Here is a 47,074-nt window from a genome sequence, read left to right on the forward strand (position 1 = left end):
TGGCGCTCGGCGAGCCGGAGGCGGTGGCGGCGCTTCTGGCCGAGGCCTGAGCGCGCGCCTCCGTGGCTCAGCTCAGGAAGTCGTCGACCTTCCGAGCGCCGCCGCTCCCGTTCGCGTGATCCCGCTCCCGCTCGGAGAGATAGTCTTCCGTCGTGCGGACGCGCGGCCGTTCGCCGAAGGCCATCGGGGCCGGGCCCGCGACGGAGTACTGTGCCTCGACCCGGCAGTTGTCGCACATGCGGATGAGGTCGAGCTGCCCCTCGGAGCGGAACATCGAGTGGCCGGCGAGGCGCTCGACCACCCGCTCGATAGACTTCTTCGTGCCGAACGGCTTGCCGCAGGAGATGCACTCGAAGGGCTCCTCCTCGTAGAGCACGATCTGCTCCTGCGCCTGCGGCGTGAAGTCGAAGCGGGGCTGAAGCGAGATGACGCTCTCCGGGCACGTTTCCTTGCACAGGCCGCACTGGACGCAGGCCGCCTCCTGGAAGCGGAGCTGCGGCCGGTCCGGATTGTCGAGAATCGCGCCGGTCGGGCAGGCGCCGACGCAGGAGAGGCAGAGCGTGCAGCCTTCGGTGTCGACGAGGATGCGGCCATAGGGAGCGCCGGCCGGCAGCTCGATCCGCTCGGGCGCGTCCGTCACCGCGTCGTGCAGGGCGGAGAGCGCGCTGCGCGCGATCTCGCGCTTCGTGCCGACGGCGGCGAAGCTGCGGAAGGCGGGCTGCGGTGCCGGCGAAAGGGCGAAGAGTGCCTCCTCGACGGCGAAGGGATCCGCCTCGACGAGGAGCGAGATGCGCGGGGTCTCCGCCTCTAGCCCCAAGGCCGAGAGGAAGCTCGCGGCGAGGCCCGCCTGGGCCTCGAGCGGCGGCATCTCCTCGACCCGCTCGGGCCCCGCGAGGACGACGATGCGCTCGGCGCCCGCCGCGAGCGTCGCGGCCAGGATGTCGTGGCCGAGCTCGGTGACGGCGAAGAGCGGCACGGGCAGGACATTCGCGGGAAGGCCGCGCCCGAAACGGGCCATCGCCGAGATCAGCTCACCGCCGCGCCCGTCCTCGTGGAAGAGCACGACCGGGTGCAGTCCGCCGGCGCGGGCATAGGTGCCGAGGAGGATCTGGAGCTTCGCGACGAGGTCGTGCCGCCGGGGATAGCGGTAGCTGATCGCGCCCGTCGGACAGACGGCGCTGCACGAGCCGCAGCCGGCGCAGGTGCCGTGGTCGAGCAGGATGCGATCGCCATCGGACTGGAGCGCGCCGGCCGGGCAGACGTCGAGGCAGTTGCGGCAGCCGATCTTGCGGCTGCGCGAATGGGCGCAGATCTCCTCGGAATAGGCGACGTATTGCGGCTTCTCGAACGTGCCGACGTAGTCGGAGATCTCGAACATCGCCCGCGCGACCGCCGCGGGGTGGTCGGGATCGGCGCGGAAATACCCGTCGCGCTTGTCTGGCGCCGGGACGAGCGGCGTGCCGCCCGAGAGGTCGAGCACGAGGTCGCAGGGCGCCTTGGCGCCGTCGCGCGGCATGGCGAAGAGCGGCTCGGCGCGCGAGGAGGGGACGAGCGGCGCGTAGCCGTCGACCGTCACCTCGAACCTGCCGAGCGAGCCGGTGAGGCGCGAGATGCGGCCCTTGTGGATCGGCACGTCGGCGACGGAGGGCGGGATGAAGTCCTCGTCCGTCACGAGCAGGTTGACCGAGAGCCGTCCCGAGAGCGACTTGGCGACCTCGAGCGCCTGCTGGCCGGGGCCGTAGACGAGGCAGACGCCTTCGGACCGGGCCGTGTGGATCGGCGCCGGCTCGCTCGCATAGGCCGCCGCCGCCAGAAGCGCCGCGATCTTCGGCTGCGCCGCAGGGCCCTGTTCTCCCCAGCCTGCGTTCTCGCGAATGTTGGTGAAGTCGACGCGCTCGCCGTGGCCCGCTTCCTCTGCGAGCTCGCCGAAGAGCGGCGCTTCCTGCGTGCAGGCGACGAGAACGGAGCCTTCGCCGGCGAGCGCCTGCTCGAAGGCGGCCGTCTCGCGGCGGCAGAGATTGGTGTGAATTCGCGGCGTGCCGTCCGCGCCCAGAGCCTCGGCCAAGGCTTCGCCGTCGAGCGACATCGTGCGCTCGCAGTCGCACAGGAGGATCCTGCGCCCGTTCAGCTTCATATCGGTGATCTGCTTCCCTGTCCGGCGCGTTCGTCAGAACACGCCAGCCTCTCTCCTTCGCGGCATTCTAGGGATATGGAGCCGCGGCCGCAAACTTCCTATGTTGCGGCAAGATGTTTCGGCCGAGGAGGGCCGCGCAGGTTGAGCAAGGCAGAGCACATCCCCGTCACCGTCCTGGTCGAGCGCCGGGCGGCGCTGAGCCGCTGGGCGGACGAGATATTCAAGCCGGTGGCGGTCGTGCCGGGCAGGGAGGATGGGCCCGACTGGCAGGAGGTGCCGGGACGCGACGGTGTCACCACCTTCCGGGCAGGCAGTTTCGGCATCGAGCTGCACCCGACCGAGGCCGAGGCCTACAAGTACAATCTCACGATGCGGAACCCTTCCGTTCTCGTGGTCCTCGTGCCGGCCGCCGGCGCCATCCCGTGGCGGCTCCATCTCGTGACGCTGTCTCCCTACGAGGCGGAGGCCTATCTCGTGGCGGGCGACGCGATCGTCGAGCCGGTGCCGATCCCCGAGCACGTCGCGATGATCGTCTCCGACTTCGCGGACCGGCACTACAAGCCCGAGCCCTTCAAGAAGCGCAAACGCGACAAGGCACCGGGCGAGGAGGCTCAGCTCTTCGGCAAGGAGCCGATCTTCGACCGGACCGGGGGACGCGGAGGCGCCAATGGCTGAGGATCGGAACTTCCTGTCGCGCTGGTCCGAGCGCAAGCTGCAGAGGAAGCGCGAGGAGGAACAGGCGGCCGAAGCGGAGCCGCGGCACGCCGAGGAGCTTCCCGCGGAGGAGGCGCCCGCCGGCGAGGTCACGGAGCCCCCTGAAGGGGACAGCCCGCCGGAGCGCCACCCGGCCGAGGACATCGACATCGAGAGCCTGACGAAGGAGTCCGACTTCACGATCTTCATGCAGGCCGGCGTGCCGAAGGAGGTGAAGCGGCGGGCGTTGCGCAAGCTGTGGACGAGCGACCCCGTGCTCGCCAATCTCGACGGGCTCAACGACTACGAGGACATGACGCGCGTCTACGGGATCGGCCCGATCGGGAAGACCGCCTGGAAGATCGGCCGCGGCTTCCTGACGGACGAGGAGATCGGCCTCAACGCCCGCGAGAAGGACGAGGCGCCGGAGGTGGCCGAGCAGGAAGAGACCGTGCAGGCGGTGGACGAGGACGGGCTCGACCGGCACGAGGTGGCCGCCGCCGATTCTCCCGCTGCCGACGTGACGGAGGAGCAGGAGGAGACCGGCGAAGAGCCGGGAGACGGATCGGACGAGGCCGGGAGCGGCGGGCGAGCCTGATTCGTGGCGAACCCTTCCGGCGCTCCCGGTCTCACGATCGGTTCGCCGGGGTGCTGAGCCCGTCGTCCGCCAGGTGCTGGCGCAGCATCTCGGTGTACTGCTTGACCATGTGCTGGACGAAGTCCTCGTGGTTGTCGACCTCGAGGATCGCCTTCGCGACGTAAGCGCTGTAGCGCGTCGAGGCGTAGACGAACGCCATGTGCAGGTCGGTCGCGTTGACGGCCTGGTTCTGCCTGTTGGCGAGGTCGATGAACTTGTTGGCGACATCGAGGAACGCCTTGGTGTCGAGCTCCCCTTCCTTGCGCGCGGCGCGGCGTTCGGTGCGGTTCATGTCGGTCACTCCTGGTTGCGGAACGAGGGGACGAGGGCGCCGTTGCCCTCGCAACTCAAATGGTCTCCTGCAACATCGTCCGGAGGAAGCCCGATGCAAGAGCGAGACGGGATTTCGAACGGGGCGTACCCGCGCCCGACGGCAGGATCGATCGCCGAGACGGTGAGCGGCCTGTCCGACGAAGCGCGCTCCCTGCCGCGCGGGGCCGCCGGTGGCAAGGGGGCGGTCGAGAGGCGGAGGCAGGAGACGCCTTCGCATCGCCTGCAGGACGAGCCCGCCGAAGGGTCTCGCGAGACGGTCGAGAATGAGCTCGAGCGCCGCTCCGGTGATACCGACGACGGTTGAAATCCATCCCCGGCTTGAGCGGAGTGCCTCCCCGCCCTTATGTGAGGGGGAGGATTCCTCGAGCTGGAGAAGAGAATGGCCGATGCCCGCCCCTGGCCGACCGAGTTGCGCGTGTCGAAGGACAAGCGTCTCCTGACGGTGACCTTCGAGGATGGCGCCCGGTACGAGCTGTCGGCCGAGTATCTTCGGGTCATGAGCCCGAGCGCGGAGGTCCAGGGTCACTCACCGGACCAGAGGAAGACCGTGCCGGGCAAGAAGGACGTCGGCATCATGTCCGTGGAGGTTGTCGGCAACTATGCGGTCCGAATCAATTTCGACGACATGCACACGACGGGCATCTATTCCTGGGACTATCTCCGCGACATCGGCGCCGACCACGATCGCCTGTGGGGCCGGTATCTGGAGGAGCTGAAGGAGAAGGGGATGAGCCGCGAGCGCGCGTGACGCGCCGCCCGCACGTCCTGCCCGAATTGTGGGAAGGCCGGGGCCGCTCCCGCCACCCCGGCCTTCCGCCCCCAAGACGCCCCCAGGGCGTGAACCCGAAACGGTTATCTCTGGACGACGACCCGGGCGCCGACCGGCACGCGGTCGTAGAGGTCGATGACGTCCTCGTTCGTCATGCGGATGCAGCCGGACGACATCTCGCGGCCGACGCTCCACGAGACGTTCGTGCCGTGGATCCGGTAAAGCGTGGAGCCGATATAGAGCGCGCGGGCGCCCAGTGGGTTCATCGGCCCGCCTTCCATGTGGTTGGGCAGCGTGGGCAGCGCCGCGCGCATTTCCGCCGTCGGCGTCCAGCCCGGCCACTCGGCCTTGCGCGTGATGTTGAACGTCCCGGAGAACTGCTTGCCCTCGCGGCCGACGCCGATCGAGTAGCGCCGCGCCTTGCCGCCTCCGAGAACCAGGAAGAGCTCCTTGGCCGTGGTGTCGACGACAATCGTGCCGGGGCCGTGGTCTCCGGCGAAGGCGACGGTCCGCGGCGCCTGGTGACGCGAGCTGTACACGCCCACGTCCTCCAGGGGCCGGCCGGTCGTGGGGTCGAGCTGAATCGCGTCCGCCGGCTGCGACACCGTGACGAAACCCGCAAACAGGCAAAGCAATAGGCGGAAGCCGAGCTTCATAACCCCGAATCCTTCAGGTCGATCCATCGCCACATGCGCGCGACCGGTCCCAAAGCGGACCGATGCGCAACGCCTCTTTGTCCGCGAGAGGCAGTAAATAATCAAGCAACGGCCCCGGCTGGCGGCGTTGCAACGAGAGGCCGTAGCCATATGTTGCACGCCTGTAACAGTGTTGTTGCACTCCGGCGGGAGGCGCGACAGCGGGACGATCGAGCTCGTGGAGACCTGACGCATGAATGACCACCTGCCCCCGCCGGCGCCCGACTGGGCGCTCTTTCTCGACTTCGACGGCACGCTGGTGGAAATCGCCGAGACGCCCGACGCGGTGCGCGTGTCGCCGGACCTCCTGCCCGTCCTGCGCGATCTCTTCGACCTCCTCGGAGGGGCACTCGCCGTCGTCTCGGGTCGCGCCATCGCCGACATAGACGCGCGCCTCGGCGCGGAGGGCTTCCCCGCTGCCGGCCTGCACGGCCTCGAGTTGCGCACGAGGGGGGGCGGGCCGGTCGAGACGGCGGTGGAGCCCGAGATGCTCGACCATTTCCGCGAGGTCTTCGGCGCCTTCGAGCGGGAGAACCCGGGGATCCTGATGGAGGACAAGGGCGCCGCAGTCACGCTGCACTACCGGAGGCGGCCCGAGCTCGCAGAGGCGACCGCCCGGGTGGTGGAGGACGCGCTCAGAGGGCAGGAGGGCTTCCACGCGCTCAACGGCAAGATGGTGATCGAGGTGAAGCCCGACGGCGCCGACAAGGGTGGGGCGGTGCGCGGCTTCATGGCCGGTCCGCCCTTTCTCGGCCGCACGCCCGTCTATCTCGGTGACGACGTGACGGACGAGCACGCCATGCTCGCCGCCGCGGAGCTCGGGGGCTTCGGCGTCAAGGTCGGGGAGGGAGAAACGGTCGCCCGCTACCGCCTCGACAGCGTGCCCGCGGTTCACGGCTGGTTGATCGCAGCCGCCGATTCGCTGCGCGAGAGTCTACGATCAGATTAACATCTTATTTTGCCGGTGGGGGTAAACCTAGCGACCGTCGAAGTTCGCAAGGTCTCGCTCCAAATGCGCATAAGCTCCTTGACGAGGCGCTTCGGTGAGGACCGCAGCGGCAACATCATAGTGGTCTTCGCGCTGGCACTGATCCCGATATTCGGCCTCGTCGGCGCAGCCATAGACTATGCTCGAGCGACATCCGAGCAGGAAAAGATCCAGCGGGCACTGGATACCGCCGTGCTTGCCGTCAACCGTCAGATCGGCCAGATGGACGAGGCGGAGCTGAAGGAGTATGCGCAGTCCATCGTCGACGCGAACCTTCAGGGCCTGTCGGCGAACATCGACGAAGTCTCGGTCGACGAGGAATTGAGGCAGGTGGATATCGTCGCGTCCTCGAGTGTCGAGACGGCGCTCCTGAAGCTTCTGAAGATCAACGAGATCGGGATCTCCGCCCGCGCCCAGTCCAAGACCGGCTCCGCCAGCTTCGAGATCGCCCTCGTCCTCGACAACTCGGGGTCGATGGCGGGCGACCGGATCCTGACCTTGCGAAAGGCCTCCGAGGATCTCGTGAACACGCTGTTCGGCAACGACCCTGTCAGCGACGAGGTCAACATCTCCGTCGTCCCGTTCTCCGGCTCGGTGAATGTCGGGCCGCAGAACGCCAACGCGACGTGGATGGACCGCAACGCCATCTCGCCCGTGCATCAGGGCATCTTCTCCGGAAAGGTCAACCGGTTCGACCTCTACAAGAAGTTCACGAACATCACCTGGGCTGGATGCGTGGAGGTGCGGCCCGCGCCGCACAACGTGACCGACAGCCTCCCGAGCGCCTCGGATCCCGCGACCCTCTTCGTGCCGACCTTCGCGCCGGACGAGCCCGACTACCGTAAGGTCTGGATCTTCAATACAGACGACTACACGAACAACTACATGACGGACAAAAGCGGCTCGTGCACGAAGGACACATCGCAGTTCCAGGGCTCCGGCGACGACGTGAAGAACACGGCGCAGGTCTGCAAGTACACGAGCAGCGTCACGTCGAAAACGGGGAACAGCGGCGCGAGCATCAGAGGTCCGAACTACATCTGCGACTCCGAACCGATCACGCCGCTGACGAATGTGAGGTCGGATCTCCTCTCGGCGATCGGCAAGATGCAGGCGAAGGGCTACACGAACATCCTCGAGGGCGTGACGTGGGGGTGGCGCACTCTGTCGCCGGGGCTGCCGTTCACCGAGGGCGTGCCTTACGACACGCCGAACAACGCGAAGTTCATGATCGTGATGACGGACGGCGCGAACACCGTTCCGACGAACAACAACCAGGGGCTGAAGTCGGCCTACACGGCCTTCGGCTACGCGAACGAGAACCGCATGGGCACGAACCACAACAACGGTGCCACGGTCCAGAAGATGAACGAGTACACGCTTCAGGCCTGCAACAACGTGAAGGCGGCCGGGATCAAGGTCTTCACGATCGCCTTCGCCATCGACGACGCGACGACCGTGAACATGCTGCGGGGCTGCGCCTCGGCCACGGACGCTGCCTTCACCGCGCAGACGACGAGCGAGCTCTCCGACACGTTCGCGAAGATCGCGGGCACGCTGGGCGAGCTGCGCATCTCGCAGTGAGCGCGAGGGTTGCGGAACCAGGCCGCGCTGGATGAAGAAGTTGAAATCCGGAGAGCAGCTTCGCGAAAGGCGGGGCGAGCCAGGATGGAGTCGGGGCGTCAAGGCCCCCAAAGCGTAGACGGCCTGGAAGCCGTCCGCCGACGGTCCCGCCCGTGCCCGCCGCCCCGGCGGGACCGTTGCCTCACGCCGTCACGCGAACACGACGCAGATGACGGCGACGATCGGGTGGGCCACGGGGGAGATGGTGGGCGGTACTGGACTCGAACCAGTGACCCCAGCGATGTGAACACTGTGCTCTACCAACTGAGCTAACCGCCCACGGGATCGCGCGGATTTAAGGGGCGGCCGGGGGGCAAGTCAAGCCGCAGGTCGCGCCGCTCACGCCTTTTCTTCCTCAAGCCTCAGATAAGGCGCCACCGCGTCCCACAGCTCGTCGTAGTGCGAGATCACCCTGTCGGGATCGAACGCCTCGACCGGTGTCTCGGTGTAGCCGAAGTCGAACGCGACGACCGGCACGCCCGCGTTCTGGGCGCCCAGGATGTCGTAGCGGCTGTCGCCGACCATGACCGCGCGGGCGGGATCGCCGCCGGCGCGGGCGATCGTGCCGAGCACGTGGCCGGCGTCGGGCTTCCTGACGCCCAGCGTGTCGGCGCCGACGATCGCGGCGAAGCGATCGGCGAGGCCCAACGCGTCGAGGAGCCGCCGCGACAGGCCCTCGAGCTTGTTCGTGCATACCGCGAGGGTCACGCCGGCGGACGCGAGCCTGTCGAGAGCCTCCAGGCAGCCCGGATACGGCGCGGAGCCCACGGCGATGTTCCGCTCGTAATGCTGGAGGAACCTCAGATGCATCGGCTCGATGCGGGGGTCTTCGGGCGACACTCCGTGCGGCTCGAGCGCCTGCGCGATCATCGCCTTCGAGCCGCGGCCGATGATCCCGATGTCGTGGGGGCGGTGCGGCCGGCCGAAGCCCGCTTCCTCCAGCACGACATCGAGCGTGGCGAGGAGGTCGGGCGCGGTGTCGACGAGCGTGCCGTCGAGATCGAAGACGACGGTGGCAGCCGGCATGGCACACTCACTTTCCGAGTACTTGGCTTCTGGCATCGCGCGACCGCTTACCACAGAGCCTTTGCGCGGGGGAGCGTCCATGTCGGGCGGCGCGTGGCGGCGTCCTTCTTCCGGACGAGATTGCGGTGCACAGGCCTTGCATATGGAGCAGGCGGCGGGAGCCGTGCTAGGGCGTGAGACCGGACGACAGGGAAGAAGCGACGAAGCATGCGTGGAAGTGTCCTGGGCTATGATGCCGGAGCCGGGGTCAGCGTCGTGCGGGGCGAGGACGGCAGGCGGTATGCGTTCGCGCCCACCGCCTGGCGGGAGCAGCGTCCGCCGCGCAAGGGCGACCTCGTCGACTTCGAGCCGGCCGGCGCCCGCGCCGAGATGGTGTTCCTGCTCACTCCGCCGAAAGACAAGGAGAGGGCGGGGCCGGACCAGGGCTCGCTCCTTGCGCGGGCGAGCCGCCAGCCGACGGTGCGGGCGTTGCTCGATCGGCCGGTGATCCTCGCGGCGCTGCTCGTCCTGCTGGCCGGGCTGGCGGGCGTCTACCGCATGGGCGACGAGAGCGTGTCGCTCTACCAGGTGCCGGACGTGATCGCCGGCTTCGCCAGGGCCTTCGACGCGCTGGGGGCGGATGCGGGGAGAGGCGCGGACGGCACGGTGCTCGCGTTGCGGGCCCTGGCGGTCGTGCTGCTTGCTCTCTACGCGGTGCCGCTGGCGGCGGCCGGGGCGCTGTGGCGCGAGCTGTCCGGCCGACCCTCGGGCGCCTGGGGACGCTATGGCGGACTGGCCGCCATGGTGCTTCCGTTCCTGCTCCCGCTCATCGTCATCGTGGCGACGCGGCTGACGCTGCCGGAGGTCGACCGGACCGGCCTCAGGCTCGGCGGCGGCGGCATCGCGGTGCCGCCCGAGGCCTTCGACGTGCTCCAGTTCTACGGGATGGGCACCTTCCTGCTGCTCTTCGCCGGGCTCGGCCTCTGGGCGAGCGCGACGGGCCGCTTCAATCCCCTGGCGGAGCCCCGGCCGGCCGCCGCTGCCGGCGGAGCGCCGGTGCTGCGGGATGGGCCGGCGAGTTTCGGGCCACCCTCGGTGCGCAAGCAGAGCGAGACCGAGGAGGCCTCCGAGATGGTGCTGCCCTCGGCATTGCAGCGGCGGCAGCAATCCGCCCGGATGGTGCGCGATGAGGCGGAGCCGGAGGAGGCTCCCGTCGCGCCGGCGGCCACGCCTGCCAGACCGGAGGCACGGGCGCGGCACGAGCCCGCTCCGGCGCCGCCGCACGAGCCTGCCCCGGCGCCGGAGCGTGCCTCCGGTCGAGACGCCCTGCCTTCGGCGGAGGAGGCATACAGCTTCGACGAGCAGCCGAAGACGGCGGCGCCGGTGGAGCCGGAAGATGCGCGCAGCTTCGCCGAGGAGATGGAGGACCCCACCCTGCGCCGCTACGTGCCGAGCCAGTCCTACGGCAGCCAGGAGGCGGAAGAGCCCTCGCGGCGCGCGCCGGTGCAGGACCGCCGCCGCGGCCAGAGCGACGATCTGGACGAGCTGGCGCTGCTCGCGGACGACCTGCGCAGCGCGCTGGAGGAGGAGATGGGGCGCGGCGGCTTCGGCGCGGGGAGCAGGCCCGTGCCGCCGGCCCGCGAGGGGGAGCGCCGCCCGCGCCCGAACCCACCACAGCGTCCCGGGCGCCGGCAGGGCGAGCCGGGAGCGGACGGGGAAGGCGGCTAGGCCGCGAGCCGATCTCGGCCCGGCATCCGGCGCGTGCCGGATCGATGTTCCGGCGATCGGCTGGCGCGAGACCGGTGGCGGCGTTAGATCACTGCGGTAAGGCTTCGGCCCACGACTTGATGCGAGGAGACGATCGATGGACGCTTGGAGCAGCATCTCGAGACTGAAGGACGCGAGCCTTCTCAAGAGCCAGTGCTACGTGAACGGCCGATGGGTGGGCGAGGGCGAGATCGCCGTCACGAACCCGGCGACCGGCGAGACGCTGGCGAGCGTGCCGCGTTTCGGGGGCGCCGAGGCGCGCGAGGCCATCGAAGCGGCCGAGAAGGCCTTCAAACCGTGGGCGAAGAAGACCGCCAAGGAGCGCTCGAAGATCCTGCGCCGGTGGTACGAGCTCATGATGGAGAACAAGGAGGACCTCGCCTTCATCATGACGTCGGAGCAGGGCAAGCCCCTGACCGAATCGCGCGGCGAGATCGACTATGCCGCGAACTTCGTCGAGTTCTTCGCCGAGGAGGCCAAGCGCATCTACGGCGACACGATCCCGAGCCACAAGGCGGATGCCCGGATCGTCGTCGGCAAGCAGCCGATCGGCGTGACCTGCGCCATCACGCCCTGGAACTTCCCGGCCGCGATGATCACCCGGAAGGCCGGGCCGGCGCTGGCGGCGGGCTGCACCATGGTGGTGAAGCCGGCGACTGAGACGCCGCTGACGGCGCTCGCGCTGGCGGAGCTCGCCCATCGGGCCGGGATCCCCGAGGGCGTGTTCAGCGTCATCACCGGCAAGTCGAGCGAGATCGGCGCCGAGATGACCTCGAACCCGATCGTCAAGCTCATCACCTTCACGGGCTCGACGGAGGTCGGCAAGAAGCTGATGGAGCAGTCGGCCTCCACCGTGAAAAAGGTCGCGCTCGAGCTCGGCGGCAACGCCCCCTTCCTCGTCTTCGACGACGCCGACCTGGACGCGGCCGTGCAGGGGGCGATCGCGTCCAAGTTCCGCAACATGGGCCAGACTTGCGTCTGTGCGAACCGCATCTACGTGCAGTCGGGCGTCTACGAGGCCTTCGCGGGCAAGCTCGCCGAGGCGGTGAAGAAGCTGAAGGTCGGCGACGGCGCGCAGGAGGACGTCCAGCAGGGCCCGCTGATCAACGAGGACGCGGTGAAGAAGGTCGAGGAGCACATCTCCGATGCGACGTCGAAGGGCGCGAAGGTCGTGCTCGGCGGCAAGCGCAGCGATCTCGGGCACAGCTTCTTCCAGCCGACCGTTCTGACGGACGTGACGCCGGAGATGGTGGTGACGCGGGAGGAGACCTTCGGGCCGGTCGCGCCGCTCTTCCGCTTCGAGACCGAGGAGGAGGCGATCGAGCTCGCGAATGCGACGCAGTTCGGGCTCGCATCGTATTTCTATTCGCGCGACATCGGCCGCTGCTGGCGCGTCGCCGAGGCGCTCGAATACGGCATCGTCGGCATCAACGAGGGGCTCATCTCCACCGAGGTCGCCCCGTTCGGCGGCGTGAAGGAGAGCGGCATCGGCCGCGAGGGATCCCATTACGGCATGGATGAGTTCGTCGAGGTGAAGTACATGCTCATGGGCGGCCTCGACCGCTGAACAAGGAAAACCTCTTGTCGGATGAATTGAAGCGGAGGGCGGCGAAGCGCGCCCTCCAGGCCGTGCGGCCCGGCATGAAGCTCGGCCTCGGCACCGGATCGACCGCCGAGCACTTCGTGCGCCTGCTCGGAGAGCGGATCGCGGCGGAAAGCCTCGAAGTGGTCTGCGTTCCGACCTCGGAGGCGACCCGCAACCTCGCCCAGGAGGTGGGGGTGCCGATCACCACGCTCGAACACGAGCCGGCGCTCGACCTCACGGTCGACGGCGCGGACGAGATCGACAGCCAGCTCCGCCTGATCAAGGGCGGCGGCGGGGCGCTGCTGCGCGAGAAGATCGTCGCCTCGGCCTCGACCCGGATGATCGTGATCGCCGACGAGAGCAAGCATGTCGGGACGCTCGGCAGGTTCCCCCTGCCGGTCGAGGTCGTGCCGTTCGGCCTCGCGGCCACCCGCCGCGCAATCGTGTCGCTCCTCGGGGCCCGGGGCTTGAGCACGTCGCTCGAACTCAGGCAGAAGGGCAACGATCCCTTCGTGACGGACAATGGCAACTACATCTTCGACCTGAAGCTCGGGGCCATCGACGAGCCGGAACGGCTCGCGGCGGACCTGTCGAAGATTCCGGGCGTCGTCGAGCACGGCCTGTTCATCGGCCTCTGCTCCGGAGCCGTCATCGCGGCTCCAGACGGCGAAGAGATCCTCGGTCAGCTCTGACCGGGCGTTCTGCAGGCAAGATTTGGGGGGCAGAGGCCATGAGTGGCCACGACTACGATCTCTTCGTCATCGGGGGAGGCTCCGGCGGCGTGCGGGCGGCGCGGGTCGCCGCGCAGACCGGGGCGAAGGTCGCCATCGCCGAGCGCTACCGGTTCGGCGGCACCTGCGTCATCCGCGGCTGCGTGCCGAAGAAGCTCCTCGTGCTGGCGAGCCGGTTTCCCGATCACTTTGACGACTCCGCGTCCTATGGCTGGACCCTCGGCGAGCGCTCGTTCGACTGGAACACGCTGATCGCCAACAAGGACAAGGAGATCGCCCGGCTCGAGGGGCTCTACAAGGGCAATCTCGAGAAGGCGGGGGTGGAGACCTTCAACACGCGGGCGGAGCTGACGGGGCCGAACGCGGTGAGGCTTCCAGACCTCGACCGCGAGATCACGGCGGGGCACATCCTGATCGCCACGGGCGGCCGGCCCTATCTCGATCGCACGATCCCCGGCATCGAGCACGCCATCACCTCCGACGACGCATTCCATCTCGAACGGTTTCCTAAGCGGATCGTGATCGTCGGCGGCGGCTATATCGGCGTGGAGTTCGCCTCGATCTTCAACGGGCTCGGCGCCGAGGTCACGCTCGTGCACCGGGGCGACCTCATACTCAGAGGGTTCGACCACGACCTGAGGAAGGGGGTGCAGGACGCGATGCGCGAGCGCGGCGTGGACGTGCGCTGCGGCGAGAACGTGGTGGCGGTCGAGAAGCTTCGGGACGGGCTCCGCGCCACGCTGAAGGGTGGGGAACGCGTCTCGGCCGACCAGGTCATGTTCGCGATCGGGCGCGTGCCGAACATCGAGGGGCTGCACGTGGAGGAGCGCGGGATCGCCTGCGGCCCGCGCGGCCAGATCATGGTCGACAACTACAGCCAGACCTCGATCCCTTCGATCTACGCGATCGGCGACGTGACCGACCGGCTGGCGCTGACCCCGGTTGCGATCCGCGAGGGCATGGCCTTCGTCGAGACGGTGTTCAGGAACAACCCGACGGACGCTCGACACGAGCTCGTGCCGACGGCGGTGTTCACGACGCCCGAGATGGCGTCGGTCGGCCTGACGGAGGAGGACGCGCGCAAGCGCTGCTCGCGCCTCGACATCTACAAGGCGAGCTTCCGGCCGCTGCCGCAGACGCTGACGCCGCGGACGGAACGCATGACGATGAAGATCCTCGTCGACGGGACGAACGACCAGCTCGTCGGCATCCACATTCTCGGGCCGGAGGCGGCCGAGATGATCCAGATTCTCGGCGTGCTCGTCCGCATGGGCGCGACGAAGGCGGACCTCGACCGGACGGTCGCCGTTCACCCCACGGCCGCCGAGGAGCTCGTGACGATGCGCGAGCCGGTGGAGCGGGTGGGGGCAGGCTGAGGGAGCCCGCCCCGGCCCACGCGCGGCCGCCGCCTGACAGCGAAAGGGCGTTAGCGAGATGCTGAACGAGGCGCTGCATTGGATCACAATGCTGATCGAGATCGCCGGCGTCGCCGTGATCGTGACCGGCACCGCCGCGGCGACCGCCCGATATGTGAGGGACTGGCTCGGCGGGGACGGCGACGAGGCCTACCGCGCCTTCCGGTCCGGGCTCGGGCGGGCGATCCTGCTCGGGCTCGAGTTTCTCGTGGCCGCTGACATCATCAACACCGTCGCGATCGAGCCCTCGCTCGACAGCGTGCTCGTACTCGGCGGGATCGTTCTCATCAGAACGTTCCTTAGCTTCTCGCTGGAAGTGGAGATCGACGGGCGGTGGCCCTGGCAGGCCAAGGCCCGGGAGGAAGCGAAGACGAGCGGAGCGCCGGGATGATCCCCTGGATTCACCACGAGACGACGCAGGTGCCGGGAGGCGACGAGCTGAAGCTCATGCAGCGCGGCTCGGAGTTCTCGATCAGGCTTGGCCGCACGGAGCTCATGAACAGCCGGCTGAGCGGCTCCGAGGAGGCCCTGGCCACGAGGGCGTGGGAGAAGATCTCCGATTGCCGGAACCCGGCAGTGCTGATCGGCGGGCTCGGCATGGGCTTCACGCTGAAGGCGGCGCTCGACGTGCTCCCGGACGACGCGCGGGTCGTCGTGGCCGAGCTCGTGCCGGCGGTCGTGCGCTGGGCGAAGGGGCCGATGGCCGAGATCTTCGGCGGCAGCCTCGAGGACCCACGGGTGGAGATCCGGGTCGACGATGTCGGCGAGATCATGCGGCGCGACCGCAAGACCTACGACGCGATCCTGCTCGACGTCGACAACGGCCCCGAAGGACTGACGCGGGAGGCGAATGACGGGCTTTACGGGATGGCCGGGCTCGGCATCGCGAAGGCGGCGCTGAAGCCCGGCGGCGTGCTCGCGATCTGGTCGTGCTTCCCAGACGACCGCTTCGCAGGCCGCCTCGCCAAGACGGGCTTCGAGATCGAGGAGATCCGGGTCCGCGCACATCGCGGCAAGAAGGGCGCGCGCCACGTCATCTGGCTCGCGACCGCCTGAAGGTCCTGACCTTCGCGCGCCATCCTGAGAAGATGGCGGGCCATGCCGGCCGATTCGTCTGGGAGATCCGGGCCTGGAAACGTCTCTTTATCATCCCGTCAAAGCCTACCTCGAGGAGCTCGGCTTCGCCGTGAAGGGCGAGATCGGCGGCTGCGACCTGCTCGCCGTGAGGGAGGGAGAGGCGCCGCTCGTGGTCATCTGCGAGCTGAAGATGAGCTTCAACCTCGAACTCGTGCTCCAGGCGGTCGACCGAGCCGCGGCCAGCGACGAGGTCTGGCTTGCTGCGCGCCTGTCGAAGAGGGGGAAGGGCCGCGAGGGCGACGCACGATTCCGCAATCTCTGCCGCCGTCTGGGCTTCGGCATGCTCGGCGTCTCCGAAGGGGGCCAGGTGGAGGTTATCGTCAGTCCCGCCGCACCCATGCCACCGCGCAACCGCAGGCGGCGGTCGCGGCTCGTGGAGGAGCACCGCAGGCGGCAGGGCGACCCGGCGGTGGGGGGCGGCTCGCGGCGACCCGTGATGACGGCCTACCGGCAGCAGGCGCTGGTCTGCGCGGCGCGTCTGGCGGACGGGCCGAAGCGCCCGCGCGACCTGAAGGCCGAGGCGCCGGACGCCGCGAAGATCCTCGCGCGCAACGTCTATGGCTGGTTCGAACGGACCGAGCGCGGCGTCTATGCGATCACGCCGGAGGGCCACCGGGCGCTTGCGCGCTGGCCGCAGCCGGTGCCCGCTCGCGAGCCCCGCGACGTCGTCGATCCGGATCCCGACGAGGCCCCGGAGGAGGCTGCCCGCGACGCCTTCCCCCGGTGAAGAGCTCTTTAGTCCGGCATCTTCTCGTCTATGCGCTTCTGGAAGGAGGCGCCGGTGACGACGACGCGCTCGTGGCGGCCCTCGCCGATGATCTCCATGGCGTCGCGCGCCGTGACCTCGAAGACGAGCTTGCGACCGTCGACCTCGACGAGCTCGGCGACCGCCTCGACCTTCATCCCGACGGGGGTCGCGGCGATGTGGGAGGCGTCCATGCGCGTGCCGAGCGACTGCTTGCCCTCGGGCAGGAGATGCTCGACGGCCGCGAGGGCGGCTTCCTCCATCAGGCCGATCATCACGGGGGTGGCGAGCACGTGGACGTGGCCGGAGCCGACACGCGGCGCCGTGTCGTTCGTGCCGACCACCATCTTCGCGCGGCCGGTGAGGCCTGGCTTCAACTGGTCCATTCGCTCTCGCTTCGTCTTTAGGATACGGCGTGGGATATCGGGCAGGCGGATTCTACTAGCACTTCCCGCGCGGATTCGCAGGGGCGCCGACGGCGGGCCGCCTCAGAGGTCCTGCTCCGGCCAGACGCGCAGGACCGTCGGCTCGCTGAGCGCGTCCCGCCCGGCCCGCAGGACGATTTCGATGTCGACCGGCTCGGGCCCCCGCGAGAACAGGTCGAACTGCAGGCGCCATCCGTCGTCCCTGTTCTCTATGCGGGTGAGGCTCGGTTGGAAGGCGAAGCCGCGGGAGATCTGAAGCCGCGCGCTGGCCCATCGCGGATCGCGGCCGGCGAGCGAACCGCCGACGAAGTCGGCGATCACCTTGTGCTCGAGCCGCGGCGGGGTCGCGCCGTCGTTGCGGCGGGGCGGGCCGAGGCGGAAATCGCGCAGGCGTGCATCGCGCGTCTCCGGCTCCTCGCCGCTCCAGTGGAGGCGGTAGCGGAAGTGGAAGTCGCTGCCAGCCGTCGCGGGCGCGGACGGCACGAAGAAGGCGACGATGTTGTCGCCGTATTCCACGCGCGTCGGCAACTCGACGAGCTGCACCTCGCCCGCCTCGAAGCCGCTGACCGGCTCGACCCACAGGTTCGGCCTGCGCTCGAAGGCTTCCCGGTCCTGGTAGTGATCGTAGTTGCGGTCGCGCTGCATCAGGCCGAAGCCCGAGTTCCGCGGCAGCGGGAACGAGACGACGGAGACCTCCGGCGGGTTCGTGAGCGGCCGCCAGAGATGGGCGCCCTGGCCGGTGCGCACGAGGAGCCCGTCGGAATCGTGGACCTCCGGCCGCCAGTCGCCCGGCGCCCAGCGCTTCTCCTGCGAGTACCAGTACATGCTCGTGAGCGGCGCGACGCCGAAGCGGCGGACGTCCTCACGCAGGAAGACGCGCGCCGTGACGTCCATGACGACGTTCGGGAAGTGGCGCACCTCGAAGCGGAACGCGCCGGTCACGCTCGGGCCGTCGAGCAGCGCGTAGATCGTCATCAGGCCGCCGGACATCTCGGAGATCCAGAACTCCGTGAAGTCCGGGAACTCCTCGTCGCCGTCCGCACCGATCGCCGTGTCGACCGCGATGCCGCGCGCCGAGATGCCGTACTGCTTGAGGTCGCCCGAGGAGCGGAAATAGGAGGCGCCGAGAAAGACGAGCCAGTCGCCGGCCTGGCCGCCGCCGATCCACGGCTCGTGCACCCGGAAACCCGCGAAGCCGGCGCCCGGCGGCATGTCGTCGGCCGGGTGCCCCTCGGGGTAGGAGAAATACTCGTGGCGGTAGAGGAGCTCGTGCGCCATGCCGTCTTCGAGGCGATTGAGCCGCACCGGCTTGCGGAAAAGCTCGCCGAGATGGAAGGCCGTGACGATCCCGTCGCGGTCGGGCGCGACGAACATGCCGCCTCCGACCGGCTGGTAGATCGCGTGGTGCTGTTCGTAGCCGATGCGGGCGAGTATCTCCGGCGCCGGATCGACGGCCGGCGCATAGGGCTCCTCCCGCATGCGGCGGGCCCGGGCGAGGAGGTCGGACCAGCTGAAGGGAACGGGATCGGCGAAGACGAGCGGAGCAGCCCCCGGGGTGCGCTGCGGCGCTGCCGCCCGCGCCGGGCGGACGAGGGCGGCGGCCGCCATCAGGCCCATCAGGTGTCGTCTCGTGAGCAAGGCAGATCCCCATGAAAGCGTGCGAAACCCGGCGCGAGAAGACTCCGTGGCCGCGGCACGGGACCGGGAAAGACGGCATCCCGCGGGATCTGCAACGCGGACGAAGAAGGCCCGTTCCCGCCGTCGAGGCGGCCCGGGCGCGAGACGATCAGGCAGGGCTGCGGGCGCGGGAGGAGCAGGAGGCCACCGTCTCCTGGACGAGATGGTCGACCACGGCCCTCAGCGCCTCGTGCTGGTCGGCGCCGTCGGCGCGCGCCGCGTGGAAGATCCTGATCTGCCGGTCGGCGGAGCTGCCGTCGGCGGGGATGCGGCGCGCATGCTCGACCTCGCCGAGGCAGCCGAAATGCTCCGCATCCTCGCGGACGAGGTCGATGATCTCCTCGAGGAGCTCGGGGTAGGGGACGAGGGCCTTGCGACCGAAATCCGCAAGCTCGCCGGTGGGGCCGTGCTTCTGGGCGAGCCACCGGTTCTCCTCCACGAGGACCCGCGGATAGGCCCGCCAGCGCTGGTTGCGAAGGCGCAGGCGCCACAGCATGCGACAAAGACACTGAAAGAGCGCGGCGATGGCGATCGCGTCGTCGAGCCTCGTGCAGCAGTCGGTGATCCGCATCTCGAGCGTCGGGAAGCGGTGGGACGGCCGCATGTCCCACCACACCTTCGTGGGATCATCGACGAGGCCCGTCTCGACGAGCGCTTCGATCGTGTGGCGGTAGTCGCGCTCGCTGCCGAAGGCGTCCGGCAGCCCGGTGCGCGGCATCTCGCTGAAGACGGAGAGGCGGTACGACTTGAGGCCGGTCTCGTGGCCCTGCCAGAAGGGAGACGAGGCCGACAGCGCGAGGAGGTGCGGCAGGAAGTAGACCGCCTGGCCGAAGATGTCGTGGCGCAGCGCCTCGTCCTCGATGCCTACATGCACATGCATGCCGCAGATCAGCATGCGGCGGATGATGATCTGCATGTCGCGGGCCAGCGCGTGGTAGCGCTCCTTGTCGGTGTGCTGCTGGCTCGCCCACTGCGCGAAGGGGTGGGTCGAGACGGCGATCGGCGCGAGCCCGTGCTCGCCGGCCAGGCGGGCGATCGTGCCGCGCAGATGGGACAGATGCGCGCGCGCCTCGGCCGCGTTGCCGCAGACCGGCGTGCCGACCTCGATCTGGCAGCGCAGGAATTCCGGCGCCACCCGTTTCGGCAGCGCCGCCTCGCAGGCCGCCATGAAGGACTTCGGCGGGTCGGGGCAGAGGTCGCGCGTCTTCAAGTCGACGAGGAGGTATTCCTCCTCCACGCCGAGGGTGAAGGCCGGAACCTCAGCAGCCATCGCCTCGCCCCCGCAACCCTCGACGGACCTCGTGATCGAACCCTGAGCGCATCTCTCATTCCTGCCGGTGCGCCGCGCGTGGTGCACGGCGCGTGTAGAAGAGGATGCGCGAAGGCAGGCCGTGGTTCCACCCGCGAGGCTCAGGGCGACGCCCACTCCTTGTCTTCCGTCGGCGTGATCTCCGGCTGCGCTTCCGGCAGGAACGCCTCGACCTCGACCGTCGCGGGGTGCGGAGGGGGCTCCTCGATCACGGCGGCAATGGGCTCCGGCTCGGCCGGCGCGGCCTCCGGCTCGATCACCACCGTGTCCGCCTCGAGATCGGACAGCGTGACGGCGCGCGGGTCGAGCTCGGTGATGCCGGGCGAGGTCCTCGGCACGGCGACGAAGGGCTCGCGCTCCTCCGGCGGCGGCGCCTCGCGCCGGTTGAGGCGCACGATCGTGAAGGCGAACATCGCCAGATGGGCCACCGCCGTGAGGACGAAGATGGTGCCGACCGGCAGCTCGCGGATGAGGAAGCCTGCCGCGAACGGGCCGGTGATCGCGCCGAGGGTGTAGACCAGTAGCAGGCCCGTCGAGACCTGCACCATCTCGCGCGGGGTTGCGAAATCCGCGGCATGCGCGGAGCACAGCGAGTAGATGGGCATGGCGCCCGCGCCGAAGAGGAAGGCGAAACCGTAGAGCGCAAGGCGGGAGTCGCCCGCGAAGAAGGCAAGCCCGATGCCGGCGATGGCGGCGGCCGCACAGCACAGCAGGATCACGATGCGCCGGTCGATCCGGTCGGACAGCCGTCCCGCCGGCCAGAGCGCGACGACCGCCCCCAGGATCGAGGCGGTGACGAAGGTGCCGACGCCGGCGGCGCCGAGGCCCAGGGCGGTCGCGTAGACGGGGCCGAGCGTCCAGAACGTGCCGTTGGCGAGACCGACGGTGAGGACGCCGGCGGCGGCGACGGGCGAGAGCTTCAGGAGCCAGCGGACCCGGATCTCCGGCGATTCCGGTATGGGCGGCGAGGCCGAGGCGGTGAGCGCGACCGGAAGCGCGGCAAGCGAGATCAGGACCGCGCTGATGGCGAAGAGCTCGAAGCCGGTCGTCGGGTAGAGGCCGAGGAACTGCTGGCCCGCCGCCATGCCGGCGAAGGTGATCAGGTTGTAGAAGGCGAGGATCTGGCCGCGGATCGTGTTGTCGGACTTGTCGTTCAGCCAGCTCTCGATGATCGCGTAGGCGGCCGCGTAGCAGAAGCCGGTGATGCAGCGCAGGATGTTCCAGGTGATCGGTTCGATGACCAGCGCGTGCAGCACCGCGGCGGCCGTCGTCACGGCGGTGACGGCGCCGAAGGCGCGGATATGGCCGGTGCGGCGGATGAAGCGCGGCGCGACGAGGCAACCCACCGCCATGCCGAGGAAGTAGGACGAGCCGATCAGGCCGACGAAGATCGTGTCGAATCCGAAATTGGCCGCCGCCAGCGGGATGAGCGTGCTCTGAAGACCCGATCCGGTGAGCAGGATGAGCACCGAGATCATCAGAGCCGCGATGGATGCGATGGCTGACCGCATGTTCGCCCTAACCGTAACTTTCCTACACGCGCCTCAGCCCAGACCGCCGAGAACGGCTCCGACGACGTAGGCGACCGAGGCGGCCGTCATGCCGACCAGGAACGTCTCCAGGCCAGACGCCCACCAGGACCTCACCGACCAGCGGCTCTTCACCGAGCCGACAAGGAAGAAGGTCAGGCCCGTGGCGAGCGCCGCAATCTCAGCCGCGCGTGGCAGAGCTAGGGCGAATGGCAGGAGGGGCAACGACCCGGCAAGGACGAAGGCGAGCATGGTGACCGCAGCCGCACGCCACGGCGAGCGCTGGACCGGCGACATGCCGTGCTCCTCCAGCATCATCGTGTCAATCCAGGTTTTCTCCCGCGCGGTCACCAATCGGACGATGTCGCGCAGGGATCTGCCCTCGAAACCCCTGGCGGCGTAGATCTGCCGGATCTCCTCGCGCTCCCCGTCGGGGGCCTCGGCGACGTGGCGCGCTTCCATTTCGCGCAGACGGGCGTATCCTTCCCGCTCGGCCTGGGTGCCGGAATAGTTGGCGGCGGCCATCGAGAAGCCGTCGGCCAGGAGGTTCGCGACGCCGAGGATGATGACCACGCGGGGGGAGAGCTCGGCGCCGATCGCCCCGGCGACGATCGCGAAGGTCGTGACGGCGCCGTCGATCGCGCCGTAGACCCAGTCGCGGACGTAGCTGACGCGGGGGCCCTCGGCGAGTCGGCGTGCGATGGCCTGGGGCGAGTGGTCGTGCTCGAGCCTGGGCATCGGGGTTCCTGACGTAGAGGTAGCCCGGAAGTCTGGTCAAGCCGGGCAGCGGGTGTGTATAACCCGCCCGGACCCGGCGGGAACAGCACCGCCGACAAGGACACGAAGAAGAGTTGGAACGTCGAAATGGCTGAGCAGTGGAGACCCGATAGCTGGCGGAAGATGCCGATCGCGCAGGTCCCGGATTATCCGGACCCGGCGGCACTTCTCGAGGCGGAGGCCTCGCTCCAGCGATTTCCCCCGCTCGTCTTCGCCGGAGAGGCGCGCAAGCTGAAGAGCCAGCTCGCGAAGGTCGCGGCCGGAGAGAGCTTCCTCCTGCAGGGCGGCGACTGCGCCGAGAGCTTCGCCGAGCACGGCGCCGACAACATCCGCGACTTCTTCCGGGTCTTCCTCCAGATGTCCGTCGTGCTCACCTACGCGGCGGCCCTGCCCGTCGTGAAGGTCGGGCGCATCGCGGGCCAGTTCGCCAAGCCGCGCTCGGCCCCCACGGAGACCGTCGAGGGGGTGGAGCTGCCGAGCTACCGCGGCGACATCATCAACGGCCCGGATTTCACCTCGGATGCGCGCACGCCCGACCCGCACCGCCAGCTCCAGGCCTATCGCCAGTCGGCGGCGACGCTGAACCTCCTGCGCGCCTTCGCGCAGGGCGGCTACGCCAATCTCGAGCACGTCCACCAGTGGACCCTCGGCTTCGTCTCCGGCAGCCCGCAGGGGCACCGCTACCAGGAGATCGCCGACCGGATCTCGGAGGCGCTCGAGTTCATGCGCGCCTGCGGGGTGCACGCGGACGCGACGCCGCAGTTCCGCCAGACCGACTTCTTCACGAGCCACGAGGCGCTGCTTCTGGGCTACGAGCAGGCGCTGACGCGGGTCGATTCGACGAGCGGCGACTGGTACGCGACCTCCGGCCACATGGTCTGGATCGGCGACAGGACGCGCCAGCCCGACCACGCCCATGTCGAGTTCTGCCGCGGCATCAAGAACCCCCTCGGCCTCAAGTGCGGGCCCAGCATCGACGCCGACGGCCTTCTGAGGCTGCTCGACACGCTGAACCCCGACAACGAGCCGGGGCGGATGACGCTGATCTGCCGCTTCGGTGCCGACAAGGTGTTCGACAAGCTGCCGCAGCTCGTGCGCGCGGTGAAGCGCGAGGGCCGCTCCGTCGTGTGGTCGTGCGATCCGATGCACGGCAACACGGTGAAGGCGGGGACCGGCTACAAGACGCGGCCGTTCGACCGGATCCTGCAGGAGGTGCGCAACTTCTTCGCCGTGCACCAGGCGGAGGGGACGCATGCGGGCGGCGTGCACATCGAGATGACCGGCCGCAACGTGACGGAGTGCACCGGCGGCGCCGGCGGCCTCTCGGAGACGGATCTGTCGGCCCGCTACCACACCCATTGCGATCCGCGCCTGAACGCCGACCAGTCGCTCGAACTGTCCTTCCTCATCGCCGAGGGGCTGAAGGCCGAGCGCGAGAGCCGGTCGCGGCCGCTCCGCGTCGATTTCGCGGCCGGGATGGGAGCAGGGTTCTGACCGGCGGGGTCTGAGGGATGTCGCGAGGGCCGCGAACGGTGCCGAGCCGGACGGGCCGGTGCGCCTGCGGCTCCGTCACGTACACGGTGCGCGGGCCGCTGAGGACCGTGATCGCGTGCCATTGCGACTCCTGCCGCCGGCAGACCGGCCACCACGCCGCGGCCACGGCGGCGCCCGCGGAGATGATCCAGATCGAGGGCGAGGAGCACCTCGGGGAATGGCGCGCGACGGGCCGGGCGGTGCGCCGCTTCTGCCGGACCTGCGGATCGACCCTCTTCTGGCAGGCTGTGGGCGAGAACATGGTGTCGATCATGGCCGGCTCGCTCGACCTGCCGACCGGCCTCGAGATCTCCCATCACATCTTCGTCGCCGAGAAGGGCGACTATTACGAAATAACCGACGATCTGCCGGCCTTTCCCGGGGAATCAAAGCCCAGCTGAGGACGTTCCCGGTCCTTCCTTGACTTCCTCCTGCCGCCTCACCACATCGGCCCGGTCATGCCAGACGCCGTCATCCAGGTTTCCAACCTCACCAAGACCTATTCCGGGGGCTTCGAGGCGCTGAAGGGCGTCGACCTCCATATTCGGAAGGGCGAGATCTTCGCGCTCCTGGGACCGAACGGTGCCGGGAAGACGACGCTCATCTCCATCATCTGCGGCCTCGTGAACCCGAGCTCGGGCCAGGTTCTCGCGGGCGGCCACGACGTGGTGCGCGACTACCGGGCCGCGCGCTCGAAGATCGGTCTCGTGCCGCAGGAACTGACGACGGACGCCTTCGAGACGGTGTGGGCGACCGTCAGCTTCAGCCGTGGGCTCTTCGGCAAGCCGAAGAATCCAGACCACATCGAGAGGATCCTGAAGGCCCTGTCGCTCTGGTCGAAGCGGGATACCCGGATCAAGGAGCTGTCCGGGGGCATGAAGCGGCGTGTGCTGATCGCAAAGGCGCTGTCGCACGAGCCCGAGATCCTCTTCCTCGACGAGCCGACGGCCGGCGTCGACGTGGAGCTCCGGCGCGACATGTGGGACGTCGTGCGGCGACTGCGCGAGACGGGCGTGACGGTGATCCTGACGACCCACTATATCGAGGAGGCCGAGGAGATGGCCGACCGGGTCGGCGTGATCCGCGGCGGCGAGATCATCCTCGTGGAGGAGAAGGCCGAGCTGATGCGCAAGCTCGGGCAGAAGCGGCTGACGCTGCATCTGAACGAGCCGCTCGATGCCGTGCCGGTCTCGCTCGCGGCCTATGATCTCGAGCTGTCGTCCGACGGCATGGTGCTGACCTACAGCTATGACACCCAGGGCGAGCGCACCGGCATCACCCGGCTGATCGGCGACCTGCGGGAGGCGGGCATCCGGTTCCGCGACCTCGAGACGAAGCAGAGCACGCTCGAGGAGATCTTCGTGAGCCTCGTGAGGTCGCCATCATGAACCTGCATGCGATCCGCGCGATCTACGCCTTCGAGATGAACCGGGCCTTCCGGACGCTGCTGCAGAGCGTCGTGTCGCCGGTGATTTCGACCGTCCTCTACTTCGTCGTGTTCGGCGCGGCGATCGGCTCGCGCATCGAGGAGGTGAACGGCGTCAGCTACGGCGCGTTCATCGTGCCCGGCCTGATCATGCTGTCGCTCCTCACCCAGAGCGTCACCAACGCGGCGTTCGGCATCTACTTCCCGAGGTTCACGGGCACGATCTACGAGGTCCTGTCGGCGCCCGTCTCGTTCGTCGAGATCGTCATCGGCTACGTGGGGGCGGCGGCGACGAAGTCGCTCGGCCTCGGCCTCATCATCCTGGCGACGGCAGCGCTCTTCGTGCCGCTGCGGATCGAGCACCCGGTCGCGATGCTGGCGTTTCTCGTGCTGACGGCGATCACCTTCTCGCTCTTCGGCTTCATCATCGGCATCTGGGCGGACGGGTTCGAGAAGCTGCAGCTCGTGCCGCTCCTCATCATCACGCCGCTGACCTTTCTCGGCGGCAGCTTCTACTCGATCGACATGCTGCCGCCGTTCTGGCAGACGGTGACGCTGTTCAATCCCGTCGTCTACCTGATCTCCGGCTTCCGGTGGAGCTTCTACGGGGTCTCCGACGTCGATGTCGGCGTGAGCGTCGCGATGACCGGCGTGTTCCTCGCGATCTGCATCGGCATCATCTGGTGGATCTTCCGCACCGGCTACCGGTTGAGGACGTGAGGGGGGCGCCACGGTTCAGCAACTCGCCGATGGGCGCCCGACACGATATCCTCTCGGGGGAATTTCTCGTTGCAGAACACTCAACACCCGCACTAGACCACGCTCAGTCAGTGGGGGGACACGATGGACGGTAGGCGAGGCACGTTCTCGGAGTTTTCTGCGGCATGGCAGCGGCGAGATCTCGACCAGTGGATCGCGATAGCGGATCGCCTGGAGCGAAGCGACCCGTTCCTGTTCTCCTATGTTGCCGACATCGTCGCCCACTTTCGGACGGTCGCGGGCCGGGATGACCGTTCCGGCCGGGCCTGGCTGCGCAAGTTGCGGCGGCGCGTTCTGGCAGTTCCTCCAGAGCCATCGCTCGAACGGGCGCAGGCCGCGCTCGAGCAGCGGGCGACCTTCTTCGACAACTGGAGGCAGGAGGGAAACGACACCATAGCGGCGCTCCGCGGTTCGCGTTTGCCACTTGCTTCGGTTCGGCCACACGTCCGCAATCCTGCGAGCAGCTACGACGAGTTCTATGAGAACGACGACCGCAACACGAAGCCGGTGAGGCAGGAGACGAACGCCCACACCTCGTTTCGACCGGTCCAACTCCCTCCCAACATCAACCACTCCTTCCGGATTCCCCTTGCCCTGACCCACGTCGAGGTCTTGTTCGCACTCGCCGGCGCGCTGAATGGCAAGCCTTCGACGAGCTGGATCGACGTCGCGTGTGGCCCCGGGACGATCACCAACGGCGTGGACCCCGGGCGGTTTGGCGACGGGGAATGGGGCATCGTCGGGACAGACCTGCAGGCGGCGAAGATCGCCATCGCCAATGCACGCCGCACGCGAGGGCGGAGCTTCTTCGCGGAAGACGCGTTGCAGAGGCTGCGCGAGAGGCACGAAGCCGGCGAGCGCTTCGACATCATCTCCATGTTCGAGTTCCTCGAGCACCTCGAAGATCCGCTGGCGTTCCTGAAGCAAGTGGCGGCGTTCGAGCCCATGTTCGTGATCGCGGCCTCTCCCCGAGAGCAGGTGTTCAACCTTCCGTTCGACGCGGCTCCGGACGTCCAGCATCTGTGGTCCTTCAGCCGGGCGGGGTGGGAGAGGATGTTCGAGATAGCCGGGCTCACGCCCGTCTACGCGAGCGAGAGCCTCGTCGGGCACTATATCGGCGGGCTCGACTGGCTGACCATGATAGCTGGGCCGAAGGACGTCATGCGTCGTGTGCGGATGGACTATCGCAAGGCCGCCAGCTAGCGGTGGCGATGATCCAGATAGGCGCGGGGGACGGTGCCGACGGGGCTACGCACAGAGGCGCGTTGCGGCTGCGCCGGGCGAAAGGAGACCAGCACACGCCGCTGGGCGCTGCAACAGTCGAGTGGCTGTCCCGGCGGGATTCGAACCCGCACGCCCCTCCACGATGCCGGGTGCTCTTTCCGTTGAGCTACGGGACCATCCTCGAGTGTAGTCCTTCTTTGCGCCCGGGCCAGACGCGGCGTCGTTCTTTCCACAACTCCTGTGTCTCCGTGGCACGGCGGCCGCGGGGCAGGAGCGGCGGGTCTTTGCCCGACAAGGGAATTCTCCGCCCTCATTCGTTAACGAATGGTTGCCGGAGCCGCGCGTTTGCGGGTAGTCGGGCGGCATGAGCAAGGACCAGAGCCGCAGCGCCACGATTCTCTCGAGCGAGCCCCTCTACAGGGGGTTCGTGAAGCTCGACCTCCTGCGGATCGCGGTGTCCTCGCCGGCCGGTCGCGCGGTGATCGAGCGGGAGGTGCACAGCCACGGCCACGTCGCGGCCCTTCTGCCCGTCGATCCTCGACGGGGCCGGGCAACGCTCGTGCGGCAGTTCCGCACCGCGCCCTTCCTCGACGGGTCGGAGCCGTGGTGCCTCGAGATGCCGGCCGGCATCCTCGACGACCATTCCGCCCAGGCTTGCGCGGAGCGGGAGACGCAGGAGGAGACCGGCCTGGAGGTGCGGGACGTCGCGGGCCTCGGCCACGTCTGGACCTCACCCGGCGCCGTGCTCGAACGGGTGCATTTGTTCTGGGGCCTCTATGACGGGCCGCCGGCGGCGGAAACGGGCGGTCTGGACGAGGAATCCGAGATGATCGAGGTGGTCGAGCTTCCGCTCGCGAACATCCGGGAGATGTGTCTCGACGGCCGGATCGAGGACGCGAAGACGGTCGTGGCGGTGCTGCGCCTGATGGCGTCGCGGCCGGACCTCTTCGCCTGATCCAGGAATCACCGGCCATGACCGGCAGCCTCGCCATAGCCTGCGCGCAGCTGAACCCGACGGTCGGCGACCTCGCGGGCAACCTGGAGGCCGCGCGCGCGGCGCGTCGTGCGGCCGGGGCCCAGGGCGCCGAACTGGTGGTGCTCGGTGAGTTCTCTCTCTCCGGCGCGCCGCTCGAGGGATTGGCGCGCCAGCCCGATTTCCTCGACGCCTGCCGCGGCGCCGCCACGGCCCTCGCCGCCGACACGGCGGATGGCGGCCCGGCCGTGCTTTTCGGGGTGCCGTGGCGCGACGGCCCGCGGGTTTTCAGCGCCGCCTGCCTCGCCGAAGGCGGGGCGGTGTCGGCGGTGCAGCGCAAGGTGCTCCTGTCGAGCGCGGAGGAAGGGATCTTCGATCGCGGCGAGCTGCCGGGCCCGATCCGCTTCCGCGACGTGGCGATCGGCGTGCTGCTCGGCGACGATCTCGCGACCGAGGAGGTCGCGGAATGCCTCGAGGAAACCGGTGCGGAGCTTCTCGTCGCGCTGACGGCGTCGTCCTGGCATCCGGGGCGCCAGGACCAGAGGCTCAACGCGGCCGTCGCGCGCGTGACGGAGTCGGTCCTGCCGCTCGTCTGGACGAACCTCGTCGGCGGGCAGGACGAGCTCGTCTTCGACGGCGCCTCCTTCGGGCTGAACCGGGACGGCTCGCTCGCCTTCCAGATGGCCGCCTTCGCGGAAGGTGTGTCCCTCAGCCGGTGGCGGCGCTCCGGCGAGGCCTGGTCCTGCGGCGAAGGCGAACGGGCGGTGCTGGCGGAGGGAAACGACGCCCTCCGGCTCGCCTGCGTCCTCGGCCTGCGCGACTTCGTGCGCAAGAGCGGGGGGCAGCGCGCGCTCCTGCCGCTGGCGGACGATGCGGAGGCCCGTTTCGCCGCCGCGATGGCCGTCGAGGCCCTCGGGGCGGAGAACGTTAGCGGCTTCATCGCCAGAGGAAGCCGCGGGGTGCGCGCCCAGACGTCGGGTGCCGAGGCCTGGGCGGCGTCGCGCGGCGTGGCGGTCGAGGTGGTCGACCTCGCGGAGGCCTCGGCCGCGCTGGAGGCGGCGCTCGGCGTCAGCGCCTGTGGTGACGGGGATCAGGAGCCCCTGGTGGCCCTGGCGCTCGGGATCGCCGCCGCGCGCAGGGACGAGGTGCCGGTCACGGGCGTCAGCCGGACCCGGCTCCTGCTCGGGGCGACGGCGCCCGGAGCGCGGTTCAACCCGTTGAAGGGTCTCTATGCCGGCGAGGTCGCGAAGCTGGCGGGGTCCGATCCGGTTCTTGCACGGCTTCCGGCCCCCGGCTTGCCGAGCTGGGCCCCCACGGGGTTGCCTGACACGGTCCCGCTCGACGATATTCTCGCGGCGCTGTTCGAGCGAGGGCTGGGATGCGCAGAGGTCGCGGAAAGCGCCGGCGTCGAGCCGGCTGTGGTCCGGCAGGTGGCGGCCCGCCTGCTCGCGGCGGAGGGTACGAGGCGACAGGCGGCGCCGGGGCCGACTTTCGGGCGCCGCGGCGGTGCTTCAGATATGCGCCTTCCCATCGTCGACCGGTGGGGCGGCGCCAAAGAGAACAAAGACACATCGTGAGGGCTTAGCAGGTCATGTGCTCGTTCATCAGCTCCGCCGTCGTGGCGCTTCTGGCCGTCGGGCTCGTCATGGGTATCCTGACGACGCGGCGCTTCCGCCACCTCCGGGAAGCCTCGGGCCTGAGCAGCGAGGAGTTCAACCGGGCGAGCGCCGCGCTCTTCAAGGAGAACGCGTTCGGACCTGCCGCCGAAGGCGCGCGGGTGAGCCTCGTGAAGTCGGTGAAGCTGCAGAGCGCGACCTTCGTCCTCGCGACGGGCGGCATCGTCTACATCGTCTTCGTCTGCAACGCCGCCTGAGGACGGTCGAGCCTCATGACGGTCGTTCGCTTCGCGCCCTCGCCGACGGGGCTTCTCCACATCGGCAACGCGCGGACCGCGCTTCTGAACTGGCTCTTCGCGAAGGGCCGTGGCGGACGCTTCGTTCTGCGCCTCGACGACACGGACCAGGCCCGCAGCCGCGAGGAATATGCCGAGCAGATCATCGAGGACCTCGCCTGGCTCGGCATCGAGCCGGACCTCGTGGTTCGCCAGTCGGAGCGGCTGGATCGCTATGACGAGGCGGCCCGGAGGCTGCGTGGCGACGGCCGGCTCTATGGCTGCTACGAGACGCCGGACGAGCTGGAGCGGCGGCGGAAGCTGCGGCTCGCGCAGGGCCTGCCCCCGGTCTACGACCGCAGCGGACTGTCGCTCGGGCCCGAGGAGCGGGAGCGGCTCGCGGAGGAGGGGCGGCGGCCGCACTGGCGCTTCCTCCTGCGGGAGCGCCGCGTCGAATGGGACGATCTGTGCCGCGGGCCGCAGCACGTGGAGACGACGGCGCTTTCGGACCCGGTCCTCGTGCGCGAGGACGGGACGTATCTCTACACGCTGCCGAGCGTGGTCGACGACATCGACCTCGGCATCACCCACGTCATCCGTGGAGAGGACCACGTCACGAACACGGGCGTGCAGATCGAGCTCTTCGAGGCGCTGGGGAGCGTGCCGCCGGGCTTCGCCCACCACAATCTGCTGATCGCGGGAAGCGGCGAGGCTCTCTCGAAGCGGACTGGCGCCCTGTCGCTCAAGTCGCTGCGCGAGGCGGGCTACGAGCCCGCGGCCGTCGCGAGCCTCGCCGTGCTGCTCGGTTCGGCCGAGGCGGTCGAGGCACGGCCCGACCTCGCAAGCCTCGCGCGCGAGCTCGATCTCATGCGCCTCTCCCGCGCGCCGGCCCGTTTCGACGAGGCCGAGCTCGAGGGGCTGAACCGCAGCCTGATCCGCGAGATGGACTACAAGACCGCGAAGGCTCGCCTGGCAAGCGTGGGTGCCGATCTGGGCGAGCGGTTCTGGCTGGCGGTGCGCGGCAATCTCGACCGTGTCCGTGACGCGATCATCTGGCGAGACGTGATCGAGGGGCCCGTCGAGCCACCGCCGCCGGATCGGGAGTTTCTCGATGTCGCGGCACGCGAGCTGCCGCCGGAGCCGTGGGACGACGGAACCTGGTCGAGCTGGACCGGCGCCTTGAAGGCGCAGACCGGCCGCAAGGGAAAAGACCTGTTCATGCCACTGCGCCTCGCCCTGACAGGGCGGGAGCACGGGCCCGAGCTCAGGGCGTTCCTGCCCCTTCTCGGGCGGGAGCGGGTGGAGGCCCGGCTCCGGAAGAGGTGAAGGGCGAGCAAGGGCCTCAGCCGTCGTTGCGCGAGAGCCTCTCCGCCAGCTTCTCCGCCTGCTCGGTGATGGCCTCCAGGGCCCGCTCGAGAGCCTCCATGTCGTCCTCTCCGACTCCGTCGGCCAACCCCTCGGCGAACTCGGCCGCCAGAGGCACGATCCGCTCGTAGAGGGCGCGTCCTTGCGTCGTCAGGCTGAGATGGGCGACCCTCATGTCGACCTGGCTCACGCGGCGGCTGACGAGTCCGCGGCTCTCGAGCTCCGAGACCGTCCGGCTGACCTTCGTCTTGTGCATGCGGCCGCGCCGGACGATCTCGGTCGACGTCAGCGCGCCCAGTTCCCCGAGCAGGGCGAGGACACGCCACTCCGGGTTCGAGATTCCGAAGCGCTCGCCATAGATGCTGCTCAGTGCCTGGCTCACGTGGTCGGCGAGCAGCACGAGGCGGTAAGGAAGGAAGGACTCCAGCCCGAGCTGACGCGGCGAAGCGGATTTTTGCGCGGTCGATTTAGTCATGCGGTTCCGTTGTTCTCCGCAGCCGAGCCCCTTCGGCCCCGGTACGATACCGGGCCATGAAGAACCCGAATCTTCCAAATGCGGGATTGTTCGGAAGCTCTACCAGCTAATATAGTTGACTGCATATACGGGAAAATGGATAGGAAGCAGAATTCGTTTCTCGTCGGAACGTGATCACAACTTCGGGTAGGTTGTGAAAGTTGAACCGGGCCCCGCGACATCTCCATGACCCGTGGCGACATGCGCGGTCGCTTCCAGAGCCCGCTCGCGGCGAATTTATCCGGTCCATTCGGTGTGCGCGTGCGAAGAACGCTGCTGCCGCCAGCACGGCGCACCGTCACGACTGGAAGCCGCCTCTGCCGCTCCCCACATGTGTTCGGCCTGTCGTCTGGCGACATTTGAGCACCGGCGGGGGCCGGCACCACTCGAGGAGACAGTGACCACGATGCGTATTGGCCCACGCCTGGCCTGCGGCGCGCTCCTGGCGATGCTGGGAGCGGGTTGGATGACCGCGGCGAATGCTCAGGAACCCGACCTGATCTTCAAGAAGTCGACGGTCTGGAAGTTCCTGACGCCGGACCACAAGCTCGCCACCTATGCGGTGGACGACCCGCTGGTCGAGGGGGTGGCATGCCACTTCACCGTGCCGGAAAAAGGCGGCGTGGAGGGGATGTTCGGCGTTGCCGAGGAGACCTCCGACGTGTCGCTCGCCTGCCGCCAGGTCGGCCCGATCAGCTTCAAGGGGGACATCCAGCAGGGGGGCGAGATGTTCCGCCAGCGGCGCTCCGTCTTCTTCAAGAAGATGCAGATCGTGCGCGGCTGCGACGAGAAGCGCAACGTGCTCGTCTATCTCGTGTACACCGACAAGCTGGTCGAGGGCAGCCCGAAGAACTCCACGTCGACGGTGCCGATCATGCCCTGGGGCACGACGGAACCTGCCCCGCGCTGCGGCGATTACCTGCAGCGGTGACGTGATCCGCGCGTCGCGCAGGTGCGGCTGTGGCAGGTTGACGTATTTGTGCTGCGCACCATAGTGTTCGAGGCGTGGAAGGTAAGCTCGTGAACAAACTCGTTCTTCGGCCCAAGGGTGTGGTGTTCGACGTCGGCAACGTGCTGATCGACTGGAACCCGGACTATCTGTTCCGCAAGCTCATCCCGTGCGCGGACGAGAGGAAGTGGTTCCTGACCCATGTGTGCAGCATGTCCTGGCACGCGGAACAGGATCGGGGCCGCCCCTGCGCCGCGGCAGCCTGCGCCCTTGCCCCCCGGTTCCCCGGCTACGAGGGTCATATCGGCGCGTTCTACGGTCGCTGGCTCGAGACGATCCGTGGCCCGATCGATGGCGCCGTCCAGGTGCTCGAGACGCTGAAGGAAGCAGGGGTGCCCGTCTTCGCGCTCAGCAACTTTCCCGCCGAGCTGTGGGATCGCACCGTCGCAGCCTATCCCTTCCTCGGCCTCTTCGACGACCGTGTGCTCTCCGGCGAGGAGGGCGTCGGAAAGCCCGACCGGCGGATCTACGACGTGCTGATCGAGCGCTCGGGGTATGGTCCCGAGGAACTGGTCTTCATAGACGACCGCGAGGAGAACCTGGCCACCGCCCATGCCCTGGGGTTCCGCTGCATGCTCTTCGAGGATGGCGGGCTCCTGAGCACCGACCTCGCGGAAATGGGCCTGCCCGTGTTCCCGACGCCGGTCACCGGCCTGACGCCGCTCGAGGGCGCGCCGGCCTGAGGATCAACGCGAGCAGCCGTATCCCGAACCGAGGCACAGCGCGAGGCCCGAGGCTGCGGCGTGGTGGGCGTAAGTCGGGCTCTCTTCCAGCTGATAGACGGCCACGCCGCCGACGAGGGCGAGCACCAGGCTGAAAGGGAGAAGGACGTGCTGCATCGCGACAAAACTCCGAACTCAACTGAGCAACGATGCGGTCGACACTAGAGGATTCGCCTCGTACAGGGCCTGAACCGTTCATTCATCTAGCGTTCGGATTCGTGAAAAATGCGCTAATGCCGCTAACGGATCGTCAGGGATAGCGAAGCATGAACAGAGGGATGAGGCCCCGCGGCGGGTGGCAGACGCACAGCGTCAGGCGTGTCTATGAGAACCGCTGGATCGAGGTGGACGAGCATCAGGTCACGACCCCCGGCGGAATGCCCGGCATCTATGGCGTCGTGGGCTTCCGCAGCATCGCCGTCGGGGTCGTGCCGCTCGATGCGCAGGGACGCACGGTCCTGGTGGGGCAGTATCGCTACACGCTCGACGCCTATAGCTGGGAGATCCCGGAGGGCGGCGGAGATCCCCGCGTGTCGCCGCAGGAGAGCGCCGCGCGCGAGCTTTCCGAGGAGACGGGGCTCTCGGCCGCGCGCTGGCTCGAATACCTGCGGCTGCACACCTCCAACAGCGTGACGAACGAGGTGGGGCACCTCTACCTCGCCTGGGATCTGACGGAGGGCGTCGCAGAGCCCGAGGACACCGAGGAGTTGGCGGTCCGTCGCCTGCCGCTGAAGGAGGCGATCGAAATGGCGCTCTCGGGCGAGATCACCGACGCGATGTCGCTCGCCGCGCTCTTCAAGCTCGACCTGATGTGGCGGCGCGGCCAGCTGCCGGAGGCCGTGCTGGACACGCTGGGGCCGTGGCAAGGGGCTTGACCCTGGCGGAGCGAGCGCCCATTGTCCGCGGCACCATGCAGAGCGCGGCAACGACAATCCGCATCCTGATTATTTGTGGCTAGCATAACGGCTGGCCGCAGCGTTTCCGCACACCCAGTACTCTAGGGCACGTGAAGGACGCCCGGCCGGCAGGCAGGGAGACCCCGCGTGACATTGCGCCTCTACAACACGCTGACCCACGAGAAGCAGGACTTCGTCCCGCTCGATCCCAGCGACGTGCGCATGTATGTCTGCGGCCCGACCGTCTACGACTTCGCACATATCGGCAATGCGCGCCCGGTGATCGTCTTCGACGCCCTGTTCCGCCTGCTGCGCCACGTCTTCGGCGAGCCGCACGTCTCCTACGCCCGCAACATCACCGACGTCGACGACAAGATCATCCGGCGCGCCGCGGAGGAGGGGGTCGCGATCGACGAGCTGACCCGGCGCACGGAGGAGCAGTTCCACGAGGACGTCGCCGCGCTCCATTGCCTGCCACCGACGATCGAGCCGCGCGCCACCGCTCATATTCCCGAGATGGTGGCGATGATCGAGACGCTGATCGGCAACGGCCACGCCTATGCCGCCGACGGGCACGTGCTCTTCGACGTGAAGTCGTGGACGGACGAGACGGGGCCGGTCTACGGCCGCCTGGCGCGCCGTTCGCTCGACGAGATGATCGCCGGCGCCCGCGTCGAGGTTGCGCCGTACAAGCGCGACCCGATGGATTTCGTGCTGTGGAAGCCGGCCGCCGAGGGCGAGCCCGGCTGGCCGAGCCCCTGGAGCCGCGGGAGGCCGGGCTGGCACATCGAGTGCTCGGCGATGAGCGCGAAGCACCTGGGCGAGGTCTTCGACATCCATGGCGGCGGCATCGACCTCGTCTTCCCGCACCACGAGAACGAGGTCGCGCAGTCCTGCTGCGCCCACGGCACGAGCTGGATGGCGCAGATCTTCATGCATAACGGGTTCCTGCAGGTCGAAGGGGAGAAGATGGCGAAGTCCGCCGGCAACTTCCTGACGATCCGCGACCTCCTGGCGGACTGGCCGGGCGAGGTGCTGCGCCTCAACATGCTGAAGACCCACTACCGGCAGCCGATCGACTGGACGGAGGCGGGACTGAAGGAGGCGCGGGCGATCCTCGACGGCTGGTACGAGGCGGCCGAGGACTTCGAGGCCGGCGAGGTCGACGAGGCCGTGCTCGACGCGCTGTCGGACGATTTGAACACGCCGCGCGCGATCACCGCGATGCACGAGCTTCGCTCGCGCGCGGCCCACGGCGACGGCACGGCCGCGGCGAGCCTCAGGGCCAGCGCCGAGCTCATGGGCCTGATGCAGGGAAGCCTCGAGGACTGGCAATCCTGGCGCCCGGCCTCGCTTCAGATCGACGAGGCGGAGGTCGAGCGCCTGATCGACGCCCGCATCGCCGCGCGGAAAGGCAAGGACTTCGCCGAGGCCGACCGGATCCGCGACGATCTCGTCGCGATGGGCGTCGTCATCATGGACGGCAAGGACCCGCAGACGGGCGAACTCGTGACGCGCTGGGAGGTGCGGCGATGAGCGACGACGGGAAGCACGCGTGGCACGACGACACGCCGTTCCCGCGGCGGTGGATCGGCTATGTCGCGCTGAAGGTGGCGGTGCTCGTGCTCGCCGTCCTCGTCGCCCTGTGGTTCTACGGAGTGCTGTGAGATGAGCGACGCGAAGACTCTGACCGGCGGCTGCCAGTGCGGAGCGGTGCGCTTCAGGGTGACCGGCCCGGTGGGCCGCGCTTCGATCTGCCACTGCCGGATGTGCCAGAAGGCGTTCGGCGCCTTCTACGCCCCGCTCTTGGCGGTGACGGAGGCCTCGCTAGAGTGGACGCGCGGGAAGCCCGCCCACTTCCAGTCCTCGAACCATGTGCGGCGCGGCTTCTGCGCCGCCTGCGGCACGCCGCTCACCTACGAGGCACCAGACGGGCCCGCCCTGGCGATCGGCGCGTTCGACAGGCCTGCCGAGATCGTGCCGGAGATCCAGTTCGGGACGGAGGGGCGGCTGCCCTATGTGGACCGGCTGCACGAACTGCCGGCGCGGCACACCGAGGAGGATGTCGCTGCGTCGCCGTTCCTCTCCGACATCCATTCCTATCAGCATCCCGACCACGACACGAAGACGTGGCCGGGGCCGCAGGGAGAGTAGGCGATGGCCGAGCGTCTCTACCTCTTCGACACGACGCTGCGAGACGGTGCCCAGACACCGGGCGTCGACTTCTCCGTCGAGGACAAGATCCTCATCACCCAGCTCGTCGAGAAGCTCGGCATCGACTATGTCGAGGGAGGGTGGCCGGGGGCGAACCCGGTGGACAGCGAGTTTTTCGCGAAGAAGCGGACGAAGACGTCCCGCTTCACCGCCTTCGGCATGACGCGGCGGCCGGGCAGGTCCGTCTCGAACGATCCGGGGCTTGCCGCCGTGCTGGACGCCGCCGTCGACGCGGTCTGCCTCGTCGCCAAGAGCTGGGACTTCCACGTGAAGGTGGCGCTCGGCACGACGCTCGAGGAGAACCTCACGGGGATCCGCGACTCCGTCGAGGCGGTGGTGGCGTGCGGCCGCGAGGCGATGATCGACTGCGAGCACTTCTTCGACGGCTACAAGGCCAACCGCGAGCATGCACTCGACTGCGCCCGCACCGCCTACGAGGCCGGTGCCCGTTGGGTGGTGCTCTGCGACACGAACGGCGGCACGCTGCCGCACGAGATCAGCGAGATCGTGTCCGACGTGACGAATGTCGTCCCGGGCGATCATCTCGGCATCCACGCCCATGACGATACCTGCCACGCCGTCGCGAACTCGCTCGCGGCGGTGGAAGCGGGCGTGCGCCAGATCCAGGGGACGCTCAACGGGCTCGGGGAGCGCTGCGGCAACGCGAACCTCGTCACGCTGGTCGCGACGTTGAAGCTCAAGCCCTGGTACGCGGAACGCTTCGAGATCGGCGTCAGCGACGCGCAGCTGAAGCAGCTGACCGCGATCTCGCACCATTTCGACGAGATCCTGAACCGCGCGCCGAACCGGCAGGCTCCCTATGTCGGCCAATCGGCCTTCGCGACGAAGGCCGGCCTGCACGCCTCCGCGATCGTGAAGGATCCCACGACCTACGAGCATGTCGATCCCGAGCTCGTCGGCAACCGCCGGCGCGTCCTCGTTTCCGACCAGGCGGGGCGGTCGAACCTTCTGGCGGAGCTCGAGCGGCTCGGCATCGGCGTGCAGAAGGACGATCCACGCCTGCCGAGGCTTCTCGACGAGGTGAAGCGCCGCGAGGCCGAAGGCTACGCCTACGAGGCGGCGGATGCGTCGTTCGAGCTGCTCGCGCGCAGGCTCCTCGGTCACGTGCCGGCTTTCTTCCATGTCGACAGCTTCCGCGTGATGGTCGAGCGTCGCCACAACGCGATGGGCGACCTCGTGACGGTCTCGGAAGCCGTGGTGAAGGTGACGGTGGACGGCGAGCGTCTGATGTCGGTCGGGGAGGGGAACGGCCCCGTCAATGCCCTCGACATGGCTCTGAGGAAGGACCTCGGGCGCTTCCAGGCGCATATCGAGGACCTCGAGCTCGTCGACTACAAGGTGCGCATCCTGAACGGCGGCACGTCCGCTACCACGCGGGTTCTCATCGAGAGCCGCGACGGCGAGGGGAACCGTTGGTCGACGGTGGGCGTCTCTCCCAACATCGTCGACGCCTCGTTCCAGGCGCTTGTGGATTCGATCACCTTCAAGCTCCTGTGCTCGGGCGTCGCTGCATCGCCGGAGGACCGTCCGAGGAAGCTCGCTTCCGTCTGATGATCCCTCCGGCCCGACCGGAAGGATCTGGAATGAGCGACGGCAAGGAACTCGTCTTCGGCGTTCTCGTGGGCAGCCTCCGAAAGGCATCGCTCAACCGCAAGGTGGCGGAGAACATGCAGGAACACGCGCCCGACGGCGTCAGGATCGAGATGCTGCCGTCGATCGGCGACATCCCGATCTACGACGAGGACCTGGAGGCGGAGGGGCTGCCGGAGCCGGTGGAGCGGCTCGCCGCCGCGATCCGTGCCGTCGACGGGCTCGTCATCGTGACGCCGGAATACAACTACTCCGTGCCGGGGCCGCTGAAGAACGCGATCGACTGGATGACCCAGACGAAGCCGCAGCCGCTCGCCGGCAAGCCGACGGCGATCGCCACGGCGTCGCCGAGCCCCTATGGCGGCATCAGGTGCCAGCACCATCTGCGGCAGGTGCTCGTCGCGCTGAACGCGGAGACGGTCGTCCGGCCCGAGGTGCATATCGCGACCGCCGACGAGAAGTTCGACGACCGGGGGCGGCTGACCGACGAGCGGGCGCGGGAGTTCCTGGGCAAGCTCCTCGCCTCTCTCGCCGACCACGCGCGCCGGCTCGGCTGAGCCTCACATCCGGCTCATCGTCTCCTTCTCGGCCGCTTCCTCCTCGGCCGCGCCGCGCGTGGCGCCGGCCTCGATCGCATAGCGCATCATCGGCAGGATCTCGTCGATCGTGTCGGCGATCAGGAGGTTCACCTGAAGCTCCGAGCGGATGAAGAGCTCCTCGCGCATGTGGTCGATCAGGTCGCAGAAGGGGCGCCAGAAATCGTCGATATTCGCGAGCACGATCGGCTTGTTGTGCCGGCCGAGCTGGCTCCAGGTGAGCATCTCGACGGTCTCTTCGAGCGTGCCGATGCCGCCGGGCAGGGCGATGAAGCCGTCCGACTTGTCGAACATCGCCTTCTTGCGCTCGTGCATGTCGCTCGTGACGATGAGCTCCTGCACGTCGCGGAGCATCCGCTCGCGCTCGGTCAGGAATTCCGGGATAATGCCGGTGACATGGCCGCCATGCCTGAGGACGGAGCTCGCGACGGTTCCCATGAGCCCGAGGCTGCCGCCGCCATAGACGAGGCCGATATCGGCGGCGGCGAGCGCCGCGCCGAGGGCCTCGGCAGTTTGCTTGTAGACGGGTTTGCGCCCGGGGCCTGAACCGCAATAGACGCAGATACGCTCGAGCTTCGACATCAACGCACGTTCCTTCGACTCGTCGTGACGTGGCGGCTCACCGGTGGGTGCCGCCTTGTTCTTTCGGGAATCACCATATAGGTGAAAACTGCACGTGACAGTGTGCACGTGGCATGAAGGTGGCGCCGGCCGCGTCCTTGCGGCTGGCGATGTCGCCAACACGGTAGCCGCGCCATGAACACCAGGATACTCGCCGCCATCGCCGTTGTTCTGCTGGGTGCCGTCGCCGGCTACTTCGCGCTGGAGACGCGCGACGAGAGCGAGCCGCAGCCGCGGACGGCCGCCGGCGACGCCGCGGGCGAGGCTCCGGGCGTTCCAGAGGAGACGCAGAACCGCCCGCAGGCGGCGAGGGACCAGGATGCGCCGTCCTTCGATCTGGTGCGCGTGGAGCCGAGCGGCGAACTCGTGGCGGCGGGGCGCGCGAGGGCACAGGCCCGGGTCGAACTCGTCTCGGCGAACGTCGTCCTCGCCGACGCCGACACCAATGCGAGCGGCGAATGGGCGATGGTTCTGGGCCAGCCGCTCGGCGTCGGCTCGCACGACATGGCGCTGCGCGCGACATCCCGGGACGGCAGCGAGCCCGTCTACGGCGATCACGTCGCGATCGTGATCCAGGACGACGGCGAAACGCCGCTCGTGGCGGTGACCCCGCAGGGCGAGCCGTCCCGCGTGGTCCAGAGGCCGGAAAAGCCCGACGAGGACGCGTCGCAGCGGCTCGCCATGGCGGGCGACGACGCGCTCCCCGCCGACGGGGATGCGGAAGCGGGCGCGGAGATCCGGGCGCCGGAGGCGCCTGAAGCCGAGGCCGGCGGTCCGGCGGAGACGGGCCGCGCGGAGCCCGACGCGGAACCGGCCGACTTTTCCGATGGCGCGGCGACGACGGGAGACGAGCCTGCGGCGCTTGCCGGCGACGAGCTCGCGATGGCCGAGGATGAGCCCGGTGACACGGCTCTTCCGGGGCAGGCGGAGACGAGCGCCGGCGACGGCGCCCCGTCGGCCCGGATGGCGGAGGACACGGACGGGGGGCAGGACGAGACCGCCGACTTGCCGGACGAGACCGCCGACCTCCCGGAGCCCGGATTACAGCCCGGGCCGAACGAGACGTCGGACCTGCCCGAGATCGGGGGAGGGTCCGGAACGGACGAGAGCCCCTCGGACGAGAGGCAGGTCGCGGCGCTTCCGGAGGGTGCTTCCTCCGGGGATGAGCAGGACGTGGCGGGATCCGATGCCTCGGACGAGCCGGTGACGGCGGAGCCGGATGCGGGTGCCACAGCCGAGGGCGACGACGCTTCGATGCCGTCGGAGCCGGCGGCGCTTCCCGACGACGACGTGCCGGAGACGGCGGCCGCTCAGCCGGAGGCCGAAACGGACGAGGGCCCTGCCGGTGACGTCGAAAGCGGCACGCTCTCGATCGAGACGGTGGAGGTCGAGGAGCCGGAGACGCTCATGATGTCCGGTCAGGCCGAGCCCGCCGCCACCGTGCGCCTCTACGTGAACAACGAGGCACTGGGCACCGTCGAGGCGGATGCGAGCGGCAACTGGTTCATCACCGGCTCGCGGGCGCTGCCGCCCGGCCAGTACGAGGTGCGCGCGGATACGCTCGGCGCCGGAGGCGAGGTGACGGCGCGGGCGGCGGTGCGGTTCGACAGGGTGCAGCTCGCCTTCTCCACCGAAGGCGGGACGTCCGGCGAGGTCTCCGCGGGCCAGGCCGACGTCACAGGCACAGGCGTGGTCGGGGAGGGGCGTGGCGCGGCCGGCACCGCCACGGCACCAGGCACGGGGAGCGATGCCTCGATCGCCCTCATCAACAGGGGCGACAATCTGTGGACGATCGCCCGCAGGCTTTACGGCAGCGGTGTCCGCTACACCGCGATCTACGATGCGAACCGGACGCAGATTCGCGATCCTGACCTGATCTACCCGGGACAGGTCTTCACGATCCCCTATCTCGACGAGGACCAGGATCCCGCCGACTGAGGCGCGGGACCGCGAGAGGGAGAGGACAGCCGGCCGGCGCCGGCTGCATCAGACGTAAACACGATGAGCCGACCGGCTGCGGCGGAGACGATCGCGCGACGCTTCGTGGCCGGGGAAGGACGACATGAGCGACACGCAAGCCAGCGGCGTCGAGCCGGCGCAGAACCGCGCCGCGATCGACGCCGAAGCCAGCACGTTTTCCACGCTGAAGCGGCTCTGGCCGTATATCTGGCCGGAGGGACGGGCCGACCTCAAGCGCAGGGCGATCCTGGCGCTGCTCACGCTCGTGCTGGCGAAGCTCGTCACCGTGCTCGTCCCCTACGCCTTCAAGTTCGCCACGGACGCGCTGACCGGAGAGGGAAATCTCGCAGGCGAGGTTCCCGACTGGCTTCAGTTCATGGTCGTGCCGCTGGCGCTCGTGCTCGCCTACGGGGCGGCGCGCATGGCGATGGCGGGCTTCACGCAGCTGCGCGACGCGATCTTCGCGCGGGTGGGGCAGCACGCGGTGCGGGTGCTCGCGAACAGGACGTTCGAGCACATGCACCGGCTGAGCCTGCGCTTCCACGTCGCGCGTCGCACCGGCGGCCTGAGCCGAGTCATCGAGCGCGGCACGAAGGGCATCGAGGCGATCGTCCGGCTGACGATCCTGTCGATGATCCCGACGATCCTCGAGTTCGCGCTGGTCGGGATCGTCGTCGCCTACCAGTTCGACCTCGTCTATGTCGGCATACTGGCGGTGATGATCGTCGCCTATCTCGGCTTCACCGTCTGGGCGTCGAACCGGCGCATCGCGATCCGGCGGGCGATGAACGAGAGCGACAACGAGGCGAACTTCAAGTCGCTCGACGCGCTCCTGAACTACGAGACCGTGAAGTATTTCGGCAACGAGCGGCTGGAGGCGGAGCGCTTCGACCAGTCGATGCGGCGCTACGAGAAGGCGGCGATCCGCACCTTCACCTCGCTCGCGGGGCTGAACTTCGGCCAGGCCGTCATCTTCACTCTGGGGATGACGGTCTGCATGGCCCTGTCGGCGCGCCAGGTGATGGCCGGCACCGCCACGATCGGCGACTTCGTGATGATCAACGCGCTGCTCGTGCAGCTCTACATCCCGCTGAACTTCCTCGGGACGATGTACCGGGAGATCAAGCAGGGGCTGGTCGACGTGGAATCGATGTTCGAGCTGCTCGACCGTGACCCCGAGGTCGCCGATCCCCCGGGAGCCGTGCCGCTCGAGATCGAGGCGGGGGAGGTGCGGTTCGAGGACGTCGTGTTCTCGTACGACGGCGCGCGGCCGATCCTCAAGGGCATCAGCTTCGCCGTTCCCGCCGGCAGGACGGTCGCGATCGTCGGCCCTTCGGGGGCCGGCAAGTCGACGATCTCGCGCATCCTCCTGCGCTTCTACGACATCGTGTCCGGCCGCGTGACGATCGACGGGCAGGACATCTCGAAGGTCCAGCAGGCGAGCCTTCGGGCCGCGATCGGCATGGTGCCGCAGGACACGGTGCTGTTCAACGACACGGTCTTCTACAACATCCGCTACGGCCGCCCCTCCGCGAGCCGGGAGGAGGTGATCGAGGCGGCGAGGCGGGCGCAGATCCACGATTTCATCGAGAGCCTGCCCGAAGGCTACGAGACGCCGGTCGGCGAGCGCGGCCTCAAGCTCTCCGGCGGCGAGAAGCAGCGCGTGGCGATCGCCCGCACGATCCTGAAGGCGCCGCCGATCCTGATGCTCGACGAGGCGACCTCCGCGCTCGACACCCACACCGAGAAGGAGATCCAGTCGGCGCTGAAGGCCGTGTCGCGCGGCCGCACGACGCTCGTCATCGCGCACCGGCTGTCGACGGTCATCGACGCCGACGAGATCATCGTCCTGGTGAAGGGCCAGATCGTGGAGCGCGGCCGTCACGCCGACCTCCTCGAGCTGGGCGGCGTCTATGCCGGCATGTGGGACCGCCAGCGCCAGGCCGCCGAGGCGGAGGCCGAACTGGAGGTGGCCGAGAGGGAAGACGATCTCGGCGGCACCGAATCCGCTCGGCAGCGCGAGACGGATGCCGCCTGAGGTGCTTGCTGCGTCTGCGAAGGCCGCTATCATCGCCATGCGATGGCAGAAGACGGGGCGCGGCACGCGTTGAAGATCCCTCCGGGATTCTGGGAGACGACGGCGACGCGGCACACGCCTCTCGAGGACGTGCAGGGCATCGCGACAGGTATCGCGGTGGCCGCTCTGGGGGTCGCGATGCTCGGCCACCTGGGCTTCCTGACGGGGGGCACGGCCGGTCTCGCCTTCATCGTCACCTATGCGACGGGCTGGAACTTCGGCCTCGTGTTCTTCTTCGTGAACCTGCCGTTCTTCGCCCTCGCGATCGGCCGGATGGGGCGGGCCTTCACCATCAAGACGATCCTTGCCATCGCCGCGATGTCGGTGCTGACGGGGCTCCAGCCGCATGTCCTGCAGTTCGGGCCGGTGGACCCTCTCTACGGGGCGGTTCTCGCGGGCATGCTTCTCGGCCTGGGGCTGCTCGCGCTGTTCCGTCACAGGGCGAGCCTCGGCGGTGTCGGCATCCTCGCGCTCTTCGTGCAGGACCGCTTCGGATGGCGCGCCGGCCTCATGCAACTCGCCTTCGACCTCACGATCCTCGCGCTCTCCTTCGCCGTCGTCGCGCCGCGCGCCGTGATCTACTCGGTCGCCAGCGCGATCGTCCTCAACCTGCTCCTTGCCGTGAACCACCGCCGCGACCGATACGTTGCGATGTGACCGGCTTGGCGCGGCGCCTCATGGGCTGTAGCAATCGCAGGGCTGGCCGTTCGCGGTATCCGCCCCTGCCGGGCGGGCCGACAGGCGCAGGAGGAGCACGACCATCGTCAACGACATGATCCGCAGCCTTCGCAACGGGATGGTGCCGATCCATCGCGAGGGCTATCCGTTCATCGCGATCGGCGTCATCATCACGGTCGCCTTGTGGGTCTTCGGGACCTGGGTCGGCTGGATCTTCGCCCTGATCACCGCGTGGGTGACCTACTTCTTCCGCGACCCGCCGCGCGTGACCCCCGTTCATCCCGACCTCGTGGTGAGCGGCGCCGACGGCCGCATCTCCTCGGTCAGCCGGGCGGTGCCCCCGCCCGAGCTCGATCTCGGCACGGAGCCCCTGCCGCGCGTCTGCGTCTTCATGAACGTCGTGAACGTGCACGTGAACCGGGCGCCGGTGGCCGGGCGGATCGAGCGCATCGTCTACACGCCCGGCAAGTTCGTGAACGCCGAGCTCGACAAGGCGAGCGAGGACAACGAACGAAACGCTCTCGTGCTCGAGACGCAGGAGGGGCGGCTCGTCGGCGTCGTCCAGATCGCGGGACTCGTCGCCCGACGCATCGTGTCCTTCGTCCAGGAGGGCGGGCGGCTCGAGCCCGGCCAGCGCATCGGCCTCATCCGCTTCGGCAGCCGCGTCGACCACTACCTGCCCGAGGATGCCGAGATCCTGTGCCAGGTGGGCCAGACGGCGACGGCCGGCGAAACCGTCATCGCCCGGCTCGGCAGCGGCGCCGGGCACCCCGCGCCCGTCCGATGGCGCTCGGACTGACGCGAGAGAGGAAAACCAATGGAAACGCCGTTCCAGCCCTTCGAGCCCGATCCGCAGCCCAAGGAGCGGCGGTCGTTCCGCGGCGTGCCGCTGCGCATGCTCGTGCCGAACATGATCACGCTCCTGGCGCTGTGCGCGGGGCTGACGGCGATCCGGATGGCCTATGAGGGCAGGATCGAGCTCGCGATCGCGGCCATCCTCTTCGCGGCCATCCTCGACATGCTGGACGGCCGCGTCGCTCGGATGCTGCGGTCGACGTCGCGGTTCGGCGCCGAGCTCGACTCGCTGTCCGACTTCGTGAATTTCGGGGTTGCGCCGGCGATCCTGCTGCACGCCTGGCTGCTCGACCATCTCGGCAATATCGGCTGGATCTCGGGCCTCGTCTTCGCGCTCTGCTCGGCGCTGCGGCTCGCCCGCTTCAACGCGCAGCTCGACCAGCCGAAGAAGCCGTCATGGATGGGCAATTTCTTCGTCGGGGTGCCGGCCCCGGCGGGCGCCATCGCCGTGCTCCTGCCCGTCTACCTGCAACTGATGGGCATGGACTACACGCCGGAAGGCGCGCCGCTCGTGCTCGCCTACGAGCTCGGCATCGCCTTCCTGATGGTGTCTACGATCCCGACATTCTCCTCAAAGCGCATCACGATGCGCGTGCCGCGCGAGTATGTCCTGCCGACCTTCGTCGCCGTCGTCATCGTCGTCGCGCTCTTCGTGAGCTTCCCCTGGGCTAGCCTGACGTTCTGGACCGTGGTCTATGTCTGCACCGTCCCCGCAGCGCCCTTCGCCTACCGGCGCATGAAGAAGCGCTACGGGTCGAGCCTGTCCGCGGAGGAGGCGGGCCGTCCGTAGCCGCCCCCGGGAGTGGCCTGGCGCCGTCAGAACTCCTGCCAGCTCTCTTCGCGCGCGCGCATCTTCACGGCGACGTTGCCGCTCATGCGCGGCAGGCGCACCACGTTGGCGCGGGCAGCGCCTGGGCGCTGGACGTCGCGACGTTGGGACACGCGCCCAAGGCTGAAGCGGCCGACGGCCTCGACGAGACCCTCGGTCTCGGACGCAAGGCTGTGGGCGGCCGCCGTCGCCTCCTCGACCATGGCGGCGTTCTGCTGCGTGACCTGGTCCATCTGGTTGACGGCGGTGTTGACCTCGGCGAGGGCCAGCGACTGCTCCTGCGACGAGGCGGATATCCCCGCGACGATGCCATTGATCTCGGCGACCTGTGCAACGATGCGCTCGAGTGACTCGCCGGTCCGGCCGACGAGGTCCACGCCTTGCGCGACCTGCGACGAGGAGGTCTGGATCAGCGCCTTGATCTCCTTCGCGGCCTCGGCCGACCGCTGGGCGAGGGCGCGGACTTCCTGCGCGACGACGGCGAAGCCCTTGCCGGCCTCGCCGGCTCGGGCCGCCTCGACGCCGGCATTGAGCGCGAGGAGGTTCGTCTGGAAGGCGATCTCGTCGATGACGCCGATGATCCGGGTGATCTGCTTCGCGGAGCCCTCGATCGCATGCATGGCGGCGACCGCCTTGCGCACCACGTCGCCCGAATGCTCCGCGTCGCCCTTCGCCTGCCCGACGACGTCGCTCGCGTGCCTGGCCCCTTCGGCGGAGCGCCTGACGGTCGCCGTGATCTCGTCGAGCGCGGCAGCCGTCTCCTCGAGGCTCGCGGCCTGTTGTTCGGTGCGCCGCGACAGGTCGTCTGAGGCGATGCGTATCTCCGCCGTCGCGTTCTCGATCGTGTGGGTGGCCTCCTGCACCTTCACGAGCGCCGCCTCGACGACGTCGAGCGAGCCGTTGAAGTCGACCCGCAGCCGGTCGAGCGCCGGGATGAAGGGGGTCTCGATGCGTTGCGACACGTCGCCTTCCGCGAGCTTGCCGAGCGCCGTGCCGATCTCCTGGACGGCGCGCACGCGGCCGGTCACGTCGGTCGCGAACTTCACGACCTTCATCACCTGGCCGTTCATGTCGAAGATCGGATTGTAGGAGGCCTGGATCCAGACTTCCTTCCCGTTCTTGCCGATCCGCCTGAACTCCTCGGCGATGTACTCGCCGCGGCCGAGCCGAGCCCAGAAGGCGGCGTATTCCGCCGAGTTCGCGTAGGCGGGCTCGACGAACAGGCTGTGATGGCGGCCGCGGATCTCCTCGATCGTGTAGCCGAGCGTCGCGAGAAAGTTCTCGTTGGCGTCCAGTATCTCGCCCTTCGGCGTGAACTCGATGACGGCCTCCGCGCGGGAGAGAGCCT

49 protein-coding genes, 1 tRNA gene and 1 pseudogene (1 of these 51 only partly in view) are annotated in these 47,074 nt (G+C 68.7%); 36 read left to right on the forward strand and 15 right to left on the reverse strand.

Going from position 1 to position 47,074, the window contains the following annotated elements; all coding sequences use genetic code 11:
- Window positions 1–50 carry the final stretch of an inositol monophosphatase family protein gene (locus N177_RS19360; protein WP_023434123.1) on the forward strand. Its footprint begins 778 nt before the window's first position, so 50 of the gene's 828 nt are visible here — the last part of the coding sequence; the start codon falls outside the window, past its left edge; it ends in the stop codon at window positions 48–50.
- A 17-nt stretch (window positions 51–67) separates the two neighbouring features.
- Here N177_RS19360 and N177_RS19365 read toward each other — a convergent pair whose 3' ends face one another.
- Window positions 68–2,134, reverse strand: coding sequence for a 4Fe-4S binding protein (locus N177_RS19365; protein WP_023434124.1), 2,067 nt, complete (start codon window positions 2,132–2,134; stop codon window positions 68–70).
- Window positions 2,135–2,275: 141 nt separating this feature from the next.
- Between N177_RS19365 and N177_RS19370 the strand changes: the two genes are divergently transcribed.
- Window positions 2,276–2,809 (forward strand): DUF3305 domain-containing protein, encoded by a 534-nt coding sequence (locus tag N177_RS19370; RefSeq protein ID WP_023434125.1) that lies wholly within the window; start codon window positions 2,276–2,278, stop codon window positions 2,807–2,809.
- Entirely contained in the window at window positions 2,802–3,425 is a 624-nt protein-coding gene (locus N177_RS20815; protein WP_023434126.1) for a DUF3306 domain-containing protein, read from the forward strand. The genes N177_RS19370 and N177_RS20815 overlap by 8 nt, the downstream gene beginning before the upstream one ends.
- Window positions 3,426–3,456: 31 nt before the next feature.
- On the opposite strand, the gene N177_RS21770 is transcribed toward N177_RS20815, so the two are convergent.
- Window positions 3,457–3,756, reverse strand: a complete 300-nt coding sequence (locus N177_RS21770) for a DUF3144 domain-containing protein (protein WP_023434127.1) — start codon at window positions 3,754–3,756, stop codon at window positions 3,457–3,459.
- A 93-nt stretch (window positions 3,757–3,849) separates the two neighbouring features.
- Here N177_RS21770 and N177_RS21775 point away from each other — a divergent pair, with 93 nt between their 5' ends.
- Both N177_RS21775 and N177_RS19390 read left to right on the forward strand, forming a co-directional pair.
- Complete coding sequence (locus tag N177_RS21775; protein WP_023434128.1) at window positions 3,850–4,101, forward strand: hypothetical protein; 252 nt, start codon at window positions 3,850–3,852, stop codon at window positions 4,099–4,101.
- Between the two features lie 75 nt (window positions 4,102–4,176).
- Window positions 4,177–4,545 carry a gamma-butyrobetaine hydroxylase family protein gene (locus tag N177_RS19390; RefSeq protein WP_023434129.1) on the forward strand — a complete coding sequence of 123 codons (369 nt, stop codon included), beginning with the start codon at window positions 4,177–4,179 and terminating at the stop codon, window positions 4,543–4,545.
- 104 nt (window positions 4,546–4,649) lie between these two features.
- On the opposite strand, the gene N177_RS19395 is transcribed toward N177_RS19390, so the two are convergent.
- On the reverse strand, window positions 4,650–5,222 hold the full coding sequence (locus N177_RS19395; protein WP_023434130.1) for a L,D-transpeptidase: 573 nt from the start codon (window positions 5,220–5,222) through the stop codon (window positions 4,650–4,652).
- 232 nt (window positions 5,223–5,454) lie between these two features.
- Here N177_RS19395 and otsB point away from each other — a divergent pair, with 232 nt between their 5' ends.
- Together otsB and N177_RS19405 are read left to right on the forward strand one after the other, a co-directional pair.
- A complete protein-coding gene (otsB, locus tag N177_RS19400) occupies window positions 5,455–6,210 on the forward strand; it encodes a trehalose-phosphatase (protein ID WP_023434131.1) in 756 nt (251 codons plus the stop codon).
- Window positions 6,211–6,288: 78 nt separating this feature from the next.
- On the forward strand, window positions 6,289–7,833 hold the full coding sequence (locus tag N177_RS19405) for a TadE/TadG family type IV pilus assembly protein (protein WP_023434132.1): 1,545 nt from the start codon (window positions 6,289–6,291) through the stop codon (window positions 7,831–7,833).
- A gap of 242 nt (window positions 7,834–8,075) precedes the next feature.
- Here the strand turns inward: N177_RS19405 and N177_RS19410 are convergent.
- Window positions 8,076–8,151, reverse strand: a tRNA-Val gene (locus N177_RS19410).
- A 60-nt stretch (window positions 8,152–8,211) separates the two neighbouring features.
- Entirely contained in the window at window positions 8,212–8,898 is a 687-nt protein-coding gene (locus N177_RS19415) for an HAD-IA family hydrolase (RefSeq protein WP_023434133.1), read from the reverse strand.
- A 207-nt stretch (window positions 8,899–9,105) separates the two neighbouring features.
- On the opposite strand from N177_RS19415, the gene N177_RS19420 reads away from it, so the two are divergent.
- From N177_RS19420 to N177_RS19450, 7 genes are all read left to right on the forward strand, one after another.
- Window positions 9,106–10,605 (forward strand): hypothetical protein, encoded by a 1,500-nt coding sequence (locus N177_RS19420; protein ID WP_023434134.1) that lies wholly within the window; start codon window positions 9,106–9,108, stop codon window positions 10,603–10,605.
- Window positions 10,606–10,741: 136 nt separating this feature from the next.
- Window positions 10,742–12,211 (forward strand): NAD-dependent succinate-semialdehyde dehydrogenase, encoded by a 1,470-nt coding sequence (locus N177_RS19425; protein ID WP_023434135.1) that lies wholly within the window; start codon window positions 10,742–10,744, stop codon window positions 12,209–12,211.
- A gap of 14 nt (window positions 12,212–12,225) precedes the next feature.
- On the forward strand, window positions 12,226–12,921 hold the full coding sequence (gene rpiA / locus N177_RS19430; RefSeq protein ID WP_023434136.1) for a ribose-5-phosphate isomerase RpiA: 696 nt from the start codon (window positions 12,226–12,228) through the stop codon (window positions 12,919–12,921).
- Window positions 12,922–12,959: 38 nt separating this feature from the next.
- Window positions 12,960–14,336, forward strand: coding sequence for a glutathione-disulfide reductase (gene gor / locus N177_RS19435; protein WP_023434137.1), 1,377 nt, complete (start codon window positions 12,960–12,962; stop codon window positions 14,334–14,336).
- An 88-nt stretch (window positions 14,337–14,424) separates the two neighbouring features.
- The gene (locus N177_RS19440; RefSeq protein WP_040486278.1) at window positions 14,425–14,766 is read left to right on the forward strand and encodes a DUF1622 domain-containing protein; all 342 of its coding nucleotides are present in this window, start codon (window positions 14,425–14,427) and stop codon (window positions 14,764–14,766) included.
- On the forward strand, window positions 14,763–15,431 hold the full coding sequence (locus N177_RS19445) for a spermidine synthase (RefSeq protein WP_023434139.1): 669 nt from the start codon (window positions 14,763–14,765) through the stop codon (window positions 15,429–15,431). The genes N177_RS19440 and N177_RS19445 overlap by 4 nt, the downstream gene beginning before the upstream one ends.
- A 73-nt stretch (window positions 15,432–15,504) precedes the next feature.
- Window positions 15,505–16,239: a DUF2161 domain-containing phosphodiesterase gene (locus tag N177_RS19450; RefSeq protein ID WP_051402485.1), complete on the forward strand. Its 735-nt coding sequence runs from the start codon at window positions 15,505–15,507 to the stop codon at window positions 16,237–16,239.
- A gap of 8 nt (window positions 16,240–16,247) precedes the next feature.
- On the opposite strand, the gene N177_RS19455 is transcribed toward N177_RS19450, so the two are convergent.
- From N177_RS19455 to N177_RS19475, 5 genes are all read right to left on the reverse strand, one after another.
- The gene (locus N177_RS19455) at window positions 16,248–16,643 is read right to left on the reverse strand and encodes a thioesterase family protein (protein ID WP_023434141.1); all 396 of its coding nucleotides are present in this window, start codon (window positions 16,641–16,643) and stop codon (window positions 16,248–16,250) included.
- A gap of 102 nt (window positions 16,644–16,745) precedes the next feature.
- Window positions 16,746–18,320: an OpgD/OpgG family glucan biosynthesis protein gene (locus N177_RS19460; protein WP_040486189.1), complete on the reverse strand. Its 1,575-nt coding sequence runs from the start codon at window positions 18,318–18,320 to the stop codon at window positions 16,746–16,748.
- Window positions 18,321–18,468: 148 nt separating this feature from the next.
- Window positions 18,469–19,629, reverse strand: a complete 1,161-nt coding sequence (locus N177_RS19465; RefSeq protein ID WP_023434143.1) for a carboxylate-amine ligase — start codon at window positions 19,627–19,629, stop codon at window positions 18,469–18,471.
- A gap of 140 nt (window positions 19,630–19,769) precedes the next feature.
- Complete coding sequence (locus N177_RS19470) at window positions 19,770–21,179, reverse strand: MFS transporter (RefSeq protein WP_023434144.1); 1,410 nt, start codon at window positions 21,177–21,179, stop codon at window positions 19,770–19,772.
- A 33-nt stretch (window positions 21,180–21,212) separates the two neighbouring features.
- Complete coding sequence (locus tag N177_RS19475) at window positions 21,213–21,935, reverse strand: VIT1/CCC1 transporter family protein (protein ID WP_023434145.1); 723 nt, start codon at window positions 21,933–21,935, stop codon at window positions 21,213–21,215.
- A 126-nt stretch (window positions 21,936–22,061) separates the two neighbouring features.
- Here N177_RS19475 and N177_RS19480 point away from each other — a divergent pair, with 126 nt between their 5' ends.
- The 5 genes from N177_RS19480 to N177_RS19500 all read left to right on the forward strand — a co-directional run bounded on the left by N177_RS19480 (window position 22,062) and on the right by N177_RS19500 (window position 26,895).
- Window positions 22,062–23,468, forward strand: a complete 1,407-nt coding sequence (locus N177_RS19480) for a class II 3-deoxy-7-phosphoheptulonate synthase (protein ID WP_040486190.1) — start codon at window positions 22,062–22,064, stop codon at window positions 23,466–23,468.
- Window positions 23,469–23,506: 38 nt separating this feature from the next.
- Complete coding sequence (locus N177_RS19485; protein ID WP_244444316.1) at window positions 23,507–23,908, forward strand: GFA family protein; 402 nt, start codon at window positions 23,507–23,509, stop codon at window positions 23,906–23,908.
- Between the two features lie 57 nt (window positions 23,909–23,965).
- On the forward strand, window positions 23,966–24,895 hold the full coding sequence (locus tag N177_RS19490; protein WP_023434148.1) for an ABC transporter ATP-binding protein: 930 nt from the start codon (window positions 23,966–23,968) through the stop codon (window positions 24,893–24,895).
- Window positions 24,892–25,653: an ABC transporter permease gene (locus N177_RS19495; RefSeq protein ID WP_023434149.1), complete on the forward strand. Its 762-nt coding sequence runs from the start codon at window positions 24,892–24,894 to the stop codon at window positions 25,651–25,653. The genes N177_RS19490 and N177_RS19495 overlap by 4 nt, the downstream gene beginning before the upstream one ends.
- A gap of 123 nt (window positions 25,654–25,776) precedes the next feature.
- Complete coding sequence (locus N177_RS19500; protein WP_023434150.1) at window positions 25,777–26,895, forward strand: methyltransferase domain-containing protein; 1,119 nt, start codon at window positions 25,777–25,779, stop codon at window positions 26,893–26,895.
- Between the two features lie 122 nt (window positions 26,896–27,017).
- Here N177_RS19500 and N177_RS21490 read toward each other — a convergent pair.
- Window positions 27,018–27,093: pseudogene (locus N177_RS21490) on the reverse strand.
- A 187-nt stretch (window positions 27,094–27,280) separates the two neighbouring features.
- Here N177_RS21490 and N177_RS19505 point away from each other — a divergent pair.
- From N177_RS19505 to gltX, 4 genes are read left to right on the forward strand one after another with little or no spacing between them, the layout of a single operon-like run.
- Complete coding sequence (locus N177_RS19505; RefSeq protein WP_023434151.1) at window positions 27,281–27,871, forward strand: NUDIX domain-containing protein; 591 nt, start codon at window positions 27,281–27,283, stop codon at window positions 27,869–27,871.
- Window positions 27,872–27,888: 17 nt separating this feature from the next.
- Window positions 27,889–29,466: a nitrilase-related carbon-nitrogen hydrolase gene (locus N177_RS19510; protein WP_023434152.1), complete on the forward strand. Its 1,578-nt coding sequence runs from the start codon at window positions 27,889–27,891 to the stop codon at window positions 29,464–29,466.
- A 14-nt stretch (window positions 29,467–29,480) separates the two neighbouring features.
- Window positions 29,481–29,762 (forward strand): hypothetical protein, encoded by a 282-nt coding sequence (locus N177_RS19515; protein ID WP_023434153.1) that lies wholly within the window; start codon window positions 29,481–29,483, stop codon window positions 29,760–29,762.
- Between the two features lie 15 nt (window positions 29,763–29,777).
- The gene (gene gltX, locus N177_RS19520) at window positions 29,778–31,106 is read left to right on the forward strand and encodes a glutamate--tRNA ligase (RefSeq protein ID WP_023434154.1); all 1,329 of its coding nucleotides are present in this window, start codon (window positions 29,778–29,780) and stop codon (window positions 31,104–31,106) included.
- Between the two features lie 16 nt (window positions 31,107–31,122).
- On the opposite strand, the gene N177_RS19525 is transcribed toward gltX, so the two are convergent.
- The gene (locus N177_RS19525) at window positions 31,123–31,620 is read right to left on the reverse strand and encodes a MarR family winged helix-turn-helix transcriptional regulator (RefSeq protein ID WP_051402486.1); all 498 of its coding nucleotides are present in this window, start codon (window positions 31,618–31,620) and stop codon (window positions 31,123–31,125) included.
- Between the two features lie 445 nt (window positions 31,621–32,065).
- Between N177_RS19525 and N177_RS19530 the strand changes: the two genes are divergently transcribed.
- A complete protein-coding gene (locus N177_RS19530; protein WP_040486192.1) occupies window positions 32,066–32,590 on the forward strand; it encodes a CreA family protein in 525 nt (174 codons plus the stop codon).
- 89 nt (window positions 32,591–32,679) lie between these two features.
- On the forward strand, window positions 32,680–33,351 hold the full coding sequence (locus N177_RS19535) for an HAD family hydrolase (protein WP_023434157.1): 672 nt from the start codon (window positions 32,680–32,682) through the stop codon (window positions 33,349–33,351).
- Between the two features lie 3 nt (window positions 33,352–33,354).
- Here the strand turns inward: N177_RS19535 and N177_RS21780 are convergent, their stop codons facing one another.
- Window positions 33,355–33,507: a hypothetical protein gene (locus N177_RS21780; protein WP_160170949.1), complete on the reverse strand. Its 153-nt coding sequence runs from the start codon at window positions 33,505–33,507 to the stop codon at window positions 33,355–33,357.
- 149 nt (window positions 33,508–33,656) lie between these two features.
- On the opposite strand from N177_RS21780, the gene N177_RS19540 reads away from it, so the two are divergent.
- The 6 genes from N177_RS19540 (at window position 33,657) to N177_RS19560 (ending at window position 38,668) form a co-directional block, all read left to right on the forward strand.
- A complete protein-coding gene (locus N177_RS19540) occupies window positions 33,657–34,265 on the forward strand; it encodes an NUDIX domain-containing protein (protein ID WP_200863436.1) in 609 nt (202 codons plus the stop codon).
- A 168-nt stretch (window positions 34,266–34,433) separates the two neighbouring features.
- On the forward strand, window positions 34,434–35,822 hold the full coding sequence (cysS, locus tag N177_RS19545; protein ID WP_023434160.1) for a cysteine--tRNA ligase: 1,389 nt from the start codon (window positions 34,434–34,436) through the stop codon (window positions 35,820–35,822).
- Window positions 35,819–35,953 carry a hypothetical protein gene (locus N177_RS22280; protein WP_023434161.1) on the forward strand — a complete coding sequence of 45 codons (135 nt, stop codon included), beginning with the start codon at window positions 35,819–35,821 and terminating at the stop codon, window positions 35,951–35,953. Before cysS ends, N177_RS22280 begins: the two co-directional genes overlap by 4 nt.
- A gap of 1 nt (window position 35,954) precedes the next feature.
- Window positions 35,955–36,440, forward strand: coding sequence for a GFA family protein (locus tag N177_RS19550; protein WP_023434162.1), 486 nt, complete (start codon window positions 35,955–35,957; stop codon window positions 36,438–36,440).
- Window positions 36,441–36,443: 3 nt separating this feature from the next.
- Entirely contained in the window at window positions 36,444–38,072 is a 1,629-nt protein-coding gene (gene cimA / locus N177_RS19555) for a citramalate synthase (protein ID WP_023434163.1), read from the forward strand.
- A gap of 32 nt (window positions 38,073–38,104) precedes the next feature.
- Window positions 38,105–38,668 (forward strand): NADPH-dependent FMN reductase, encoded by a 564-nt coding sequence (locus tag N177_RS19560; RefSeq protein WP_023434164.1) that lies wholly within the window; start codon window positions 38,105–38,107, stop codon window positions 38,666–38,668.
- A 3-nt stretch (window positions 38,669–38,671) separates the two neighbouring features.
- Here the strand turns inward: N177_RS19560 and N177_RS19565 are convergent, their stop codons facing one another.
- Entirely contained in the window at window positions 38,672–39,289 is a 618-nt protein-coding gene (locus tag N177_RS19565; protein WP_023434165.1) for an LOG family protein, read from the reverse strand.
- A 174-nt stretch (window positions 39,290–39,463) separates the two neighbouring features.
- Between N177_RS19565 and N177_RS20820 the strand changes: the two genes are divergently transcribed.
- The 5 genes from N177_RS20820 (at window position 39,464) to pssA (ending at window position 45,687) form a co-directional block, all read left to right on the forward strand.
- A complete protein-coding gene (locus N177_RS20820) occupies window positions 39,464–41,266 on the forward strand; it encodes a LysM peptidoglycan-binding domain-containing protein (RefSeq protein WP_023434166.1) in 1,803 nt (600 codons plus the stop codon).
- Window positions 41,267–41,390: 124 nt separating this feature from the next.
- A complete protein-coding gene (locus N177_RS19575) occupies window positions 41,391–43,325 on the forward strand; it encodes an ABCB family ABC transporter ATP-binding protein/permease (protein ID WP_023434167.1) in 1,935 nt (644 codons plus the stop codon).
- Window positions 43,326–43,394: 69 nt separating this feature from the next.
- The gene (locus tag N177_RS19580) at window positions 43,395–44,021 is read left to right on the forward strand and encodes a YitT family protein (RefSeq protein ID WP_040486193.1); all 627 of its coding nucleotides are present in this window, start codon (window positions 43,395–43,397) and stop codon (window positions 44,019–44,021) included.
- Between the two features lie 103 nt (window positions 44,022–44,124).
- Window positions 44,125–44,841, forward strand: coding sequence for a phosphatidylserine decarboxylase (locus N177_RS19585; RefSeq protein ID WP_280113400.1), 717 nt, complete (start codon window positions 44,125–44,127; stop codon window positions 44,839–44,841).
- Between the two features lie 18 nt (window positions 44,842–44,859).
- Window positions 44,860–45,687, forward strand: coding sequence for a CDP-diacylglycerol--serine O-phosphatidyltransferase (gene pssA, locus N177_RS19590; protein WP_023434171.1), 828 nt, complete (start codon window positions 44,860–44,862; stop codon window positions 45,685–45,687).
- A 26-nt stretch (window positions 45,688–45,713) separates the two neighbouring features.
- Here pssA and N177_RS19595 read toward each other — a convergent pair.
- On the reverse strand, window positions 45,714–47,074 hold a 1,361-nt coding region (locus N177_RS19595), incomplete at its 5' end, for a PAS domain-containing methyl-accepting chemotaxis protein (RefSeq protein ID WP_040486194.1).

The organism is Lutibaculum baratangense AMV1 (assembly GCF_000496075.1).
In the GTDB taxonomy this organism is placed as follows: Bacteria; Pseudomonadota; Alphaproteobacteria; order Rhizobiales; family Tepidamorphaceae; genus Lutibaculum; species Lutibaculum baratangense.

Excerpts from the sequence above, each read along its gene's own strand:
- N177_RS19365 (WP_023434124.1), bottom strand. The coding sequence starts at position 2,134 with ATGAAGCTGAACGGGCGCAGGATCCTCCTGTGCGACTGCGAGCGCACG.
- N177_RS20815 (WP_023434126.1), top strand. The coding sequence starts at position 2,802 with ATGGCTGAGGATCGGAACTTCCTGTCGCGCTGGTCCGAGCGCAAGCTG.
- N177_RS21770 (WP_023434127.1), bottom strand. The coding sequence starts at position 3,756 with ATGAACCGCACCGAACGCCGCGCCGCGCGCAAGGAAGGGGAGCTCGAC.
- N177_RS21775 (WP_023434128.1), top strand. The coding sequence starts at position 3,850 with ATGCAAGAGCGAGACGGGATTTCGAACGGGGCGTACCCGCGCCCGACG.
- N177_RS19390 (WP_023434129.1), top strand. The coding sequence starts at position 4,177 with ATGGCCGATGCCCGCCCCTGGCCGACCGAGTTGCGCGTGTCGAAGGAC.
- N177_RS19395 (WP_023434130.1), bottom strand. The coding sequence starts at position 5,222 with ATGAAGCTCGGCTTCCGCCTATTGCTTTGCCTGTTTGCGGGTTTCGTC.
- otsB (WP_023434131.1), top strand. The coding sequence starts at position 5,455 with ATGAATGACCACCTGCCCCCGCCGGCGCCCGACTGGGCGCTCTTTCTC.
- N177_RS19415 (WP_023434133.1), bottom strand. The coding sequence starts at position 8,898 with ATGCCGGCTGCCACCGTCGTCTTCGATCTCGACGGCACGCTCGTCGAC.
- N177_RS19420 (WP_023434134.1), top strand. The coding sequence starts at position 9,106 with ATGCGTGGAAGTGTCCTGGGCTATGATGCCGGAGCCGGGGTCAGCGTC.
- N177_RS19425 (WP_023434135.1), top strand. The coding sequence starts at position 10,742 with ATGGACGCTTGGAGCAGCATCTCGAGACTGAAGGACGCGAGCCTTCTC.
- gor (WP_023434137.1), top strand. The coding sequence starts at position 12,960 with ATGAGTGGCCACGACTACGATCTCTTCGTCATCGGGGGAGGCTCCGGC.
- N177_RS19440 (WP_040486278.1), top strand. The coding sequence starts at position 14,425 with ATGCTGATCGAGATCGCCGGCGTCGCCGTGATCGTGACCGGCACCGCC.
- N177_RS19445 (WP_023434139.1), top strand. The coding sequence starts at position 14,763 with ATGATCCCCTGGATTCACCACGAGACGACGCAGGTGCCGGGAGGCGAC.
- N177_RS19455 (WP_023434141.1), bottom strand. The coding sequence starts at position 16,643 with ATGGACCAGTTGAAGCCAGGCCTCACCGGCCGCGCGAAGATGGTGGTC.
- N177_RS19465 (WP_023434143.1), bottom strand. The coding sequence starts at position 19,629 with ATGGCTGCTGAGGTTCCGGCCTTCACCCTCGGCGTGGAGGAGGAATAC.
- N177_RS19470 (WP_023434144.1), bottom strand. The coding sequence starts at position 21,179 with ATGCGGTCAGCCATCGCATCCATCGCGGCTCTGATGATCTCGGTGCTC.
- N177_RS19475 (WP_023434145.1), bottom strand. The coding sequence starts at position 21,935 with ATGCCCAGGCTCGAGCACGACCACTCGCCCCAGGCCATCGCACGCCGA.
- N177_RS19480 (WP_040486190.1), top strand. The coding sequence starts at position 22,062 with ATGGCTGAGCAGTGGAGACCCGATAGCTGGCGGAAGATGCCGATCGCG.
- N177_RS19490 (WP_023434148.1), top strand. The coding sequence starts at position 23,966 with ATGCCAGACGCCGTCATCCAGGTTTCCAACCTCACCAAGACCTATTCC.
- N177_RS19495 (WP_023434149.1), top strand. The coding sequence starts at position 24,892 with ATGAACCTGCATGCGATCCGCGCGATCTACGCCTTCGAGATGAACCGG.
- N177_RS19500 (WP_023434150.1), top strand. The coding sequence starts at position 25,777 with ATGGACGGTAGGCGAGGCACGTTCTCGGAGTTTTCTGCGGCATGGCAG.
- N177_RS19505 (WP_023434151.1), top strand. The coding sequence starts at position 27,281 with ATGAGCAAGGACCAGAGCCGCAGCGCCACGATTCTCTCGAGCGAGCCC.
- N177_RS19510 (WP_023434152.1), top strand. The coding sequence starts at position 27,889 with ATGACCGGCAGCCTCGCCATAGCCTGCGCGCAGCTGAACCCGACGGTC.
- N177_RS19515 (WP_023434153.1), top strand. The coding sequence starts at position 29,481 with ATGTGCTCGTTCATCAGCTCCGCCGTCGTGGCGCTTCTGGCCGTCGGG.
- gltX (WP_023434154.1), top strand. The coding sequence starts at position 29,778 with ATGACGGTCGTTCGCTTCGCGCCCTCGCCGACGGGGCTTCTCCACATC.
- N177_RS19525 (WP_051402486.1), bottom strand. The coding sequence starts at position 31,620 with ATGACTAAATCGACCGCGCAAAAATCCGCTTCGCCGCGTCAGCTCGGG.
- N177_RS19530 (WP_040486192.1), top strand. The coding sequence starts at position 32,066 with ATGCGTATTGGCCCACGCCTGGCCTGCGGCGCGCTCCTGGCGATGCTG.
- N177_RS21780 (WP_160170949.1), bottom strand. The coding sequence starts at position 33,507 with ATGCAGCACGTCCTTCTCCCTTTCAGCCTGGTGCTCGCCCTCGTCGGC.
- N177_RS19540 (WP_200863436.1), top strand. The coding sequence starts at position 33,657 with ATGAACAGAGGGATGAGGCCCCGCGGCGGGTGGCAGACGCACAGCGTC.
- N177_RS22280 (WP_023434161.1), top strand. The coding sequence starts at position 35,819 with ATGAGCGACGACGGGAAGCACGCGTGGCACGACGACACGCCGTTCCCG.
- N177_RS19550 (WP_023434162.1), top strand. The coding sequence starts at position 35,955 with ATGAGCGACGCGAAGACTCTGACCGGCGGCTGCCAGTGCGGAGCGGTG.
- cimA (WP_023434163.1), top strand. The coding sequence starts at position 36,444 with ATGGCCGAGCGTCTCTACCTCTTCGACACGACGCTGCGAGACGGTGCC.
- N177_RS19560 (WP_023434164.1), top strand. The coding sequence starts at position 38,105 with ATGAGCGACGGCAAGGAACTCGTCTTCGGCGTTCTCGTGGGCAGCCTC.
- N177_RS19565 (WP_023434165.1), bottom strand. The coding sequence starts at position 39,289 with ATGTCGAAGCTCGAGCGTATCTGCGTCTATTGCGGTTCAGGCCCCGGG.
- N177_RS20820 (WP_023434166.1), top strand. The coding sequence starts at position 39,464 with ATGAACACCAGGATACTCGCCGCCATCGCCGTTGTTCTGCTGGGTGCC.
- N177_RS19575 (WP_023434167.1), top strand. The coding sequence starts at position 41,391 with ATGAGCGACACGCAAGCCAGCGGCGTCGAGCCGGCGCAGAACCGCGCC.
- pssA (WP_023434171.1), top strand. The coding sequence starts at position 44,860 with ATGGAAACGCCGTTCCAGCCCTTCGAGCCCGATCCGCAGCCCAAGGAG.